The following is a 56,404-nucleotide window of genomic DNA, read 5'->3' on the forward strand; positions in this document are numbered from 1 at the left end:
TGAGCCCTCTGCGAGCGAAGGCCGCGCCGCATCGATGGCGCCGAGTGCCTCGCACCGCGAAGTCCGCGCCCTTGGCACCGGACACCAGGCTCTCGCCCAGGTCTGAACGCGAAACGCAAAAGGCCTTCAACTTTCGCGCGTCCTGCCGATAAACAAGCAACAGGTGCCCGAACCGGCACCTACCGTCCAAACAAAAGAAACGTTTTACAGGTAAGGCCTCATGTCGATGTTCTATACGGGCCTCTCGGGCCTGAGCGTGGCGCGAACCGCGCTCATGACCACGGCCCACAACACGGCCAACGTGTACACCACCGGCTACAACCGCCAGACGGCGCTGGTTTCTTCGCTCGGCGGCACGGTCACCGGCGCGGGCTTCGTGGGCAACGGCGCGCGCGTGACCACGGTGCAGCGCAGCTACGACCGCTACCTGACGTCCCAGCTCAACGGCGCCGAGGCCGCGGGCGCGGCGCTTGCGAGCTACGGTTCGCAGATCAACCGCATCGATTCGCTGCTGGCCGACAAGACGGCGGGCATCACGCCTTTGATGCAGAGCTTCTTCGCCAGCGTGCAGGACGTGGCCAACACGCCGGCCGACCCGGCCGCGCGCCAGCAGCTCATCAGCGCGGCGCAGTCGCTGGCCAACAAGTTCCGCTCCACCGACCAGTACCTCACGGACCTGAACACCTCGGTCAACGAGCAGATCGAAGGCAGCGCCGCCAAGATCAACACTTACGCCACGCAGATCGCAAGCCTGAACCAGCAGATCAGCCAGCTCAGCGCCATGGCCGGCGGCCAGCCGCCCAACGACCTGATGGACCAGCGCGACCAGCTGGTGAGCGATCTTGGCAAGATCGTCGACGTCAAGGTGATGGAGCAGGACAGCGGCCAGTACAACGTCTTCATCGGCAACGGCCAGACGCTGGTGCTGGGCGACCGCGCCGCGAAGATACAGTCCGTGCAGTCCGCCGCCGATCCCACGCGCCAGTCGATGGCACTGGTCGGCCTGACCGGCACGGTCTCCGAACTCAACGACAACGTGCTCACCGGCGGGTCACTGGGCGGGCTGCTGGCCTTCCGTTCCGAAACGCTCACCAGCACGCAGAACGCCGTCGGCCGCCTCGCAATGGCCTTGGCCAGCGAGTTCAACGACCAGCACAAGCTTGGCGTGGACCTGAACGGCGCGCTGGGCGCCAACTTCTTTTCCCAGGCCGTGCCCGGCGTGTTCTCCCATGCAAAGAACGCCGGCAACATGGTGCTCGGCGCCAGCGTGACCGACACCTCGCAGCTCTCGACCAGCGACTACTCGGTGCAGGTGAAAGACGTGGCCGGCACGCTCACCTACACCGTCACGCGCCTGTCCGACAAGCAGGTGATGGGCGACTACACCGCGTTCCCGGCCAGCTTCGACGGCGTGAGCCTCTCGGTGGCCAGCGGCACCGCGCAGGCGGGCGACTCGTTCCTGGTGCAGCCCACGCGCACCGGCGCACGCGACATGGACGTGCTGGTGCGCGAAACGGCCAAGGTGGCCGCCGCGTCGCCGATCGTCACCGGCAAGACCGTCGGCAACAAGGGCACGGGCGCCCTGAGCCCCGCCGTCGTCAACGCAGACTACCTGGCCGCACCGCTCGCCGCAACGGTCACGCTCGCCTACGACGCGGGCGGCAACACGCTGTCGGGCTTTCCGGCGACCTCGCCCGTCACGGTGACGCTGGCCGACGGCACCTCCACCACCTACGCCGCAGGCACGGCCGTGCCTTACACCGCCGGTGCCGCCATCAGCTTCGACGGCATCGAGGTCAAGCTCACGGGCGCACCCGCGCAGGGCGACACCTTCACCATCGGCAAGAACGTGGCCGGCGTGTCGGACGGCAGCAACGCGCTCAAGCTCGGCGCGCTGCAGCGCAAGAACGCCATGGACGGCGGCACCTCCACCTTCAACGGCGCCTTCGCCAAGCTGGTGAGCGAGGTGGGCAACCGCTCCATGGAGATTCGCGTGGCAACGCAAACGCAGGACAGCGTGACGGGCCAGATCCGCGCGAGCCGCGACGCGATCTCGGGCGTGAACCAGGACGAGGAAACCGCCAACCTGCTGATGTACCAGCAGATGTACCAGGCCAATGCCAAGGTGATCCAGACCGCATCGACCATGTTCGACGCCATCCTGGGCATCCGCGGCTGATCCGGCCCTCGCTTTCAAAGAACAGATTTCAGGAGTCGAGATGCGCATCAGCACCCAATCCTTCTACGCCCAGAGCATGAACGCGCTGGGTTCGCAGCAGCAGCAGCTGTTCCGCATTCAGCAGCAGCTTGCCGCGGGCACCAAGTTCCTGACGCCGGCGGACGATCCCGTGGCGGCCGCGCGCGCGCTGGGCGTCAGCCAGTCGATGGCCGAGTCGGCCCAGTACGCCAGCAGCCGCAGCCGGGCGATGCTCTCGCTCTCGCAAGAGGAAACCGCGCTGAAGTCGGCCACCTCGATCATGCAGAACATGAAGACGCTGGCCGTGCAGGCCGGCAACGGCACGCTGTCGGACGCCGACCGCGCCTCGCTGGCCACCACGCTGCAGAGCAACCTGGACCAGCTGGTGAACGTGGCCAACGCCGACGACGGCAACGGCCAGTTCCTGTTCGCCGGCTTCAAGAGCGGCAGCCCGCCCTTCGTGGCCGATGCCAGCGGCGGCATCCAGTACATGGGCGACCAGGGCCAGCGCCTCATGCAGATCGACGTGTCGCGCCAGATGTCGACCACCGACGACGGCCGCAGCGTGTTCCAGTCGGTGCAGGGCGGTGCGGGCTACGTGAGCTCCGCCGGCGCGGCCAACACCGGCTCGGGCGTGTTCGGCCCCGTGGGTCTGACCGATGCGACCGCGGCCAACTACGGCAAGGACTTCACGATCAGCTTCGCGGGCGGCAACTACACCGTCACCACGCAGGACACGCCGCCCGTGGTCGCCGCATCGGGCCCCTACGTGCCCGACACCCCCATCTCTTTCGGCGGCCTGCAGATCAAGATGAGCGGCACCCCGGCCGACGGCGACACCTTCCAGGTGGCCACGGCGCGCAATGCCGGTACCGACGTGTTCGCCGCCATTGGCGACATGATCACCGCGCTGAAGAAGCCGCTCGCCGGCGGTGGCGACGCGGCCCAGGCCGAGTTGCTCAACGCCCTCAGCACCTTCAACGTGAAGATCACCAACGCGCACGACAACGTGCTCACGGTCACTTCGTCGATCGGCTCGCGCATGAACGAGCTCGATGCGCTCAACACAGGAGGCGCCTCGCGTTTCCTGATCGACAAGGGCTACCTGTCGGAACTGGTGGACCTGGACCCGGCCAGCGCCATTTCGGAATACCTGCAGCGCGAAACCTCGCTCAAGGCCACGCAGCAGACCTTTGCGCGGCTGCACAGCATTGCGCTGTTCAACTACCTGTGATGAAGAGCGGGGCGGCCGCGGCCGCCCCTCAGGGCCTGAGGGTTTGCGTGAGCTGGAGCACCGAAGAAAGCCCCGCGGCAAAGCGCGGCTCCAGGAACGCGCCGAACTGCGGAATAAGCAGATGCATCATGCCGATGCCCGCCAGCAGCGTGAGCGGAAAGCCCACCGCAAAGATGCTGAACTGCGGCGAGGCCCGGTTCAGGATGCCCATTGCAAGGTTCAGCGTGAGCAGCGCGGTCACCAGCGGCAGCGCCAGCATGAAGCCGTTGATGAAGATCTGCCCGCCGCCCAGCACCAGGAACATCCAGCCTTGTGCAGCCAGTGGCGCATCGGCAATCGGCAGCGTGCTGAAGCTTTCGGCCAGGCCGGCCACCATCAGCAGATGGCCGTCCACCGCCAGGAAGAGCAGGATGGCCAGCATGTGCATCAGCCGCGCGACCACCATCGTGGCGCCGCCGGCCGTCGGGTCGAAAAATGAAGCGAAGGAAAGGCCCATCTGCAGGCCGATGTATTCGCCCGCGGCCAGCACGGCGGCAAACACCATGCGCATGGTGAAGCCGATGGCGGCGCCGATGAGCACCTGCTGCAGGATGATCCAGATGCCGCCGGCCGAAACCACCGGCACAGCCGGCATGGGCCCGAGCGTCGGTGCGATGGCAATGGTCAGCAAGGCCGCAATGGCCACCTTGAGCTGCCGCGAAACACCGGGCTCGCCGAACACCGGCGCGGTGCTGACCAGCGCCAGCATGCGCACGAACGGCCAAAGAAAGGCCGTCATCCAGGCGGTGAGCTCCGCCGATGTGACGGAGAAGATGGCGGGCATCGCGCGCGTGCCCTCAGGCCACGAGTTGCGGAATGCTCGAGAACAGCGTGCGGATGTAGTCGAGCATCTGCGCCAGCATCCACGGGCCGGCAATCACCAGCACCGCGCACACGGCCAGCAGCTTGGGAATGAACGACAGCGTGGCCTCGTTGATCTGCGTGGCCGCCTGGAAGATGCTGATGACCAGGCCGACGACCAGCGCCACCAGCAGCATCGGCGCGCCGAGCAGCAGCGAGACGTGGATTGCCTGGCTGCCCAGGGACATGACGGATTCGGGTGTCATTCCGGACCTCTAAAGATAAAAGCTTTGGGCCAACGCACCGATCAGCAACTGCCAGCCGTCAGCCATGACGAACAGCATCAGCTTGAACGGCAATGCAATCGAGGCGGGCGGCACCATCATCATGCCCATGGACATCAGCACGCTGGCTACCACCAGGTCGATGATGAGAAACGGTATGAAGATGGTGAAGCCGATCTGGAACGCCGTTTTCAGCTCGCTGATCACAAAAGCGGGAAGCAGGATGCGCAGCGGCACTTCTTCCGGCCCCTGCATGTCCGGAATCTTCGCGAGTCTGGCGAACAGGGCCAGGTCGTTCTCGCGGGTCTGCTTGAGCATGAACGACTTGAAAGGCGCAATGCCTTTCTCCAGCGCCTTCTCCGCCGAAATCTTGTTCTCGGAAAACGGCTTGTAGGCGTCGTTGTAGACCTTGTCGAACACCGGCGACATCACGAAGAACGTCAGGAAGAGCGACAGGCCCACCAGAATCTGGTTGGGCGGCGACGACTGCGTGCCGATGGCGGTGCGCAGCAGGCCCAGCACGATGAGGATGCGGGTGAAGCTCGTCATGCTCAGCAGCAGCGCCGGCAGGAACGTGAGCGAGGTCAGCAGCACCAGCGTCTGCACGCTGAGCGACCAGGTCTGGCTGCCGCCCGGGCCGGGCGAGCTGGTCAGGCCGGGCAGGCCCTGCGTCCATGCCGTCATCGGCAGCGCGAGGGCGAGCAGGGTCAGCACGACGCCGCGAAAGCGCCGTTGGGAAGCAATGCGAATCATGGGTTCGGCCGCTGCCTGAGTCCGAGGGAGTCGCGCAGTTTTTGAGCGAACAGGCCAGCCGCGCCGGCAAGGCGCGGATCCGGCACGGAGGCCGTTGCGCCCGGGGTTGCGGGCACCGCCTGTGCCGGCATCGAATGCAGCGTGTTCACCTGGCTCGATGTAACGCCCAGCACCAGCCAGGTGGCGCCGACCTCGACCACCACCACGCGCTCGCGCTGGCCGACCATGGTGCTGGAAACCACTTTCACGAACTGGCCGCCGCCCAGGCGCTGCAGTCCGAAGCGGCGTGCCGCCCAGGCGCACAGGAAGATGAGGCCCAGCACCGCGAACATGCCGAAGCCGGCCTGCAGCAGGCTGGATGCGCCGACCGCCGGGGCCGCCGGTTCGACGGGCGAAGGCACCGTCGGTAGCGCGGCATGGGCGGCCTGCGCGGCCAGGCCGCATGCCGCGGCCGCAATCGATGCGGCAACGCGCCGAAACTGCTTGCCAGGCCTTGCAAGAAGGTTCATGACCGGCCGAGCTTCTGCATGCGTTCGGAGGGCGTGACGATGTCGGTCAGGCGGATGCCGTACTTCTCGTTCACCACGACCACTTCGCCCTGCGCAATCAGGTAGCCGTTGATCAGCACGTCCAGCGGCTGGCCGGCCAGGCCGTCCAGTTCCACCACCGAGCCCTGCGACAGTTGCAGCAGGCTCTTGATGGTGATGCGGGTGCGGCCGAGTTCGGCCGTCAGCTGCACCGGCACGTCGAGGATGCGTTCCACGTCCACCGGCGAACCCGAGGCGGACGGTGCCGGCTGCAGCGGCTGGAAGACGCGGCTGCCCGCGGGGGCGGCGGCAGGCGCGGGCGCAAAGGCAGGGGCTGGCGCAGGTGCCGGGGCGGGTGCGGGAGCGGAAGCCGCGGTCTGCTCGGCCAGCGCGCTGGCCCAGTCGTCCGCATCGCTGGAGGATGGGGTGTTGTCAGTCATGTTCGTTCTTCAGATCGCTGTCTTGGTGGGAGATCATCTGCAGCACGCGCAGCGCATAGCGTTCGTTCGATACGCCGTAGCCGCACTCCATCACCGGAATGCCGTCCACGCGCGCGGTGATCGACTCGGGAAGTTCAATGGGCAGCACGTCGCCCGCCTGCAGCTTGAGGACCTCGCCGATGGTCGAGGGCAAGGTAATGAATTCGGCGCTGAGCTCCACGTCGGCGCTCTGCATCTGCTGCGACATCTGCCGCACCCAGCGCTTGTCGACCTCGATCTCGTCCTGCACCGGGTTGGAGAGCAGGTCGCGGATCGGCTCGATCATCGAATAGGGAATGCACACATGCAAAAAGCCGCCCACGGGGCCGAACTCGATCTGCAGCGTGGTGTTGATCACCACCTCGTTCGGCGCGACGATGTTGGCCAGCTTGCCGTGCATTTCGGCGCGCACGTAATCGAAGCTCAGCGGGAACACCGGCTGCCAGGCGTCTGCATAGCACTGCAGCGTGAGGTTCAGCAGGCGCTTGATGATGCGCTGCTCGGTACGCGTGAAGTCGCGCCCCTCGACGCGCACGTGATAGCGCCCGTCGCTGCCAAAGAGGTTGTCGACCACCAGGAACACCAGCTTCGGGTCGAACACGAAGAGGGCCGTTCCGCGCAGCGGCTTCATGTGCAGCATGTTGATGTTGGCGGGCACCGGCAGGTGCCGCACGAACTCGCCGTACTGCTGAATGTGTACGGGCCCGACCGAAATGTCGGGGCTGCGGCGCATGAAGTTCAAGAGCGAGCTGCGCAGATGGCGGGCAAAACGCTCGTTGATGACCTCCAGCGTGTGCATGCGGCTGCGCACCACGCGGTCGGGCGCGCCGAGGTCGTACACCGGCAGGCCGTCCGACCTTGGGGCAGCGCCTTCGCTTTGCTCGGGGCTGCCTCCGGTGACGCCCTGCAGCAGCGCGTCGACTTCGTCTTGGGAGAGCACCTGTTCATAGGCCATGAATCGCCGGTCCGGAAAAAGATTTACTGCACCATGAAGGTGTTGAAGGAAACGCTGCCGATCTCCTGCGGGGGAAAGCCTGCAGCCAGCGGGCGGCTCAGCTCGAGGCGGATTTCCTCGGCCAGCCGGGCCCTGTCCTCGGTGGTCACCAGCGACTCGGGCGGGCGGTTCGACAGCAGCAGCAGCAGCCGGCTGCGCACCTCGGGCATGTACTCGACGACGTGCGCCTTGGCCTGCTCGTTGCGCACCTTCAAGGCCATGCCCACATGCAGGAAGCGCGCTCGGCCTTCGGACTGCACGTTCACGGTCAAGGGCTCGATCGTGACGAAGATCGGCTTGTCGGGCACGAGCGCCGGCGCGGCCGATTCGGCGGCCGCGCCGGGAGCGCGCTGGCTCATCAGGTAATAGCCGCCGCCGCCGGCAAGACCGCAGCCCAGCACAGCGGCCGGAATCACGATCTTCAGCTTCGAAGAGCGAGGCGCGGCGGCGGGGGGAGCGATCGCGACAGAAGGACTGGTAGCCATATTTGAAACTGCGAAAACAATGTCTGGTTGGGACTATTCTTTGCCAGGTGCCCGGCAAACGAAGGGCTGATCAAGCGCGGGAAAAGGCCTCAGATCCCGCGTTCGTCTCATGCGAAGGTGTCTACGCCGGCGCTGGACGTGCGCGATGCGGCGGGCGGCAGGCTGCCGTGCAGCGGCTCGGCGAGGGCTGCAGCCTCCGCGCGGCCAGGCGCCGGGTACTGCGGCTGCCGGCCCGAACCCTGCTGCTGCCGGGCTTGCTGGTCGAAGGCGCCGCCCTGGCCGGCGAAGCGATGCGCCTCCGCACCCACCGAGGCCTGGCCCAGGCTGATGCCTTGTTCCGCAAGGCTCGCGCGCAATTGCGGCAGCGCCGCCTCCACGGCCTTGCGCACGCTTTCGTGGGCCGAGACAAACATCGCCTGGGCCTGGTTGTCTCCCATCGAGAGCGTGACCTTCAGCGGGCCGAGGCCGGCCGGGTTCAGGTTCAGCTCGGCAACCTGCGCGCCCGCCGCGTTCATGCGCAGCATCTGGTGGCCGAGGGCCGGGCCCCATTCGTCGGAGCCCACGGGCGGCGCGACGTGCATGACGGGTACCTGGCTGGTGCCGGCCGGCAGGTTCGCGCGGTCGGCCGCGGCCGTGGCGAAAGTCATCGCTTGCGGCGGGGTGAACGGATCGGCTGCGTTGGATGCTGCGGCGCCAAGGTCGGGTTTGTCGGCTGCGAGCATTGCGGCTGTGGGTGCCGAAAGCGCCTCGTCGGCAGCCGGGGAAGCGGCAGCCGCCTTGGCCGCCTCAGAAGCAATTGCGGTTACGGTGGCGGCGATCGCATCGCCGGACGGTGCCGTGGCGGCGACCGGCACGGCGCCTGCCGCTGCAGGGGCATCTGCCGCTGGCAGCGCTGGGCTTGTCGGCAACTGGGCAACAGGCGGAACGGTGACCGCTTCGGGATGGTCCTTGTTCTTCGGCTGTGCAATTTCCGACGCAAGGGCTTGGGCATCGCGCGGCAGTGCGGCCGTTGCCGGGGTTTCGCCCTCGACCCCTTCGGCGTCAGTCGCATCGCCGGGCAGTGCGGCCGCGGGAGCGTCGGCGGGCAGGGCCGCAACGGCTGCTTCGGCAGTCGAGAGGCTTTGCGCGCCTTCAGGCAGGGTGGCCGCCACGGTTGCGCCACCCGGGAGCGCCGAGGCCGCCGCGGGCGATGAAGCCAACGGGGTCATGGTCGGTGCAAAAAATGCCAGCGGCAGCTCGATGGTTAGGTCGTCCTTGCGGTCGCCGGCGCGAGAGGGTTTCTGCCGTGCCTTGCCCTCGAGCGCGGGCGACGCGGAATCTTCCTTGGCCTGCTGCGACTGGCCGGCGCCGCGCGAGCGGGTCAGCACCGCATTGAAGCTGCGGCCGTCGGCCTCCTCGGCGTTGCGACCGCGCGGGCCGGAAGCCGTCGAAGAGGCCGAAGCGCCGGCTGCATTCGGCGCGAAGGAAGGAGCGATGAAGGTGGGCATGGCGGTTCTTCAGGAAAACGTCAGGGTGTCGGTTGGGAGGCGCGGTCGAAGAACTTGCGTGCCGCGCGTTCGTCGCTGTCGCGTTGCTCGCGCCGGGCGCCGACCACGAGCTCTTGCCGACGCATGCGTTCGGCCAGCGCGTCGAAGGAGTTGAGACGGCGCTTGTGGTGCTGCCATTCGTTGCGGCCGATGTCCAGCCGGCTGGCGGCCTGCGCGACGATGGCCTGCTGCTGCTCGATGGCGCCGTCGAGCGTGCCGAGAAAGTTGCGGTAGTTGTGCCACTGCGCCGAGGGCAGGCCGTTCTGCATCAGCACGTGCAGCTGGTCGCTGTAGTCCTGGCGGTATTGCAGCAGCAGCTCCAGCTTCTGCGCGGCGCTGACTTGCGCGTTCTGCAGCAGGCCGAGCTGCCGCGCCGCATCGTCGGTCTTGTTGCGGGCGAGGTCGGTGAGCGTGTCGAGCGGGAGTTTTTGCGGCATGGCGGCTCCGTAATGGTTGTGGCTCAGGCGGGCTCGAACAGGCCGCCCATGCGGGCGATCGAGGTTTGGTAGTCGCAGCGTTCTTCCATCGATTGCTGCAGGAAGGCCTCGATGCGCGGGTACAGCGCAATGGCCTGGTCGAGCTGCGGATCGTGGCCGGCCGCATACGCGCCCACGCTGATCAGGTCGCGGTTGCGCTGGTAGCGTGAGAGCGCCTGCTTGAAGCGGCGCACGGTGTCGAACTGCGAAGGCTCGATCAGCGCGGTCATCGCGCGGCTGATGGAAGCCTCGATGTCGATGGCCGGGTAGTGGCCCGCCTCGGCCAGCGTGCGCGAGAGCACCACGTGTCCGTCCAGGATGGCACGCGCCGAGTCGGCAATCGGGTCTTGCTGGTCGTCGCCTTCAGACAGCACGGTGTAGAACGCGGTGATCGAGCCGCCCCGCCCATCGGCGTCGCGCGATCCGTTGCCGGCCCGCTCGACCAGCGCCGGCAGCTTGGCGAACACCGAGGGCGGATAGCCCTTGGTGGCCGGCGGCTCGCCGACGGCGAGCGCAATCTCGCGCTGCGCCATGGCATAGCGCGTGAGCGAATCCATGATGAGCAGCACGTCGCGGCCCTGGTCGCGAAAGTATTCGGCCAGGCAGGTGGCATAGGCCGCGCCCTGCAGGCGCAGCAGCGGCGAGTTGTCGGCCGGTGCGGCCACCACCACGGCGCGGGCCAGGCCCTCTTCGCCGAGCGTGTTCTCGATGAAGTCCTTCACCTCGCGGCCGCGTTCGCCGATCAGGCCGACCACGATGACCTCGGCGCTGGTGTAGCGCGCCATCATGCCCAGCAACACGCTCTTGCCCACGCCGGATCCGGCGAACAGGCCCATGCGCTGCCCGCGGCCCACCGTGAGCATGGCGTTGATGGCGCGCACGCCGACGTCGAGCACCGAATCGATCGGCGCGCGCGCAAGCGGGTTCATCGGCGGCGAGCTCAGCGGCACGCGGCGGCTCACGTCGAGCGGGCCGAGCCCGTCGAGCGGCCGGCCGGCGGCATCGACCACGCGGCCGAGCATGCCTTCGCCCACCGGCAGCCGCTTGGTATGCGCATCGCCGGAGCTGCCGCCCGCACTGGCTTGCGCCGGGCCGGGCCGCGCGAACACGCGGGCGCCGGGCAGCAGGCCGGCCACTTCGCTTTGCGGCATGAGAAACAGTCGGTCGCCGGCAAAGCCGACCACCTCGGCCTCCGCATGGCGCTGCGGGTAGCCGGGCGGCAATTCGATCAGGCAGTCGCTGCCGACCGGCAGCTGCAGGCCCACGGCCTCCAGCACCAGGCCGACGGCGCGCGTCAGCCGGCCCGAGGTGGCAATGGTCGAGCAAAGACCGACGTCTTGGCGGGCTTGCGCGAGCGTGTCCAGCCAGGACTTGAGGTGCGGGTTGGCGGCAGGCGTGGAAGGTGCTGCGGCTTGTGCTGTTGCGGACATCGTCTTCAGCCTCCCGCCGCGTCACTGCCGCTCGGCGAGAACGCATCGATCACGCGCTTCCAGCGGTTTTCCAGGCTCGCGTCCACTTCGCCGCTTGCGGAGCGCACTCGGCAGCCGCCGCGGGCCAGGGTGTCGTCGGCACGTACCTGCCAGCCGGCGGCCTGCAGTTCATTGCCGAGGCTGTTCTTGACCAGCGCCAGGTCGTCCGGGTGCAGCAGCAGGCGCGGCTCGCCCTGCAGGGCGGGCTCGGCGTGCAGCAGGTCTTGCACCAGCGCAAGCACCCACTCGGGTTCGGTGCGCAGCGTGCGGTGGATCACCTGGCGTGCCACATCGAATGCGAGCGCCATCACGGCATCGGCCAGTTCGCGTTCAGCGCTGCGCAACGCGGCGGGCAGCGCAGCGGCCAGCGCGCGCAGTTGCTCCGCATGCGCGCTCGCGCCAGCCAGGCCCGCGGCCAGACCGGCGGCATGGCCTTCGGCATGGCCCTGCGCCCAGCCTTCGCGGCGGCCTTCGGCCTCGCCGGTGGCGCGCGCCTCCAGCCGCAGGCGTTCGAGCTCGGCCTCGCGGGCCAGCGCCGCGGGGTCCACGCGCGGCGCCACGGCCGCTTCGGCGGGCGCACCCGCTGCGAGCGTGCCTTCGTCGAGCGAGCTCATCTCCCAGCGCTGCCAGGCCGAAAGGCGGGGCCTCGCGGGTGGCGTGCTTTGCCGCGCGCGGGACGCAAAGGATTGGTTGGCCAAGGTCATCTCATCGACTCCCCGCGTTACCGCGCTTGCCGCACTTGCCGCGAAATTGGACTTGCAACATGGTTTCAGATGAAGTCATCGGTGCCAGGCGTGGAGATGACGATTTCGCCGGCGTCGGCCAGGCGGCGCACCACCTGCAAGATGGCCTTCTGTTCGGTCTCGACCTGCGACACCCGCACCGGGCCGCGCAGTTCGATGTCTTCGCGCAGCGTTTCCGCGGCGCGCTGCGACATGTTCTTGAGGAACTTCTCGCGCAGTTCGGGGGCCGAGCCCTTGAGCGCGACGATGAGCGAATCGGACTCGATGTCCTTGAGCAGGCGCTGGATGAAGCGGTCTTCCAGGTCGAGCAGGTTCTCGAACACGAACATCTCTTCGAGAATGCGCTGGGCCAGCGCATCGTCGTGCTCCCGAACGTGGGCGATTGCGCCTTCTTCCTGCGCGCTGTTCATCAGGTTGACGATTTCCGCCGCCGTGCGCACGCCGCCCAGGCGGCTGCGCTTCAGGCCTTCGCCGGAGAGCATTTCGGTCAGCACGTCGGTCAGCTCGGCCAGTGCCGCGGGCTGCACGCCGCCGAAGGTGGCCACCCGCAGGATCACGTCGTGGCGCAGGCGCTCCGGCAGTTTCTCGAGCACTTCTGAGGCCTTCTTGCGGTCCAGGTGGATCAGCAGCGTGGCAAGGATTTGCGGGTGTTCGTCGCGGATGAGCTCCACCACTTCGCCGGCTTCCAGGTCGTTCAGCCGCTCGATGCCGCCGTGCGGCTGCTCGGGCTGGAGGATGTCTTCGAGCAGGTTGCTTGCGCGGTCGTCGCCGAGCGCCTTGCGCAGCACCGCGCGGATGTAGCTGCCCGAACCCAGGTGCAGTGCGGACAGCTGCTCGGTCTCCATGCGGAACTCGGCCAGCACCGCCGCCAGCTCGTCCTTGGAAACCTGGCTCAGCTTGGCCATTGCCGCGCCCAGGGCCTGCACTTCGGTGGCGGGCAGGTGGGCCAGCGTGGCCGCTGCGCGGTCCTCGCCCAGGGACATCAGCAGGATCGCGCTTTTTCGTGTGCCGGCATCGCTCATGTGTTCATCCAATGCTTGATCAACGTGGCCACCAGGCGCGGGTCCTGGTCGGCGGTTTCGTGTGCGTAGGCAAGGTCGGCCTTCTGGCGTTCGATCTCGCGTGCCTTTGCGCCGACACGCGATGCGTTCGCTTCGTCGTCGCCGCCTGCCTCTGTGGTGGCGGCGGAGCCGGTTGGCGCGGCGGCGGCCGGGAGCGCGGGCGGCGCGAGGTGCTTGCGCAGCAGCGGCCGCAGCACCGCGAACCAGGCGAACAGGGCCAGGAAGGCGAGCAGCACGTACTGTCCGATCGTCTTGGCAAGCCCCAGGTTGGCCGGGTCGCGCCAGAAGGGCAGCTCGGGTCCGGCCTGGCCGTCTTCGCCGTCGCGGGTGAAGGCGCTGTTGACCACGTTGAGCGAGTCGCCGCGCTCCTGGCTGAAGCCCATCGCTTCCTTGGCCAGGTTGCGGATCTGCTCGATCTCGGCCGGCGTGAGCGCGCGCTGCACGAGCTTGCCGCTCGCGTCCGGCGCGCTGCGGTGGTTGACCACCACCGCCACCGACAGCCGCTTGACGCCGCCCGCGCCCTGCTGCACGTGGCGGATCGAGCGGTCGAGCTCGTAATTGGTCGTCACATCCTTGCGCGCGCTGCCCGGCGCCGAGGCGGCAGTGGTTGCAGTGCTCGTTGCGGCCGTTGCACCAGGCGCACCCGCTGCACCTGGTGCGGCATTGGGCGCCGGCGGCGCGGTGATGGGCGCGTTCGGCGTTTGCGGCGGCTGGTTCGACAGCGCACCCGGAACGCCGCCCGGCGGCGTGGCGCCTTGCTGCGTCGATTCGCTCGACTGCTGGCTGCGGATTGCCGCGTTGCGGGGGTCCTGGTTCGGCTTGTAGCTTTCTTCGGTGCGCTCGACCACGGAGAAGTCGATGTCTGCGGCGACCTGCGCGCGCACGTTGGTGGCGCCCAGAATCGGCTGCAGGATGGCTTCGATGCGGCGGATGTAGCCCTGCTCGATTTCCTGCGCATACTTGAGTTGGCTCACGTCCAGCCCGCGCGCGCCGGCGTTGGCGGCCGAGAGCAGGTTGCCGTGCTGGTCGACCACGGTCACGCTTTTGGCATTCAGTTCGGGCACGCTGCTCGACACCATGTGCACGATGGCGCTGACCTGGCCTTCGTCGATGCTGCGGCCGCGGTGCAGCGTGAGCACCACCGAGGCCGAAGGCTTCTTCTGGTCGCGCACGAAGAGCGAGGGCTTGGGCAGCGCCAGGTGGATGCGCGCCGATTCGACCGAACCGATCGACTCGATGGAGCGCGCAAGCTCGCCCTCCAGGCCGCGCTGGTAGTTGACCTGCTCGGCGAAGTGGCTGGTGCCGAACTTCTGGTTGTCCAGCAGTTCGAAGCCGACGCCGCCGCCCTTGGGCAGGCCCTGGGAGGCGAGCTTCAGGCGCACTTCGGGCACCTTGTCGCTGGCGATCAGGATTGCGCCGCCGCCTTCGGCGAACTTGTACGGCACGTTCATCTGCTGCAGCGACGCAATGATGGCGCCGCCGTCGCGGTCGGACACATTGGTATAGAGCACGCCGTAGTCCGGACCGCGGCTCCAGAGCAGGAACGCGGCGGCAGCGGCGACGATCGCGGCGGCGCCGACGATCAGGGGCAGTTTCGGTTGTGCGCGCAGGCGGTCCGCAATTGCGGAACCGGGCGACGGCATGGCGCCCGCGGGCGCCGCCGAACTCATTGGAAAACCTCCGCCCTGCGGGCTGCGGTATTCGCCTTGGGAGCGGCCCGGCGGCTCATGCGAGTACCCCGGTCACGGCCAGGAGCGCCGGGCGGCGCGGGGTCATGGTGAGGGGCTGGAGGCTTCGATGTTCTGGAGTCATGCCGGTGGGCTGTGGTGTCGTCAGCGGGCTTGGGGATCGGCGTTGATTCTCAGCAGGCGCGCCATATTCGATTGGTCGAACAACTGGGGGTTTTGCCGTCAGTTGGGGGCATGTCCCAAGGGCTTCCCCTGATACGCTGAAAACACGCGGAGGCGCCCCGGTGCTTCCTTGTCCACCCCCAGATTCACACACATAGAAAGCATTCCATGTCGATTGCCGCCATCGAGTCCGTCTTGCAGCAGATGCGGGTCACCTCGCTCCAGACGGGCATTGCCCAGCCCGCCGCCGAAGGGGCCGAGCCGAGAGGTTTTGCCGCCGAGCTCCGCCGCTCGCTGGACAACATCAGCACCGCGCAGACCAAGGCCTACGGCCAGGCCGAAGACTTTGAAATGGGCAAGCCGGGCGTTGCACTGAACGACGTGATGGTCGACCTGCAGAAGGCCAACGTGGCTTTCCAGACCGGCCTGCAGGTGCGCAACCGCCTGGTGGCTGCTTATCAGGAAGTGATGAACCTTCCCGCCTGATCCGTGTGGGTTGTGGGCAGCGCAACTTTTTTGCGCCGGACTCTAAATGTTTGGAAACCCCTGCCGATAACTAAACCAACGATGGCTTGAGTCTCACAGTGGGAGCGGGTCCAGCGTTGCGGCCGGACGGCCGGAGTCCACAACCTTTGTCTATCAGGAGTCGAAAATGGCGCAAGTCATCAACACCAACAGTCTCTCGCTGCTCACGCAGAACAACCTCAACGCGTCGCAATCGTCGCTGAACACCGCGATCCAGCGCCTGTCTTCGGGCCTGCGCATCAACGGTGCCAAGGACGACGCAGCGGGCCAGGCCATTGCCAACCGCTTCACCGCCAACATCAAGGGCCTGTCGCAAGCCCAGCGCAACGCCAACGACGGCATCTCGCTGGCGCAAACGACCGAAGGCGCACTGAAGGAAGTGAACAACAACCTGCAGCGCGTTCGTGAGCTCGCAGTGCAAGCCGCCAACGGCAGCAACTCGGCCAGCGACCTGAAGTCCATCCAGGACGAAATCACCCAGCGCATGAGCGAAATCGACCGTGTCTCGGCACAGACCGATTTCAACGGCGTGAAGGTCCTGTCGGCCGGCGCCAAGCCGCTGACCGTGCAAGTCGGTGCCAACGACGGCGAAACGATCAAGATCGACCTCAAGCAGATCGACTCGACGACGCTCGGCCTGGCTGGCTTCTCTGTCAGCAGCAACGCCCTGCCGGTCAGCGCTCCGATCACGCAGACCAACCTCGGCGGCACGCCGACGGACGTCGACCTCTCGTCGGCTGCCACCTCGCTGGGCGTGGATGCTTCTTCGCTGAGCCTGCACAACGTGAAGGACGCCACCGGCGCCGCAACCGCCAACTTCGTGGTCAAGTCGGGTGACGACTTCTACGCTGCTTCGGTCGACGACACGACCGGCGACGTGGTCCTGAACGTGGCCGACGTCGAGTTCACCGACACCGACAACGGCGTGACGACCGCTGTTGCACTGGCCGACCAGCTGGTGAAGGTGGGTGTGAGCGCCGCTGGCACCACCACCGCCTACGTTGCCGTGCAAGGCAAGAACTTCGCCGTCGGCGCAGGCGCCCTGGCCAACGGCGGCGCAACGCCCACCGACTTCGACAACACCGCCACGGACATCGTCCTGAGCGGTGCCGGCAAGACGGCCGAGTTCGCCGGTGCGGCTTCGATCGACCCGATGAAGAAGCTGGACGCAGCTCTGAAGATGGTCGACGACCTGCGCAGCTCGCTGGGTGCGGTGCAGAACCGTTTCGACTCCACGATCGCCAACCTCGGAACCACGGTGACCAACCTGTCTTCTTCGCGTTCGCGCATCGAAGACGCCGACTACGCAGTCGAAGTGTCGAACATGACCCGCGCTCAGATCCTGCAGCAAGCTGGTACCTCGGTGCTGGCCCAGGCGAACCAGACCACGCAAGGCGTGCTGTCGCTCCTGCGCTGATCCAGTAAGGCATTGCGCAGGCGCCCGGGTGAAAACCCGGCTCCGCCTGCGCTGTTCCCTGCGGCTTGGCCCCGGCCAGGCTGCAGACGACAGCGAAAGCATCAAGAAGGTGGTAATCATGTCGGTGGTCGACTACACGAGCGGCGAAGTCATCCGCCAGATTCCTTCGGAGGAAGTGGTGCGCATCGCCAAGGTGCTGGGCAAGGCGCCCGGCCTGCTGGTGAGCCAGGAAGCCTGACGGGTTCCCTTCTTTTTTCTTCTTCTCTTATTCGTAGTTTTCAGGACATCTCAACATGGCATCGATCAGCAGCCTTGGCGTCGGCTCCAAGCTCGACCTGAGCACCTTGCTTACGCAGCTCGAGACGGCGGAGAGCCAGCCGCTCGTGCTGTTGCAGCAACGGCAGGTGAGCTACACGAGCAAGCTCTCGGCCTACGGCACGCTGCAGAATTCGCTCAGCACGCTGCAGGCGGCGGCCAAGAAGCTGTCCGACCCCGCGCTGTTCCAGGGCGCGAAGGTCACGTCGAGCGTGCCCGAGGTGCTGACGGCATCGGCCGGCAGCAAGGCCACGGCCGGCACCTACACGGTTGACGTAACCAAGCTTGCGCAGTCGCAATCCCTGGTGGCGGCCGGTCGGGCGGATGCCAAGGCTGCCATCGGCACCGGCACCATCACCATCGACTTCGGCACCGTGGGCGGCGGCACGCTCGATGCGGCAACCGGAACCTACACGGGTGCGAGCTTCACGAAGGACGCGAGCCGCACCGCCGTGCCGATCACCATCAACGGCACCAACAACACGCTCGAAGGTATTCGCGACGCGATCAACGCGGCCAAGGCCGGCGTTTCGGCCAGCATCGTGAACGACGGCAGCGGCACGCCGCACCGGCTGGTGCTGACGTCTTCGCAAACGGGCGAAGCATCGAGCATGCGCATCTCGGTGGCCGGCGATGCGTCGCTGCAGGGCCTGTTGAACAACGATCCCGCGGGTTCGCAGAACCTGCGGCAGACGGTGGCCGCGCAGAACGCGCAGCTCACGGTGAACGGCATTGCCGTGACCAGCGCAAGCAACACGGTGAAGGAAGCCATCCAGGGAACCACGTTGAACCTGCTGAAGACGGGGTCCAGCAACCTTGCGACGCAGCCCGACACGGCCGCGGTGGAGGCGGCGATCAATGATTTCGTCAAGGCCTACAACAGCCTGCAGGCCACGGCCAACACCTTGACCACGTACGACAAGGACTCGAAGACCGGCGCCGCGCTGGTCGGGGACTCGACGCTGCGCAACCTGCAGACCCGCATTCGCCAGGCGCTCACCACGCCGCAGGCCGGCGGGCCGACCGACCTGAAGGTGCTGTCGGAAATCGGCGTCACCTTCCAGAAGGACGGCACCATGGCCGTCGATTCGGCCAAGCTCAAGACGGCGGTCAGCACCAATCTTTCGGGTGTTGCGGGGCTCTTTTCCAGCGCAACCGGCAGCACCGCCGGTTACGGCAAGCAGATCAGCGCGGTGGTGGACAACCTCACCTCCACCGGCGGCGCGCTCAAGGTGGCTTCGGACGGCATGACGGCCTCCCTCAAGCAACTCGACCAGCAGTTCACCGACATGAAGATGCGCGTGGATGCCAAGGTGGAGCGCTACCGCGCGCAGTTCACGCAGCTCGACCTGCTGATGAGCCAGATGAGCAGCACCAGCACTTATCTGACGCAGCAGTTTGCGAGCATGCAAAGCAGCAGCAAGTAATTACAGCGGAGCAACCCGATGCGTACCCCCCACACCTCCAGAGCCGGTGCCAATGCGTATGCACGCGTCGGCGTGGAAACGCAGGCGATGAGCGCCTCGCCGCAACAGCTCATCGCCATGCTGTTCGACGGCGTCGTCACCACCATCGGCATGGCGCGGCACCACATGGCGAGCGGCGACACCGTGGCCAAGGGCAACGCGATTTCCAAGGCCATCAGCATCGTCGACAACGGCCTGAAGGCCAGCCTGGACGCCAAGGCGGCAGGTGCCGCGGGCGCCGAGCTGGTGGCCAACCTGTCGGCGCTGTACGACTTCGTGATTCGCCGGTTGCTGTACGCAAACCTGCACCACGACGTGAAGGCGCTCGACGAGGCCGAAGCGATTCTCGAGAACATTGCGTCCGCATGGCGCGAAGTCGGCGGTGCAAGTGCCGACAACTGAAACACCGGAATCGCAGGCCATGCCGATCCGCAACGAAGTCCTCCATTGCTACAGCGAACTGGCTTCGACCATGTCGCTCATGGCGGGGCTCGCCCGCGCCAGGGAATGGGAACGGCTCGCCGAGCTCGAAGCCCGGTGCGCGGCGCTGGTGGACCGGCTCAAGGCCATCGGCAAGGTGTCGCTCGACGTCGTGCAGCTGGAGCAGGTGCGCAACCTGATCGACTGCATCCATTCCGACCAGGAAGAGGTGTGCGACATGGTCAAGCCGCAGCTCGAGGACCTGGTGTCGAAGATGGCCCAGTTGCAGATGCGCAGCGAACTCGGCAGGGCATACGGCACGCCGTACTGACCTGCAAGAGAGCACGGCAAACGCAATGAACAGATCGATCGGACTCGCCGATGCGCCGCTCGCAACGAAGCTTGCCGCACTGCGGCCGGAGCTCGCTGCGCTGCAGACCGAGGTCGGCACCAGCTTGCCGGCCGGCGCCGTGGCCGAGGTCCAGCAGGTCAAGAACGATGTTCGGCTGCCGTCCCACTCACTGCTCGAGGCCGTGCTGCCGGCCAAGGTGCCGGCCGGCGCGCCGCGCGCGGCCGATGCGCCGCCTTCGGTGGCTACACAGTGGTCGGCGGCGGCCCGTGCCATCAGCGCCGTGCTGGCCGATCTTCATGCCGACGCCGAGCCTGTGCGCGGCGCGGCGCCCCTGTGGCCCTCGGCGCAGGCGCCCGCGGCGCCCGTGCTCGCCGGCGCGCTGGCGCAAACCGTGGCCGGGAGCGGGATGTTCTACGAATCGCATCTGGCCGAATTTGCCAAGGGCCTTCGCACCGTGCGGCAACTGGCCGAGGAGCCGCAAATGCGGTTGACGCAGGCAGCCACCCCCACCAGTGCCGGCACCGCGCAGCCTTCGTTCCAGGTGCCTGCACAGCCCCAGCCCGCCCAGGTAGTTCCGGGCCGGCCGGTTGCCGCGGATCAGCTTTTGGCGGTTCCGTCAGCTGGCCAACCGGTTGCCGCCGCGGGCGCATCCGCTCCCGCGGCGAGCCAGCCTGTGCCGGGCGCGCCCGCCCACGGGCAGCCCGTGGCTGTTGCGCAAGGTGCACCGGCACAAACGCCGCCGGCATCGGTCTACACGAGCCAGGGTGTTCCAGTTGCTTCGGCCGCGGTTCCCGCCTTCCCGGGTGATGCGGGTGTGGTTTCCGACGAGCGCACGGCCAGCCGCGGCCTCGGCGAAAACAGCGCTGCCGCCTCTTCGGCGCGCCCAGCCGCTTCGGTGGCCGCGCCGGCTGAAATGATTCATCCGCAAACCGTGGCGCTGGTGCATCAGCAGCTCGATCTGCTGGCTACTTCTGTTTTCCGCTGGAGCGGGCAAGCATGGCCGAATGTTCCGATGGAGTGGTCCATCCACGAAGAAGCCGACCAGCCCGCCGACGCGCCTGGAGACCGACGCAACGAGGAGCGCAAGGAGCGCCCGCGCAGCTGGTCGACCACCGTTTCGCTCTCGCTGCCCAGGCTGGGTGCCGTCGATCTTCGGCTGAGCCTGACGGGCGAACTCGTTCAGGCCCGCCTTGCCGCCAGCGAAACAGCAACACTCGCGCGCCTGCGCAATGACAGCGGCGGACTGGGGCCGCGCCTCGAAGCCGCCGGATTGCGTTTGCAAGACCTGCAGATCACGGCGATGAGCCCGGTGGAGCATGCCGAATGACTGCTCCGACCGATACGCGCCCGAGCGCGGTGGCTCTCTCCTATGCCGACCAGGCGAAGGCGCCGGTGGTGGTGGCCAAGGGTTACGGGGTGACGGCGGAATCGATCCTGCGGCAGGCGCGGGAGAACGGCGTGTACGTGCACGCCTCGGCGGACCTGATCAAGCTGCTGATGCAGGTGGACCTCGATCGGCAGATTCCGCCGCAGCTCTATCTGGCGGTGGCAGAGGTGATGGCGTGGATCCACGGGATCGAAGCGGACCAAGGCACAGCGGCAGAGGCGAAAAGCTAAATCTTTTCCCTTAAGTTAGCGCAGGAAATGAGAACTAATTTCATCGGCAGAAACCAGTAGTGCGATTGCAACAAAAGCTTACATGTACTTGTAGCTCGCTTTACAGTTTCCCCGTGATCGAAAGTTACAAAGTGTTAAATAGTTGGAATAATTCACTCAGGACATGACTGAACGGAGTGCAATTTTGGAAACGGATATTGTGATGAACGTGGCCAACGGCGAGATCTCCCGCGAGATCGGTGACATCAATCTCGCCTACATGTTGCTGGCGCAGAAGCTGGTCAAGCAGGACCGCGTGGCTGCGATGTTCCGCCTGGGCGTGAGCCGTGAACTGGCCGACATGCTGGCCAACATGTCGCTGGCGCAGATCCTCAAGCTCGCGGCGTCGAACTTCCTGCTGTGCAGTTTCCGGCTTGACGAGCATGCCTCGATGTCGGCGGTAGTTGGCGAAGATAAGGACACGATGCTGCAACAAGCGCACATGTCGATCCTGATGTCTGCCCGAAGCCTGCAGAGTAAAAAAGAAGCCGCCACGGTATGAGCACCAAGAGCGTCCTTGGCGAAGTGCGCGAAGTTCAGCTGGCGATCCAGTTGATCCACCTCGGCGCCCGCCTGCAGTTCCTCGAGGCGGAAGTGGGCCTGAGCCGCGAGCGGCTGATCCGCCTCTACAAGGAAATCAAGGGCGTCTCTCCCCCCAAGGGGTTGCTTCCTTTTTCAACCGATTGGTATATGACCTGGTTGGCGAATATCCATTCGTCAATGTTTTACAACATGTATCAATTCATGAAAACCCACTCCGATGAAGAAAAGGTCTGGGTATTGATTAAAAGCTACAAATTGTATTTGCAGCAAATTGAGGCGCAGGAAAGCGAACCAATTCTGGATTTCACGCGTGCATACACGATGGTTCGCTTCTTCGACAGCGACATGCTGCAACTGAGCACCTGTTGCCGGTGCGCGGGGCAGTTCGTGGCACATGCGCACGACCACAAGAGCGGGTACGTCTGCGTGCTCTGCCGGCCCCCGTCGCGGGCGGGCAAGGCGCGCGGGTCGAAGCGCGCGGCGGCCGGCGAGATCGCTGTGCCGGGCATGGAAAGCATGGGTCTTGCCGTGGAATCGGCGCTCGACGGCGGTGGGCTTCATTGAAAAAAGCGGACCTTGCCCCCGTGGGCAAGGCTTTTGAATCGACGCCTCAAGGGCAGTAGGGGAAGCGCGTGCTCCTTTTGGTTGGTTATCTGGTGGTCATAGGCGCCGTGTTCGGCGGCTATGCGCTCATGGGCGGGCACTTCGGCGTGCTGTTCCAGCCGGTGGAGCTGTTGATGATCGGCGGCTCCGCGCTGGGCGCCTTCATTGCGGGCAACAACGGCAAGACGATCAAGTCGACGCTCAAGGAGCTGCCCCTCCTGCTGCGCTCGTCCAAGCACAACCGGCAGCTCTACCTGGATCTGCTGGCGCTGCTCTATGAGTTGCTGGCCAAGGCGCGCAAGGAAGGAATGATGAAGCTGGAGTCCGACGTGGAGGACCCGGCCAAGAGCGAGATCTTCGCGCGCTATCCCAACATCCTGGCCGACGAGGCTGTGATGGAGTTCCTGTGCGACTACCTGCGGCTGGTCATCAGCGGCAACACGGACGCATTCGAGATCGAAGCGCTGATGGACCATGAGATCGAGACCATCAAGCACGAAGCCGAAGTGCCCATGCACAGCCTTTCGCGCGTGGGCGACGCGCTGCCCGCGCTGGGCATCGTTGCGGCCGTGATGGGCGTGGTGCATGCGTTGGCCTCGGCCGACCTGCCGCCTTCGGAAATGGGTGCGCTGATTGCGCACGCGATGGTCGGCACCTTTCTGGGCGTGCTGATGGCCTACGGCTTCGTCTCGCCGCTGGCTTCGCTCATCGAGCAGAAGGTGGCCGAGGGCATGAAGATGTACCAGTGCACCAAGGTCACGCTGCTCGCAAGCCTGAACGGGTATGCACCGCAGCTGGCGGTGGAATTCGGCCGCAAGGTGCTGTTCTCGACCGAGCGGCCCAGCTTTACCGAGCTGGACAGCCACGTGCGCGAGGTCAAGGCCCGCTGATCCACGGCGTGGAACATTGCCATGAGCACGGAAAAACACAGGGTCGTCGTCAAGCGCGTTCCCGCCCACGCAGGCGGCGGGCACGGCGGCGGCTGGAAGATCGCCTATGCCGACTTCATGACGGCCATGATGGCGTTCTTTCTCGTGATGTGGCTGTTGTCGAACGCCTCGCCCAAGCAGCGTGAAGGCATTGCGGAACACTTTCGCATGCCGCTGAAGGTGGCCATCAACGGCGGCGAGAAAAGCAGCACCAGCGAGAGCGTGATTCCAGGTGGCGGCATGGACCCGAGCACGCGCGCCGACGGCGAGGTCCAGCGGGCCGACGCCGAGGAAGACGCCGATGCCGAGCGCCTGGCCAGCATGAAGGACCGGCTGGACAAGCTCATCGAGAACAGCCCGGTGTTCAAGCAGTTCCGCTCGCAGATCCTGATCGACATCACCACCGAGGGGCTGCGCCTGCAGATCGTCGACAGCGAGAACCGCCCGATGTTCGACCTGGCCAGCGCGCAGCTGGTGCCGCACATGCGCGCCATCCTGCGGGAGATCGGCCCCACGCTCAACGAACTGCCCAACAAGATCACCTTGTCGGGGCATACCGATGCCATCGTCTACACCAACGGAGACCGCTCCTACGGCAACTGGGAGCTGTCGGCCGACCGGGCCAACGCCTCACGGCGCGAACTGGTGGTGGGCGGCATGGCCGAGAACAAGGTGCTGCGCGTGGTCGGGCTGGCCGACAGCATGCACCTGGACAGGAGCAATCCGCGCAACCCGATCAACCGGCGCATCAGCATCATCTTGCTCAACCACCGCACCCAGCACCAGATAGAGCGCGAGAACAGCGGCAGCGGCAACGCCGCGAGCTGGCCCGCCAAGTCACAGCCATCGCCTTCGCCGCTGCTTCCCGCCCAGGGCGTCAAGGTCACGGCCAGGGGGAGCGCCGGCGGCGGCGCTTCCGCAGAGCACCCATAGAAATTGATGCCGGCCCTACAGCAAGCCGGTTCGGAGCAACGATGGATCTCAGTCAGTTCACCCAGGCATTTTTTGTCGAAGCCGTCGAGCTTCTGGCGCAGATGGAGCAATTGCTTCTCGAGCTGGACGCCGATGCGCCCGACAGCGAGCAGCTCAACGCCATCTTCCGTGCCGCGCACTCCATCAAGGGCGGCGCGGCCACGTTCGGTTTTGTTGCGCTGACCGATACGACGCACCTGCTTGAAACCCTGCTCGACCGCGCGCGCCATGGCCAGCTGAGCCTGAGCCGCTCGATGATCGATGCATTTCTGGAAACGAAGGACGCCTTGCAAGAACAACTGATTGCCTATCAGGCCGAGAACGAACCCGATCCTGAGATGGTCGCCCACATCTGCGGTGTGCTCCGGCAACTCGCGCTCGAGACCGAGGGCGGCGCAGCCGCGGCTCCGGCGCCTGCACCCGCACCCGCGCCGGCGGTGGTTGCCGCCCCTGTTGTTGCCGCCGCGGCCGCACCGGGCCACGACGCGCTGCGCATCAAGTTCTCGCGCCTTTCCGACAGCGAATGCGACCTGCTGGCCGACGAGCTCGGAAACCTCGGCAAGCTGCTGTCGCGCACGCGCAGCAACGACCAGCTCACGGTGGTGCTCGAGACCAGCTGCGCGCCGGACGACATCATTGCCGTGTGCTGCTTCGTCATCGACGAATCGCAGATCGAGATCACGCCGGAAGCCGCCCCTGCGACGGGCGCCGAAAGCGCTGCGAGCGCGGCAAACCCGCTGCCCATTGCTGCAGTGGCTGCCGCACCGGCTGCGCTGGCAGCGGCCCGGCCCGCCGCGGCACCCGCAGGCGCGGCCGCCAAGCCTTCCGCCGCGGGCGCGGCAACGGCTGCAAAAGACTCGAGCTCGATTCGCGTGGACGTGGAGAAGGTCGACCAGCTCATCAACCTGGTCGGCGAACTCGTCATCACGCAATCGATGCTGACGCAGGCCGCCACCATGCTCGACCCGGTGGAGTGCGAGCGCTTCCTGAGCGGCCTGGGCCACCTGGAGCGCAACGCCCGCGACCTGCAGGAGTCGGTCATGTCGATCCGCATGATGCCGATGGACTATGTGTTCAGCCGCTTCCCGCGCGTGATTCGCGACGTGAGCGCCAAGCTCGGCAAGGAGGTGCGCCTGGACACCTTCGGCAAGGAAACCGAACTCGACAAGGGCCTGATCGAACGCATCATCGATCCGCTCACGCACCTGGTGCGCAACAGCCTGGACCACGGCATCGAGACGCCGTCGCAGCGCATTGCCAAGGGCAAGGAGGCCGAAGGGCAGCTGCTGCTGTCGGCCCAGCACCACGGCGGCAACATCGTGATCGAGGTGAGCGACGACGGCGCCGGCCTCAACCGCGAAAAGATCCTGGCCAAGGCCATGCAGCAAGGGCTGCCCGTTTCCGAGACGATGCCTGACGACGAGGTGTGGCAGTTGATCTTCGCGCCCGGCTTCTCCACGGCCGAGCAGGTGACCGACATCTCCGGCCGCGGCGTGGGCATGGACGTGGTCAAGCGCAACATCCAGGAGATGGGCGGACACGTCGAGATCAGCTCGCGCGAGGGCTGGGGTACCACCACCCGCATCGTGCTGCCGCTCACGCTGGCCATCCTGAACGGCATGTCCGTCAAGGTCGGCACCGAGGCCTACATCCTGCCGCTGAGCTACGTGATCGAGTCGCTGCAGCCGCGGCCCGAGCACCTGCATTCGATTACCAGCGACGGCCATGTGATCAAGGTGCGGGGCGAATACCTGCCGCTCATCGAACTGCACAGCGTGTTCGACGTGTCGGGCGCGCAGACCGATCCGACGCAGGGCATCCTGGTGATCGTGCAGGCCGGCGAGGCGCGCTTTGCGCTGTTGGTCGACGAACTGCTTGGCCAGCACCAGGTGGTGGTGAAGAACCTGGAGACCAATTACCGCAAGGTTCCGGGCATTTCGGCCGCAACGATCCTGGGCGACGGCAGCGTGGCTTTCATCATCGACGTGGACGCCATGCCGCGCATCCAGCGCGCGCACGCAACGCGCACCACCGCCCTGGCGAATGCGGCGCGGATGGACCCGGTTGCCGCCTGACAAACGATATCCATAGGGAGACGATGCAATGCGTTTTGATTTTTTCCGGCGCTCCGCCGCCGAAGAAACACCGGCACCCGAACAGTCGAAAGACCTGACGGCCTTGCGCAATGCAGACGGCTATGTGGCCTACACCCTGCTGCTGGATGCACAGAAGCGGGTTGCAGGCTACAAGCTCGGCTGGCGCCCGGCCGCAACGCCCGACGAAGCGCCTGACGCGATTACGCAGTTCAAGGCCCTGGTGGCCTGCGTGACCGAGCACCTCAATCCGCCGGACACCCCGTGGCAGCTGGGACGCAGCGAGTTGTTCTTCGATGTGAACGCCGAATCGCTGGCACTGAGTGCGCTGCAATCGCTGCCGCCCGAATACACCGTGTTCTGCGTGGAGCTTGCCGATCTTGCGAACGAGGAGTTGCGGCCCGTGCTGATGTTCCTGCGCGAGCAGGGGTTCAGCTTCATGCTGCGCGGCGCCACGGCGCTGCCCGAGGACCATGAGCTGCTTGGCATGGTGACCCATTTCGACGTGGGCAATGGAGACCCGATGCTCGTTGCGGCCGCCCGCCGCGGCGAGCAGCCCGACCACATGCCCATTCAGCCGATTGCAACGCGCATGGCTTCTTGGAAAGACTTCGAGGCTTGCGCCGCGCGCCGCATCGACGTGTTTGCCGACGCGAGCTGCGGCCTGCCGCCACCTGCGGTGAAAACCGGCAGCCACGCGCTGGAGCCCGAGTCGATCCTGATCATGCGGCTGCTGCAGATGATCCAGCGCAACGAAGACCTGCGCGAGATCGAAGCCGCCCTCAAGCGCGATGCGGCGCTCACCTACAGGCTGCTGCGCCACATGAATTCGCCTGCCGTGGGGGCGGGCGTCGAGATCCATTCGCTGCACCATGCGGTGACCATGCTCGGCTACTCGCCGCTGTTCCGCTGGCTGTCGATGCTGCTGGCAACCAGCAACCCGGCGGGCAGCCCACCCTTCATGATGAAGAAGGCCATCATGCGCGGCCGGTTCGTCGAACTGATGGGCGAGATCATGCTGCCGCGCGGCGAGTCGGACAACCTCTTCGTGGTGGGGATGTTCTCGCTCATCGACCAGCTGCTCGGCATTCCGATGCAAGAGGTGCTCAGCAAGGTGCAACTTTCCGATTCGGTGCAGCAGGCGATCCTGACGCGCGGCGGCGTGTACGGCCCCTTCCTCTCGCTGGCCGAGGCCTGCGAGCTGGACACCGGCGATGCGCCGCGCCTGACGGAGGTGCTGCTGCTGAGCGCCGACCAGGTCAATGCCGCACACCTTTCCGCGCTGGCCTGGTCGCAGGACGCGGTGCCCATTGACGGCCATTAAGACATTGAGCATGACGTCCGAATTTCTTTTTACCGACGGCGACTTCTCGCGGATTCGCACGCTCATTCACCGCCGCGCCGGCATCGCCCTGGGCGAGCACAAGCGGCAGATGGTGTACAGCCGGCTCTCGCGCCGCCTGCGCGACCTGGGGCTCCCCCAGTTCTCCACCTACCTGAGCATGCTGGAAGACAGCCGGGACGGCGAGGAGTGGCAGCTGTTCATCAACTCGCTGACGACCAACCTGACGTCGTTCTTTCGCGAGGCGCACCACTTTCCGGTGCTTGCGGACCTGGCGCGCAAGGCAACCCAGCCCGTCACCGTGTGGTGCGCGGCCGCATCCACCGGCGAAGAACCCTATTCGATCGCCATCACGCTGATGGAGGCGCTCGGCGATCGCGCGAGCACCGCCCGCGTGATTGCCACCGACATCGACACCTCGGTGCTGGCCAAGGCCTCGGCCGCGGTGTTCACCATGGAGCAGGTGAACCGGCTTTCTCCGGAGCGCCTGCGGCGCTTCTTCAACAAGGGCACGGGTGCCAACGCGGGCAAGGTGAGGGTGCGCCCTGAAGTGGCCGCCATGGTCAAGTTTTCGCGGCTCAACCTGCTGGACGCTGGATGGCCGGTGAAGGAGCCCGTGGACGCGATCTTCTGCCGCAACGTGATGATCTATTTCGACAAGCCCACGCAGAAGAAGCTGCTGGACCGCTTCGTGCCTCTGTTGAAGCCGAACGGTCTGCTGTTTGCGGGGCATTCCGAGAATGCGTCGCTGGTGAACCAGACATTCAAGACCGTCGGACAGACGGTGTACACGCTGGGCAAGGCGCGCGCATGAATCCGAGCCTGCTTCAGGAGCGGGGTTCCAGGCCGCCGGCCGTGCCGGGTTCGGTGGCGACGCACCACTACTTCGACCGCGACTTCGACTGCACGGCAGTCAAGCTGCTGCCGGCGGAGTACTACGTGACCGACGCAGGCATCCTGCTGACGACGGTGCTGGGCTCCTGCGTGGCGGCCTGCGTCACCGACGTGGAGGCGGGCGTTGCGGGCATGAACCACTTCATGCTCCCGGACGATGCCGAGGCCGATGCGCGCGATCAGGTCGAGTCGATGCGCTACGGCGCCTATGCCATGGACGTGCTCATTGCCGAGCTGCTGCGCGCCGGCGCCAGGCGCGAACGGCTGCGGGCCAAGGTCTTCGGCGGCGCCGCGGTGCTGGCCAACATGACCATGCTCAACATCGGCGGGCGCAACGCCGACTTCGTGCTTCGCTACCTCGAGAAGCAGCGCATCACCATCGCCGCGCAGGACTTGCGCGGCCTGCACGCGCGCCGCGTGTGCCTGCTGCCGACCGGCAAGGCGGTGGTGCGCAAGCTGCGCGCGCAAGTCGATATTCAGGCGGTCCAGCACGACGAAGGCGAGCTGCTGCGCAAATGGTCTGCCACGTATGGCAAAGGAAGTTGGGTCGCATGAAGAAGATCAAGGTAGTTTGTGTCGACGATTCGGCGCTGATCCGCAGCGTGATGACGGAGATCATCAACAGCCAGGCCGACATGACGGTGGTCGGCACCGCGGCCGATCCGCTGCAGGCGCGCGACCTCATCAAGGTGGCGAACCCGGACGTGCTCACGCTCGACGTCGAGATGCCGCGCATGGACGGTCTGGAATTTCTGGAAAAGCTCATGCGCCTGCGTCCGATGCCGGTGGTGATGGTGTCGTCGCTGACCGAGCGCGGCTCGGAGATTGCGCTGCGCGCATTGGAGCTGGGCGCCATCGACTTCGTGACCAAGCCGCGCCTTGGGGTGCGCGACGGCCTGATGCAGTACACCGAAATCATCGCGGGCAAGATCCGCACGGCCGCCGCGGCGCGGCTGCTGCCGAGCCGTCACGCCGCCTCGGCGAAGGGTGCACCGGAGAGTCCGCAGGAACCCATGCTGCGCAGCCCGCTGCTGAGTACCGAGAAGCTCATCATCATCGGCGCCTCCACGGGCGGAACGGAAGCCATCCGCGAGGTGCTGCTGCCGCTGCCGCCGGATTCGCCGGCCGTGCTCATTGCGCAGCACATGCCAGCCGGCTTCACGCGGTCTTTTGCGCAGCGCCTGAACGGCCTGTGCCGCATTACCGTGAAGGAAGCCGAACATGGCGAGCGCGTGCTGCCGGGCTATGCCTACATTGCGCCGGGCGGCTTTCACCTGTCGCTCAGCCGCAGCGGTGCCAACTACGTGGCCCAGCTGAACGAGGAACCGCCGGTGAACCGCCATCGTCCTTCCATCGACGTGCTCTTCGACTCGGCTGCACGGCATGCCGGCAAGAACGCGATCGGAATGATCCTGACGGGCATGGGCAAGGACGGCGCCGAGGGGCTGCTGCGCATGAAGCAGGCGGGCGCCTACACATTTGCGCAGGACGAAGCGAGCTGCGTGGTCTTCGGCATGCCGCGCGAGGCCATTGCATTGGGTGCCGTTGACGACGTGGCGCCGCTGGGAGAGATGGGGCGCCGCGTGCTGGCCCATCTGCGCACCTTCGGCGAACGTGCGAACCGGGTTTGAAAAACGAACTGTTGGAGTTGGAAAAATCGTGATCGATAAGAGCATCAAAATTTTGGTTGTGGACGACTTCCCGACCATGCGCCGCATCGTGCGCAACCTGTTGAAGGAACTCGAGTTCCTCAACGTCGACGAGGCGGAAGACGGCGCGGCCGGCATCGAGAAGCTGCGCGGCGGGAACTTCGGCTTCGTGGTGTCGGACTGGAACATGCCCAACATGGACGGCCTGACCATGCTGCAGACCATTCGCGCCGACCCCGAGCTCGGCAAGCTGCCGGTGCTCATGGTCACGGCCGAAGCCAAGAAGGAAAACATCATCGCGGCCGCTCAGGCAGGCGCCAACGGCTATGTGGTCAAGCCCTTCACGGCGGCCACGCTCGAAGAGAAGATCAACAAGATCTTCGAGAAGCTCCAGAAAGAGGCGGCCTGAAATGACACACGCTGCGCTCGAACCCGTGGAGCACGGGAACACCGCCGAAGAATTGCTCGGGCGCATCGGGCAGCTGACCCGGCAATTGCGCGAAGGCCTGCGCGAGCTGGGGCTCGACAAGCAGGTGGCCAAGGCCGCGCAAGCCATTCCGGATGCGCGCGACCGGCTGGGCTACATCGCCTCGATGACCGAGCGGGCGGCGCACCGCGCGCTCAACGCCATCGACCTGGCGCAGCCGCTGCAGGAAGACCTTGCAAGCAACGCCAAGGGACTCAGCAAGCGCTGGGACGAATGGTTTGCTAACCCAGTGGAGCTGGACCATGCGCGCCAGCTGGTCATGGACACGCGCGGCTACCTGCAGGAAGTGCCGCAGAAGGCCGGCGCCATCAACACGCAGCTGATCGAGATCCTGATGGCGCAGGACTTCCAGGACCTGACGGGCCAGGTCATCAAGAAGATGATGGAAGTGGTCAACGACGTGGAGACGCAACTGCTCCAGGTGCTGATCGACAACTCGCATGTCGAAAAGCACCTTGAAAAACGCCACGAGGCGGAGGCCAGCAACCTGCAAAACGGCCCGCAGGTGGTGCCCGGCAACCCCGAGGCCGTGACCGGGCAGGCCCAGGTGGACGATCTGCTGGAGAGCCTCGGGTTCTAGGCCGCTCGAGAATCAGCCGCCCGATTGCTAGGCGAGCCGCCAATTCCCGTGAAATCCGAATGGCACGCGGTGCGGCAGGCGGGCGACCGCAACCGGCCCCCCGGGCAGGCGCGTGGCGTCGAATATCAGCAGGTCGCTGCGGTTTTCCTTTTCGCGCCAAGCCACCGTGAGCAGCCAACCGTCGCCCTCGGCCGCATCCGCCGCGCGCGGCACGAACACCGGTTCGGACACCACGTCTCCTTGCGGCAGCGTGTACTGGCTGCGTGTGGAGGTATCGAAGTCGAACCGGGCCAGGCTGTCGTAGAGCACGCTCTCCGAATCGTCCCGCGCGCGCTGTGTCGCATGGCAGGTGTAGAAGCCGTAGCGGTTGCGGCGCCCTGTGTAGCGCTCGTCGATGCGCGGAAACTCCGCCGCCAGGTCGTCCAGGTATTCACGATGGAAGCCGCTGCTCTTGCCGGCCAGGTCGAAGGTCCACCGGCAAAGCCGTGCGGCCATGGCGTGCGGGTCGCCGGCGCGGCCTTCGGCATCGGGCAGGCCGGGGGCGGTGTTCGACTGCATCACATAGGCCACGATGGTGTTGCCGTCGTCCCAGGCATTCATCACGTGGAACACATGGCAGGCGTCAGTGTCGAACCAGCGCAGGGTGCCGGCCGCGCTGCCCCGGCGCATCACGCCGACGTGGGTGCGCTTGGTGGCGTCCCACGCGAGCAGCGGCTTGCCTTGCATCGCGCGCTCGATGCTGAGCGTCAGCGGAGTGACCGGAAAGAGAACGTGCCTGCGCGTGAGCATGAAGTCGTGCGCCATGCTGGCATGCGGCGCGGTGAACGACTGCAGTTGCGTGACTTCGCAGTGCGGGTCCATCACGCGGTAGAGCATGGTCGGCGAGCAAGGGCCGTCGGGCGAGTACGCGAAGAAATGCAGTTCGCCGGTCTCGGGGTCGATCTTCGGGTGCGCGGTGCAGCGCGAGGCCATGCGCCCGCGGAAGTCCTGGTGCCCCTTGGAAGCCAGCGTGAACGCATCGAGCTCGAAAGGCTGGTGCGACTCTTCAAGCGCGAACAGGCGGTTGCCGTGCCACAGCATGCTGGTGTTGGCGGTGCCGCCGTTCTGGCCGTGCGCAACCGGATCGCTGGTGGCAGGGTTGCCGAAGGTGCCGAAGAGCGCGCGCCCGGCTTCGTGTTCGAGCTGCCATTTCGGCGTGCGCGCCCAGCGGTTGCTGTACGACACCTTGCCACCCCCGATATGGAAGGCGTGCACCATGCCGTCGCCCGAGAACCAGTGATAGCTGTCGTCGCGCGGTGCGAACTGTGGGTTCGGGCCGACGCGGTACAGGCTGCCGGAGAGCTCGGTGGGCAGGGTGCCTTCGATCTCGAGCACGGCGATGTCATGTTCTTCGGTCAGCGGCGCGTAGTTGCCGGTAAAGAAGTGAGGGTTCTTCTGCGCTGCTGCGTTCACTGGGTGCCTTCGGGTTTGTTCATGAGGGGCGGTGTGCCGTCGAGCTGCGCAATGGCTTGCCCGACGTAGGCAGCCAGCGCCTCGTCGATGCCCGAGCCGGACCGCAGCGTCGCGTCTTCGCGGAACGCCCGCTGCAGCTTTGCATGCAGTGCCGCGTCGCCGCCGGCCTTGGCGAGCGACAGCGCCTGCCAGCGCAACGCCAGCGCGCGCATGGCCGGCCCGTGGGGCGGGGCGTTGGCCATCATCTGCTGCCGGACTTCCGCGATGAGCGGCGGCCACGCATCGGTCTGCGCAACGTAGTGGCGGCGCAGCGTGGCCATGTCTTCCTTGCTGCAGTAGGGCGCATAGAGTTGCAGGCGCGCGAACGCCATGGCGTGCGAGATGTAGCGGATGCCCGCGCGATCCACGCCGGTGAGCGCATGCAGCGATGGCTCGTTCCAGTGCATGGCGTAGAGCTTCATCAGCAGGCCCTCGTCGCCGCCGGCTTCTTCGAGCAGCAGCGCAATCCAGCGTTGCGCCAGTGCTTGCGCCTGCGGGCTCTCGGGCGGTGTGCCGGCGGCCACCAGGCTGCGCAGCAACTCCGACAACTCCGCGCGCTCGGGCGCCATGGCGTCGGTGGAGCCGCCGCGCTGCGCCTTGAGCGTGCGCTGCTCGTCGTCGCTGAAGTACTTTTCGCCCGCGACCATGCTTTCGAGCGCCAGCAGCCAGTCGTCGATGCCAGGCTCTTCACTGGCCTGCAGCAGGCCCTGCACCGCGAGCAGGTGGGTGCGCAGCGCGGAGGCCCGCCGGATCTCTTCGTCGAGCTGCGCCACCTGCCGTGCGACCATTTCCGACAGCCCTCCGGCGTCGTCGTCGAGAAGTTGCTGTACGTCCGCAAGCGGCAGGTCGAGGCGCCGCAGCGCCTGGATGCGGTAGAGCCGCGCCACGTCCTTGCGGCCGTACAGGCGATAGCCGCCGCTGGATCTTTCGGACGGCACCAGCAGTGCGATGTCGTCGTAGTGGCGCAATGCGCGAACCGTGAGCCCGGTGCGCCGGGCGAGTTCGCCGATCTTCAAGAACATGCCTTCCCTCTCAAGTTGAAGGCATCGTAGACCCTGCCGCTACGTGAGGGTCAAGCGGCGCTAGAGCGAATCTTTCAGGTTTGCGCGCAGGCGGCTGATGGCCTGGGCGTGCAGCTGGCACACGCGCGACTGGGTCACTTCCAGGATGGCGCCGATCTCGCGCAGGTTCAGTTCTTCCTCGTAGTACAGGTTCAGCAGCAGCTGGTCGCGCTCGGGCAGGGCGGCGATGGCGTCGACCAGCTCATGGCGAAAACCGGCTTCGAGCAGTTGCGCCAGCGGGTCGTCGTCGGCGCCGGGGCGGCCGCCGCGCGCCTGGCGGTCGAGCCAGGGGTTGTCGGATTCGCCTTCCTGCGCAAAGTCTTCGACGTACAGCAGCTGGCAGCCCTGGATCTCCTGCAGCAGCGACTGGTAGTCGTCCAGGTCCATCTTCAGTTCCTTGGCGATCTCCCCTTCGGTGGCGGGCCGGCCCAGCCGGTGCTCCAGCGACTGGATCGCCTGCTCGACCTTGCGGGCCTGCTGGCGCAGGTTGCGGGAGCCCCAGTCGTTCGCACGAAGTTCGTCGAGCATGGCGCCGCGGATGCGCTGGCTCGCAAAGGTTTCGAACTGCGCGCCGCGGTTGTCCTGGTAGCGGGTAGAGGCGTCCAGCAGGCCGATCATGCCGGCCTGGATCAGGTCGTCGAGCTCGACGCTGGCGGGCAGCTTGGCCAGCATCTGGAGCGCCATGCGGCGCACCATGGGCTGGTGCTGCTTCAGCAGATGAGACTTTTCAATATTGCCCTGAGCGGTGTACACGGTCTTCCCTTTCCTCATGTGCTTGTTGCGGCGCCAGCGCCTCGGGCTGCCACGGCGCCGGTTCCGCGTCGCGCGCGCGAACCGACGGGCGCCACGGCCATTGCGCAACGTCGGCGCCGATGACGCGGAAGTCCACCGCCGCCGGGCTGGTCGGGAACGCCTCGACGACGGTCCGGCGCAGGCGCCTTGCATCGTTCAGGTGCGGATCGGCGCGCACCCAGCCCGCGGCATGCATCGAAATCGCCAGGTAGCGGCTGCCGGTGTCGATCAGGTTGGCCATGAGCCGGCGGGCCGCGTCGGGTTCGGCAACGCCGTTGACCAGCAACCGGAGTTGGTGCAGCGCGTGCGCGTAGTGCAGCCGCTTGATGCCCGAGTAGGTGGCGGTGATGGACGCGGGGTTGGGCTGGAGCACCACCACCAGGTCGTCCGCCAGCCGCGCCAGCGGCGACAGGTGGCCGGCACTGTCGAGCGCCGCGTCGACCAGCACTACGTCGCCCTCCCAGAAAAGGCGTGGGTCGACGTGATCGGGCTGTGCCCCCGGCACCGCCGGCAGCACATTGACGCCGCACTCGGCGCGCGCGGCCGCGCCTTCGCAGGTGAGCCGCCGGGTGGCGACATCGGCCAGCGTTCCGAGCGGATCGACGGCCCATGCGCCGCGAACTGAATTTGCGCTGGCCTTGTGCTCGTCCAGCAGCAGCACGTCCTTGCCCATGTGGGCCAGGGCCGCGCCCAGGTTCATTGCCGCCGTGGTGGAGCCCTGTCGGCGCTCCATACCCGCGATGGCGATGAGCCGCACGGACGATTGGGCGAGCAGCCGCCGCAGTCCGTCGGCTTGATCCGGCACCAGCTTGCTCACGTGTCCAGCGCCTCCAGCAGGAAGAACAGCTTGCCCATGCCTGCATACAACACGTTGCCCGAGAGGGGGCGTCCGGGCCGCGCCGGGCGGCCGGTCAGCTGGCCCAGCAGTGAGCGCGTGCGGCCGGCCCAGTCGCCATCTGCCTGCAGCAGCCGCCACACCGTGGTGGTGACCTGGCCGGCGATGAGCAGGCGCTTCATCATGTGCGGGTCGCCCGCCTCGCCGAGCCCGCCGATGACCGAGAGGCCCTGGCGCAGCAGGCGGAAGCAGGGCTCCGCTTCGGCGGCCCAGGCCTGCCATTGCGCAAGCTGCTGAACGGAAACTTCCTGGCCGACGTTGGAGAGCGCGTAGGTCTGCGCCAGCACCTTGCGGCTGCGCGGATCGGTGATGCGGGTGACCACGCAGCGCAGGCCGGGCGGGCCGCCGTCGGTGCGCAGCGTGATGTTGGCCTGGGCTTCAGCCTGCAGCGCGGGGCGGCCCTTGAAGGTCACGAGGCGTTCTTCACCGAACGAGAAGTCCAGGCCGGTGAGGGTGGCGTATTCGCCGGTGCGCGGATCGATGACCGCGGTGGAGCCGGGTGCGCGCGCGAGCCATTGCTGGCGCTGCACTTTCCACTGCAGCATGAGCTCGGCCGCGGGCAGCCGCGACAGCACGTGCACCACGGTCTTGCCGAAGTCCTGCTGGCGCAGCCATTGCACTTGCCGCACGCCGGGCCTGCGCGCGGGATCGGCGGGGTTGCGTGCCGTGCCGGTGGAAAGCCACTGGTTGGGCGCGGAGAGGGGCATGCCGGTGCGGTCGGACAGCAGCAGGCTGCCATGGCATTGATAGGCGTCGCCGCCTTCGTCCGACTTGAGGCTCACCTGGCTCGACAGCGCGAGCAAATGGGTGTCGCAGCCGGTGGCGATCTCGTTCGTGGCGTGCGTCATGAGCGCCTCCAGCACCGCCTTGTGGCCGACGTTCTCGTCGGCGGCCTGGCGCCAGAGCGCGCGCGACTGCTCGAAGCCGAGCGGCGCATTTGCGAGCGCGGCCGCGGCGGCGGCCACCTCTTGTGCATCGTGCGCCATGGCGCGAATCAGCTGGCGGTAACGCAGCCGCTGCCGTTCGGCCTCGGCTTGCGCGGCGGACGCATCGGCGTTTGCGGCAGATCCGTCCTGCATGTCGCTTTCTCCGGGAACGAAGAGCGCGCTGCGGCTGTTGGCCTGGAACACGCTGTCCACCAGCTGGGCGCGGTCGGCGCGCATCAGGTTCTCGGGCACCTTCTGTCCGCTGGACACGTAGTGCACCGGCAGGCGGTGGCGAATCACGGTGTCGATCAGCGCGCCGGGGTGGGTGGCTTCATCGACCTTGGTGAAGATGCAGCCCGCCAGTTCGTTGCCGCCGCCATGCCGGTAGGCGTGCACCACTTCGTTGAGCGTGTCGCCATGGCTGGCGGCATTGAGCAGCAGCAGCCGCTTCACGGGCCGCTGGCTGTTGCAGAACATCGCGATCTGGTCGGAGACGGCGCGGTCGCGCTGGCTCATGCCGACCGTGTCGATCAGCACCATGTGCTTGTCGCGCAGGTCTTGCAACACCAGGTGCAGGTCGGCCGCATCCTTCACGGCGTACACCGGCACATTGAGAATCTGGCCGTAGATGCGCAGCTGTTCGTAGGCGCCGATACGGTAGCTGTCGGTGGTGACCAGCGCCAGCTTCTCGGCGCCGAAGCGCATCACGCAGCGCGCGGCGAGCTTGGCCGTGGTCGTGGTCTTGCCCACGCCGGTGGGGCCCATCAGCGCATACACGCCGCCTTGTGCCAGCAGCGCGTCTTCGTCTTCATGCACCGGAAGGGTCCGGATCAGCTCGGAGCGCACGAAGGCCATGCCCTGGGCATAGCTCTGGCCCGTGGGCAGATGCTCCAGCATGGCCTTGGACAGGCGTGCGCTGAAGCCGGCGCCGAGCAGCGTGCGCAGCAGTCGGCCGCGCATCGGGTCGCGCCGCTGCTTGTCGTTCCACACCACGCCGGCAAGCTGTTCTTCGATCATGCAGCGCATCGAGTGCAGCTCTCCGAGCACGCTCTCGACTGCGACGGGGGCAGCCGCGGGTGCGGGGGCGGGCGCCGGAGTGAGCATGAAGGCGGCTGCAGGCGCTGCAACAGGAGCTGCTGCTGGAGCGGGAGCGGGCGCGGGCTGCGCGGCGGCGTGCGCCGCGGGTGCGCTCGCGCGCACTTCTTCCACTTCGTCCGGCGCCATGGCGACGATCTCCACGCCTTCGGCAACCACGCGATTGGTCAGCACCATCGCTTCGGCGCCGAGCGCTTCGCGCGCAAGGCGCAGGGCTTCCCGGCTGGTGGGGGCGACGAACTTGCGTGCGCTGGTCCGCGCGTCTGTCTGGGTGTTCAAACTCTTCCTCCGATGGTGGCGGTGATCTTGATGTTGCGGGTGTCAGGTATCTCGGCGTGCGAGAGGACCTTGAGTTGGCGGAAGCTGCGGCGCAGGAACCGCGAGAGCAGGACCCGCAGCGAATGCTGGACGACCAGCACCGGCGCAAGGCCCATCTGCTCCTGGCGCGCAATCGCGGCGCGGGTCTGCTGCATCAGGCTGTTGGCAAGGCCCGGCTCGATGCCGTTGTTGTTGGCGAGCGCCTGCTGCAGCACGCTGTCGAGCGCGCCGTCCAGGCCGATCACCTGCAGTTCGGAATCGCCCGGGAACAGCTGCTGCGTGATCGCGCGACCAAGCGCCAGGCGCGTGAGCGAGGTGAGCTCGGCCGCGTCCTTCACGGTGGGCGCGTGCTCGGCCATCACATCGAGGATGGTGCGCATGTCGCGGATCGGCACCTCTTCGTCGAGCAGGTTCTGCAGCACCTTGTGCAGCGTGCTCAGCGAAATGACCTTGGGCACCAGGTCTTCGGTGAGCTTGGGCGCGGTCTTGCCGATCTGGTCGAGCAGCTGCTGCACTTCCTGGCGGCCCAGCAGCTCGGCGGCGTGGGTCTGGATCAGGTGGTTCAGGTGCGTCGCCATCACGGTGCAGGCATCGACCACCGTGTAGCCGAGCACCTGCGCCTCCTGGCGAAGGCTGGCGTCGATCCACACTGCGGGCAAATGGAAGGCCGGGTCTTGCGTGGGCGTGCCGGGCAGGGTGCCGGTCACCTGGCCGGGGTTGATGGCCATCCACTGGTTGGGGAAGGCTTCGCCGCGGCCGATCTCGACGCCCTTCAGGCTGATGACATAGGTGTTGGGCGCAATCTCGAGGTTGTCGCGAATGTGCACCACCGGTGCCAGAAAGCCGATCTCTTGCGCGGTCTTCTTGCGGATGCTCTTGATGCGGCCCAGCAGTTCGCCGTTCTGCGTCTGGTCCACCAGCGGGATCAGGCGGTAGCCGACTTCCATGCCGAGCGGATCGACCAGCGCCACGTCGTCCCAGGTTGCCTCGGGCGCTTCCACCGCGGGTGCCGCAGCGGCCTGCGCCGCGGCGGCTTGCTCGGCCGCGGCCTGCGGGGCGCGCTTGAGAAGGCGCCGGCCCAGCCACACCAGGCCGCCCGCGATCAGCAGGAACGCCAGGTTCGGCATGCCCGGGATCATGCCCATCAGGCCGATGATGCCGGCCGTGAGAAAGAGCACCTGCGGGTTGGAGAACAGCTGGCCGGTCAGCTGGCGGCCCACGTCTTCGTCGGTGGTCACGCGCGACACGATGACACCGGCGGCGGTGGAGATCACCAGCGCCGGAATCTGCGCCACCAGGCCGTCGCCGATGGCCAGCAGCGTGTAGGTCTTGCCGGCGGTGCTGAAGTCCAGCCCGTGCTGCACCATGCCGACCACCAGGCCGCCGATGATGTTGATCACCATGATCAGGAGGCCGGCCACCGCGTCGCCGCGCACGAACTTGCTGGCACCGTCCATGGAGCCGTAGAAGTCGGCTTCCTGCGCCACTTCCTGGCGGCGCTTGCGTGCCACGTCTTCGCCGATGAGGCCGGCGTTCAGGTCGGCGTCGATCGCCATCTGCTTGCCGGGCATGGCGTCGAGCATGAAGCGCGCACCCACCTCGGCGATGCGTCCGGCGCCCTTGGTGATCACCATGAAGTTGATCAGCACCAGGATGATGAACACCATCACGCCGACCGCGAAATTGCCGCCCACGAGAAAGTGGCCGAAGGCCTCGATCACCTTGCCCGCTGCATCCGGCCCGGTGTGGCCGTGCATCAGCACCACGCGCGTGGAAGCCACGTTGAGCGACAGGCGCAGCAGCGTGGAGAACAGCAGCACGGCGGGAAAGGCCGCGAAGTCCAGCGCCTTCATGGTGTACATGCTCACCAGCAGCACCATCACCGACATCGCGATGTTGAACGTGAACAGCAGGTCGAGCAGAAAGGCCGGCAGCGGCAGCACCATCATGCTCAGGATGAGCACGATCAGCACCGGGCCGGCAAGGCCCTTCCACTGGGCTCCGGAGAACAGTTGCGCCTGCAGGCGGGTCAGCGTGGCGTTCATGCGGCGTCCAACGAGTATTCGAGCGATTCGGGAATGGGCAGGTCGACGGGCGTGCGCGGCGCTTCGCCGCCCTCGCTCTTCCAGCGCTTGAGCTGGTAGACCCAGGCCAGCACTTCGGCCACCGCGGTGTAGAGGCCGGCCGGGATTTCGTCGCCCAGGCGGGTGTGCTTGAACAGTGCGCGCGTGAGCGGCGGCGCCTCCAGAATGGCAACGTTGTTCTCGCGTGCAAGCTCGCGGATGCGCGCGGCGACGAGGTCGCTTCCCTTGGCCACCACGCGCGGGGCGCGCATGTCATGGTCCACATACTTGAGCGCCACGGCAAAGTGCGTGGGGTTGGTCACCACGATGTCGGCCTTGGGCACCTCGGCCATCATCCGGCGGCGCGCCATCTGCTGTTGCTGGCGGCGGATCTGCGCCTTGATGTGCGGGTCGCCTTCGCTTTCCTTGTGCTCCTGGCGCAAGTCTTCGCGCGACATGCGCAGCTTGCGGTGGTAGCTCCACAGCTGATAGGGCACGTCGATGAGGGCCACCAGCAGCAGGGCGGAGGCAATCAGGGCACAGTTGTGCGCCACCAGGGCGATCATCTGCGGCAGCGCGGAGCGCTCCGACTGCGCCATGAGCGCATTGACCTCGTCGATGTTGCCCATGATCACCAGCCAGGCCATCCAGCCGATCAGCAGCGACTTGGCCAGCGCCTTGATCAGCTCCGACAGCGCCTGCGTCGAAAACATGCGGCCGATGCCGGCAATCGGGTCGAGCTTGTTGAACTTGGGGCCGATCGCCTTGGCCGAGAACAGCCAGCCGCCGAGCATCATGGGGGCGACCACGGCGGCCACCACCATCATGCCGAACAGCGGCGCCAGCGCGATCAGCGCCTCGTACGCCATGAGCCCGGCGCGCGCCATCATGTAGGAGGGGTCGAACGCCGAAGCCCGGTCGAAGTGCATGCCCTGGGCCAGCGCGCCGCGCAAGGTGCCGCCGAGCGAGCCGGCAGTGAGCCACAGGCCGGCGACGGCCGTGCCCAGCATTACGAAGGTGACCAGCTCCCGCGACCGGGCAACGTCCCCTTCCTCGCGCGCCTTTTCAAGGCGCTGCGGTGAGGCGGGTTCGGTTTTTTCGAGGTCGCTTTCTTCAGCCATTCATGCTCCGGGCGAGCGTTGGCGAGAGATCGCCTGCTCATGGCTGTAGATTGTTCGTTTTCAGGGCTCCGGACAATTGATCGATCAAGGCGGGCATTTGCCCCCTGCTTGGGTGATCGGGATGTAACAGGCGCTAGGCCGCGGCCGTCGCGGCGCCGTCCGCAGGGGCAACCGGCGGCGGCACGGCCGCATAGGGCACCAGCTCGATCCGTTCCGCGCGCAGGCGCTCCAGAATGGTGAACAGCAGGTCGCTGCGCACGCTGCCCGCCAAGCGCGGGCTGGGCACATAGGCAATGGCCTGGAAGATGAGCAGGCCGCCCTCGATGCCTTCGAGCGTGAGCGAAGGCGCGGGGGTTTCGAGCACGCCTTCGTGCGCGCGGCAGGCCTCCAGGATGAGGTCGCGCACGCGCTGGGCGTCGGTGGTCGGCGGCATTGGCAGGCGAATGAGCACCCGGCCTTCCGCATTGGCCAGCGTCATGTTGCGGACGGTCTTGGTGATGAACTCGGAGTTGGGCACGATGACCGTCGAGCGGTCTCCGAGCTGAATTTCCGTGGCGCGCACGTTGATGCGCCGCACATCGCCCTCGGTGGTGCCCAGCACCACCCAGTCGCCCACCTTCACCGGCTGCTCGGCCAAAAGAATGAGGCCCGAGATGAAGTTCTGCACGATGGCCTGCAAGCCGAAGCCGATGCCCACCGACAGCGCGCTGGCCACCCAAGCGATGCGCTCGATGCCGATGCCCAGCGCCGAGAGCGAGAACGCGACCACCAGGATGCCGCCGACGTAGCCCAGCAGCGTGGTGATCGAACTCTGCATGCCCGGCTCGAACTGGGTGCTGGGCAGGTAGCTGCGCGCCAGCCAGCGCTTGAACACCCGCAGCATGATGAAGCCCACCAGCGCCACGGCAATGGCGCTGAAGATGGCGCCGGGCACCAGCTGGAACTCGCCCACTTTCACGCCGGTGCCGAACTTGCCGCTGCGCTGGAACACTTCGCCCGGCCCGGTGCCCAGGGGCGCCGCCAGCGCGATCAGCATGTAGAAGAACAGCGCCACCCGGCTCAGGCCGGAGAGCACCGTGGCGGCCTGGTCGAGCGTTTGCGGCGCAAGGCCAAAGCTCTTTTGCAGGCGCTGGCCGAAGGTGCTGCGCGACGACACGCCGGCCATGAAAACGTCGTCGGCAAACTTGAACAGCACATAGAACGCCGCCGCGACGATGCCGCTCCAGGTGAGCTGCGAGGCCAGGAAGCTCGCAAGCGCCACATAGCCCACGGCCACCAGCACCCAGATGGCGACGATCAGCACGCCGATGCATGCCACCAGCAGGCCCACCCACATCGGGCGCTCGGGCAGGCCGGCCTCGGGGGCGTCGGCGCGCAGCGGCTTCAGGCGGTAGAGCACCGCGCCGACCAGGGCCGTGAGTACGAGCGCCGTGAGCACATGCGTGGCCACCACGGCTGCAAAGCTGGCGTTCACCAGCTGGTTGATTTCTGCGGGTGTCCAGGCCAGCGCGGCCACCAGCGCGACCAGCCACGGCAACGCGGCAAGACGCGTTGCCATTGCGTCGGGAATGGGCGGCAGGCGCCAGCTTGGCCGCGCGGTGGCCAACAGCGCACGGCCCAGCCCGATGACGAAAGCCATGAACACCAGCGCCTGCGCCATCGAACGCATGGCCTTGCGTGCCTGCGGCTGCCAGGTGGCGTATTCCTCCAGCACCCACACGAAGCCGTGCGCCGCAATCGCAACCAGCAGCACATGGCTCGCCACGATGGCAATGACCAGCAGCGAACGACGGAGCCGGCCTGCCGGCAGCAGCCGCGCGGCAAGGCGTGTCAGCAGGTGCTCGGCCACCCAGTTGCCGAGTATCGCGAGCAGCACCGCCAGCACCAGCGCGCCGAGCACCGCCGTTCTGGGCCCATCCTGCTGCATGGCCAGCGCGAGTCCGTCTTGCAGGCCGGACGCCAGCGTGCTCAGGCGTTCGAGATCGCTGGGCCATGCCTCCCGCAGGTCGCGCCAGAACTCGCCGCCGAGCGGCGAGGGCGCGCGCTCGGTGATCTGCGCCTCGAAAAGCGCCCGGCGCTGGGTGAGCAGCTCGGCGCTGCGCTGCCGCACGTCGATGGCCAGGAGGCGCGCGAGCCTGATGTCCGCATCCAGCGCATTGCGCTCCTTGGTGAGGCGGGCGCGCTGGCGCGTGATGTCGGGGTCTTCCGTCGTGCCCGCGGCCGGCGGATTGCCGAGTTCGCCGAGCCGGGCGTTCAGGTCGGCCAGTTCGCCGGTGCGTGCGGCAACGAACTTGTCGGCCTGGGTGCCGATCTCGTTGATCTGCGCGACGAACTTGCGCACGTCGGCGTCGGGTTCGGAATTGGCCGAAGCGGTGATCTTGGAGAGCTGCTCGCGCAGTTCGGCCACGGTGGGTTCGGGCGCGAGCGCCGCGGCTGCGGCGGCGCTGCTGTTGGCGCCGGTGCCGGCGTCCGGCTGCGCCACCGCGGCGCCGCAAGACAGCAGGGCCGCCAGCCAAAAGGCCATCAGGCGTGGGATGAAACTCATGGCTGCCATCATAGAAGGCGTCATTTGCGGCCCGTGGCGCGGCTCGTGACAGCGTGTGTCGAGCCGCCGCGGCCGGTAGGAGGAGCGGTCAGGCGGCGGGGCTGAACAGGTCGACCCGGTCGGTGATGATGCCGTCGGTGCCCAGGGCGATCAGCCGCTGCGCGGCCTGTTCGTCATTCACGGTGTAGCTCAGCGCGCGCATGCCGGCGCCGTGCACCTGGGCCACCGTGTCGGCATCCCAGAGCTTGTGGTTGCAGACGATGGCGGCGCACTCCAGGCCGGTTGCGGCTTCCAACCAGCCGTTCCAGAGCTTGTCGAGCAGCAGCCCGCGCGGCAAGCCGGGCTCGACCGCCTGGGCGCCCTTGAGCGATTCGACCTGGAAGGACGTGAGCAGCGGCGGAATGGCCGCACCCTGCCAAAGGCTGGCCGCTTGCCGCGCCACCGCCTCGCCGGTCTTGCGCTCGCTACCGGGCGTGGGCTTGATCTCGATGTTGAGCAGATGGTTGCTGGCCAGGCAGAACCGGGCCAGGTTCTCGAGCGTGGCAAGCGGCTCGCCCGCAAAGGCGCGCGAGTGCCAGCCGCCCGCGTCGAGCTGGGAGAGCGCGCTCCACGACTGCTCTCCGCCAATGCCGTGGCCCGTGGTGGTCCGGTCGAGCTCGGCGTCGTGCATCAGAAAGGCCACGCCGTCGGCGCTGAGCTTGGCATCGCACTCGAACATGCGGTAGCCATGCGAGGCGCCGAGCCTGAACGCGGCCAGCGTGTTCTCGGGCGCCAGCTTGCCGGCACCGCGGTGCGCTACCCAGCGCGGGTAGGGCCAGGGTTTCAGTTCCGGCATAGTGCGTCAGTCCACGCGCTTGCCGGAGCCGGCGTCGAACCAGTGCAGCTTGTCTTCGCGCGCCGCAATCTTCACCGTGTCGCCCGCGACCGGCGGATGATCGCCTTCGTCGGTGCGCATGATGATCTGCTCGTCGCCGATGCGGCCGTACACCAGGCGCTCGGCGCCCAGCAGCTCGACCGACTCGACCTGCACGGACCAGCCGCTTTCGTCGAGCTTCATGTGCTCGGGGCGAATGCCGAGAATCTGGCCCGGCCGCACGCCGGGGGCATGCTGCAGCAGGTTCATCGGCGGCGAGCCGATGAAGCTGGCCACGAAGGTGGTGGCCGGCCGGTTGTAGACCTCTTCGGGCGTCGCGAACTGGTCCATCACGCCGCCGTTCATCACGATGATGCGCTGCGCGAGCGTCATGGCCTCGACCTGGTCGTGCGTGACGAAGAGCGAGGTGATGCCGAGTTCGCGGTGCAGCTTCTGGATCTCGATGCGGGTTTGTGCGCGCAGCTTGGCGTCCAGGTTGGACAGCGGCTCGTCGAACAGAAACACCTGGGGCTGGCGCACGATGGCGCGGCCCATGGCAACGCGCTGGCGCTGGCCGCCCGAAAGCTCGCGCGGCTTGCGCTCGAGCAGGTGGCCCAGTTCGAGGATCTTGGCGGCTTTGTCGACACGGGTCTTGATCTCGGGCTCGGGCACCTTGGCGATCTTCAGGCCGTACGCCATGTTCTTGAACACGCTCATGTGCGGATAGAGCGCGTAGTTCTGGAACACCATGGCGATGTCGCGCTCGGAAGGCTCGAGCTGGTTCACCACGCGCCCGCCAATGGCGATTTCGCCGGCCGAGATTTCTTCCAGGCCGGCCACCATGCGCAGCAAGGTGGACTTGCCGCAGCCCGAAGGCCCGACGATGACGATGAATTCATGGTCGGCAATCTCGGCGCTCACGCCGTGGATGACCTGGTTGGCTTTCGGCCCGTGGCCGTAGCGCTTGATGACGTTGCGTAAAGAGAGAGCTGCCATTTGTTTATTTTTCAGTGTCCACGAGGCCCTTGACGAACCACTTCTGCATCAGCACCACCACCAGCGCGGGCGGCAGCATGGCGAGGATGGCTGTTGCCATCACCACATTCCATTCGTTCTGGCTGTCGCCGCCGGCAATCATCCTTTTGATACCGACCACCACGGGGTACATGTCTTCGCCAGTGGTCGCGAGCAGCGGCCAGAGGTACTGGTTCCAGCCGTAGATGAACTGAATGACGAACAGCGCCGCAATCGAGGTCTTCGACAACGGCAGCAGCACGTCGAAGAAGAAGCGCATGGGGCTGGCGCCGTCCATGCGCGAGGCCTCGGTGAGCTCGTCGGGCACCGTGAGGAAGAACTGGCGGAACAGGAACGTGGCCGTGGCCGACGCGATCAGCGGTACCGTGAGGCCCGCGTAGGTGTTCAGCATGTTCAGGTCCGACAACACCTTGTAGGTAGGCAGGATGCGCACCTCCACCGGCAGCATCAGCGTTACAAAGATGGCCCAGAAGCAGATCTTCTTGAACGGGAACCGGAAGTAGACGATGGCGAAGGCGGACAGCAGCGAGATGGTGATCTTGCCGATGGAAATCACCAAGGCCGACACCAGGCTGACCCACATCATGTGGGCCACGGGGGCGTTGGAGCCGGTGCTGGTTTCGCGCCCGAAGAGCGCGCCCTTGTAGCTGTCCAGCATGTTGGTGCCGGGCAAGAGCGGCATGGGGGCCTGCACGATTTCCTGTGCCGTGTGCGTGGATGCGACGAACGCCAGGTAGAGCGGAAAGGCGACCACGAACACGCCGAGGATCATCACCACATGGGCCAGGATGCCGTGGGTGCCACGTTTCTCAACCATGGAGGGCCTCCGCGAAATTCTTGTTTTGTTTCATCAGTATTGAACCTTCTTTTCCACGTAGCGGAACTGGATGACGGTCAGCGCCACCACGATCACCATCAGCACGACGGACTGCGCCGCCGAACCGCCGAGGTCCATGGCCTTGAAGCCGTCGTAATACACCTTGTAGACCAGGATCGCCGTGTCCTTGCCCGGGCCACCCTGGGTGGCCGCATCGACGATCGCGAAGGTGTCGAAGAAGGCGTAGACCACGTTGATCACCAGCAGGAAGAAGGTGGTGGGCGACAGGAGCGGAAACTGCACCGTCCAGAAGCGGCGCCACGGGCGCGCCCCGTCGATGGCCGCGGCCTCGATGAGCGACTTGGGGATCGACTGCAGCCCGGCCAGGAAGAACAGGAAGTTGTAGGAAATCTGCTTCCACACCGAGGCCATCACGATCAGCGTCATGGCGTGGCCCGAATCGAGCAGGTGGTTCCAATCGATGCCGATCTTGCCGAGCGCATAGGACACCACGCCCAGCGAAGGCGAGAACATGAAGACCCAGAGCACGGCCGCCACGGCGGGCGCCACCGCATAGGGCAGGATCAGCATGGTCTTGTAGAAGGTGCCGCCGCGCGTGATGCGATCGGCAAACACCGCCAGTGCCAGCGACAGCGTGATGCCGATGCCCGCCACCAGCACCGAGAACAGGGCGGTGGTCTTGAACGACTCCACATAGCTCGGGTCACTGAATATCTGGCGGAAGTTGTCGAGCCCGACGAACTCCACCGATGTGCCGAAGGCGTCTTGCTGCTGCAATGACTGCAACAGCGCCTGCGCCGCCGGCCAGAAGAAAAACACGAGGATCACCGCCATTTGCGGCAGCAGCAGCAGCCAGGGCAACCAGTCCGAGCGAAAGAAAACGCGTTTTTCCATGAACCCTCTGCATAAAAAATCCCGCCCAGTCCGCTCTTGCACAAGAGCGAACGGGGGCGGGCGATATTAGCCGGACACCAGGGCCCGGGCCTCAATCGTTAGCTTTTGTTTGCTTTCTGAAAGCGTTCCAGTTGCTCGTTGCCGCGCGTCACGATGGAGTCGAGCGCTTCCTTGGCGGTTTTCTTGCCGCTCCAGACCTGTTCGAGCTCTTCGTCCTCGATGGCGCGGATCTGCACGTAGTTGCCCAGGCGGATGCCGCGGCTCTTGTCGGTGACCTTGCGCACCATCTGCGTCACGGCCACGTCGGTGCCGGGGTTCTGCTTGTAGAAGCCGGATTCTTCGGTGAGCTTGTAGGAGGCCGTGGTCACGGGCAGGTAGCCCGTGCGCTTGTGGCTGGCGGACTGCACTTCAGGCGTGGAGATGAAGCTGAAGAACTTGGCCACGCCCTTGTACTCGGCCGGCTTCTTGCCCGACATCACCCAGAGGCTTGCGCCGCCGATCACGGTGTTCTGCGGTGCGCCCGGCACGTCCGGGTAGTAGGGCAGCGGAGCCACGGCGTAGGCGAACTTGGCGTTCTTGGCGACGTTGCCGTAGAAGCCCGAGGACGTGTTGATCATTGCGCACTCGCCCGACACGAACGAGGCTTCAGGCACGTTGCCGCGGCCCTTGTAGATGAACAAGCCCTGCTTGGCCATGTTGGCCAGGTTCTCGATGTGGCGCACATGCAGCGGCGAATTGATCTTCATGCGCGCGTCGAGGCCGGCGAGGCCGTTGCTCTTGGTCGCGAACTCGACGTTGTGCCAGGCCGAGAAGCTCTCCAGCTGGGTCCAACCCTGCCATGCGGTGGTGAACGGGCACTTGTGGCCGCTCGCCTTCAGCTTGGCGGCGGCGGCGGTCACTTCAGGCCAGGTCGAGGGCAGCTTGGCGGTGTCGATGCCGGCGGCCTTGAAGGCGTCCTTGTTGATATAGAACACCGTCGTCGAGCTGTTCAGGGGAAAGCTCAGCATCTGGCCGTTGGGCGCGGTGTAGTAGCCGGCCACGGCCGGAATGTAGGCGGCCGGGTCGAATTTTTCGCCTGCGTCCTTCATGACCTGGCCGACCGGCACGATGGCGCCCTTGCTGGCCATCATGGTCGCGGTGCCCACTTCGAACACCTGCAGGATGTGCGGTGCGTTGCCCGCGCGAAAGGCTGCGATGGAAGCCGTCATCGATTCGTCGTACGTGCCCTTGTAGGTCGGCACGATCTTGTATTCCTTCTGGCTCTCGTTGAACTGCTTGGCCAGGTCGTTGACCCACTCGTTGTTGACGGCGGTCATGGAATGCCACCACTGGATCTCGGTCTGGGCGTGGGCCAGGTTGAACAGCGTGGTGGCGGCCAGCGCCGATGCCAGCGCGAGCGTCTTGAATCGCATGAAGACTCCTGATGGGAAATGAAAGCGCGGATGCTAGGCCATGTGGATGACACGGCCGCGTCACATTGGCGCACGGACTGTTGTCATTTTCCAATCGGGAAAACCCCTTTGGCACCAGGCTTCCAGCAGGGCGTGGTCCCTTATGCTGCGGCGCAGCATGCTAGCATCGCCTACCCCTTTTTTCGGCCTAGCCTGTTGCCGTGGCCGGGGCTTCCGCGAGTACGTCATGAGCAGCAAAACCTCCCTCGACAAAAGCAGGATCAAGTTCCTTTTGCTCGAAGGCATCCACCCTTCCGCCGTGGAGGTCCTGCATGCCGCGGGCTACACCAACGTGGAATCGCTGCCAGGCGCGCTCCCCGACGCGGAGCTCAAGGCCAAGATCGCCGACGTTCACTTTCTGGGCATCCGTTCGCGCACGCAGCTGACGGCCGAGGTCTTCGCAGCCGCCCAGAAGCTGGTGGCGGCGGGGTGCTTCTGCATCGGCACCAACCAGGTCGACCTGGAAGCCGCGCGCGAGCATGGCGTGGCGGTGTTCAACGCTCCTTATTCCAACACCCGCTCGGTGGCCGAGCTGGTGCTGGCCGAAGCCATCCTGCTCTTGCGCGGCGTGCCTGAAAAGAGCGCGGTGGCGCACCGCGGCGGCTGGCTCAAGTCGGCCGAGAACGCCTTCGAAATTCGCGGCAAGACGCTGGGCATCGTGGGCTACGGCTCCATTGGAGCCCAGCTGTCGGTGCTGGCCGAGGCGCTGGGCATGCAGGTGGCCTTCTTCGACGTGGTCACGAAGCTGCCATTGGGCAACGCGCGCCAGGTGCGCGAGCTGCACCAGCTGCTGGCGCAGAGCGACATCGTGACCTTGCATGTGCCCGAGACGCAGGCTACCCAGTGGATGATTGGCGCGGCCGAAATCGCCGCCATGAAGCCGGGCGCCATCCTGATCAACGCTTCGCGCGGAACGGTGGTGGAGATCGAGCCCTTGGCCGAGGCGCTGAAGCAAAAAAAGCTGCTGGGCGCCGCCATCGACGTCTTTCCGGTCGAGCCGCGCACCAACAAGGACGAGTTCCAGTCGCCCTTGCGGGGGCTCGACAACGTGATTCTGACCCCCCACATCGGCGGTTCGACCATGGAGGCGCAGGCCAACATCGGCCTCGAGGTGGCGGAAAAGCTGGTCAAGTACAGCGACAACGGCACCTCGACTTCGTCGGTCAACTTTCCGGAAGTGGCGCTGCCGGCCCACCCCGGCAAGCACCGGCTGCTGCACGTGCACCGCAACGTGCCCGGCGTGCTGTCGGAAATCAACAAGATCTTCTCCGACAACAACATCAACATCTCCTCGCAGTTCCTGCAGACCAACGAGAAGATCGGCTACGTGGTGATGGACATCGACGCGGCGTACTCGGACCTGGCGCTGGAAAAGCTGGCCAAGGTGAACGGGACGATCCGCAGCCGCGTGCTGTTCTGAGGCCCCTCCGGGCAAACCCGCGGGCGGTGGCCTAAAATCCCCACCCCCGGCTATGGGCGCGCAGCGCCCGGCCGAGGTGCCACCCCCGATGAATGCTCCCACCGCGTTGACCACGCTGTTGTCGCAGGCCGCAGAGCCTGTACGACTGCGCGAGATCCCCTATAACTACACCAGCTTTTCCGATCGAGAGATCGTGATCCGCCTGTTGGGCGAGCGCGGCTGGGAACTGCTCCAGACCCTGCGCGCCGAGCGCCGCACCGGCCGGTCGGCCCGCATGCTGTACGAAGTGCTCGGCGATATCTGGGTGGTGCAGCGCAACCCCTACCTCGTCGACGACCTGCTCGACAACCCGCGCCGCCGCGGCCAGCTGGTCGATGCGCTCAAGCACCGCCTGGCCGAAGTCCAGAAGCGCCGCACCCCCGACAGCGACCTGCCGCGCGACCGGCTCGTGGGCGAACTCACTGGCCTGGTCGGCGAGGCTGTTGCCTCGTTCGACACCGCCTTCCGCGATGTGGCAGCCCTGCGCCGCAAGGCCACGCGCGTGCTGGGCCGCCTCACGGCCAAGGACAACATCAAGTTCGACGGCCTCTCGCGCGTGTCGCACGTCACCGATGCCACCGACTGGCGCGTCGAATATCCGTTCGTGGTGCTGTGCCCCGACACCGAGGCCGAGATGGCGCTGCTGGTCAAGGGCTGCATCGAGCTGGGCCTGACCATCATTCCGCGCGGCGGCGGCACGGGCTACACCGGCGGCGCCATTCCGCTCACGTGGAAGAGCGTGGTCATCAACACCGAAAAGCTCGAGGCCATGACCGAGGTCGAGATGGTCTCGCTTCCGGGCCTCGAAGCGCCCGTGGCCACGGTCTGGACCGAAGCGGGCGTCGTCACCCAGCGCGTGGCCGATGCAGCCGAGCGCGCGGGCTATGTGTTCGCGGTCGATCCCACCTCCGCCGAAGCCTCGTGCGTCGGCGGCAACGTGGCCATGAACGCCGGCGGCAAGAAGGCCGTCCTCTGGGGCACGGCGCTCGACAACCTGGCGTCGTGGCGCATGGTCACGCCGCAGGCCGAATGGCTCGAAGTCACGCGCATCGGCCACAACCTCGGCAAGATCCACGACGCCGAGAGCGCCGTCTTCGAGCTGCAGTACTACGCCGCCGACGGCAAGACCAGGCTGCGCACCGAGCGGCTGGACATTCCGGGCCGCACCTTCCGCAAGGAAGGCCTCGGCAAGGACGTGACCGACAAGTTTCTTTCGGGCCTGCCGGGCATCCAGAAAGAGGGCTGCGACGGCCTCATTACCAGCTGCCGCTGGGTGGTGCACCGCATGCCTGCGCACACGCGCACCGTGTGCCTTGAATTCTTCGGCAACGCGAAGGACGCGGTGCCCAGCATCGTCGAGATCAAGGACTTCATGTTCGCCGAGCAGAAGCGCTCGGGCGTGCTGCTGGCGGGCCTCGAACACCTGGACGACCGCTACCTGAAGGCCGTGGGCTACGCCACCAAGTCGAAAAAGCACGGCGGCCTGCCGAAGATGGTGCTGTTCGGCGACATCGCGGGCGACGACGCCGATGCGGTGGCGCGCGTCACCTCGGAAGTGGTGCGCATCGCCAACTCGCGCAGCGGCGAAGGCTTCATTGCCATCAGCCCCGAGGCGCGCAAGAAATTCTGGCTCGACCGCAAGCGCACGGCGGCCATCAGCAAGCACACCAACGCCTTCAAGATCAACGAAGACGTGGTCATTCCGCTGCCGCGCATGGCCGAGTACAGCGACGGCATCGAGCGCATCAACATCGAGCTTTCGCTGCAGAACAAGCTTGCGCTCACCGATGCGCTCGAAGCCTTTTTGCTGCGCGGCAACCTGCCGCTCGGCAAGACCGACGATGCGCATGAAATTCCGGCCGCCGAGCTGCTGGAAGACCGCGTGGCGCAGGCCGTGGCACTGGTGCAGGGCGTTCGTGCGCTCTGGGCCGAATGGCTGCGCGACGTGGACACGCTGTTTCCCCAACTGCAGGACCACACCCTGCGCGCCAGCTGGAAGACCCAGCTGCGCCAGCCGCTGCAGGAGATTTTCAGCGGCGCCGAATTCGCGCCGATCCTGGCCGAGTGCACCGCCATCCACAAGCAGGTGCTCAAGGGCCGCGTGTGGGTGGCGCTGCACATGCACGCGGGCGACGGCAACGTGCACACCAACATTCCCGTCAACAGCGACAACTACGACATGCTGCAGACCGCGCATGCCGCGGTGGTCCGCATCATGGCGCTCGCGCGCAGCCTCGACGGGGTGATTTCGGGCGAGCACGGCATCGGCATCACCAAGCTCGAATTCCTGAGCGACGAAGAGTTGAAGCCGTTCATGGACTACAAGCAGCGCGTCGACCCCGAAGGCCGCTTCAACAAGGGCAAGCTGCTGCGCCCGCCCGCGGGCGAAAACGTCGAGCTGCATGCCGACCTGACCAACGCCTACACGCCGAGCTTCGGCCTCATGGGGCACGAGTCGCTGATCATGCAGCAGAGCGACATCGGCGCCATTGCCGACAGCGTGAAGGACTGCCTGCGCTGCGGCAAGTGCAAGCCGGTGTGCGCCACGCACGTGCCGCGCGCCAACCTGCTGTACAGCCCGCGCAACAAGATCCTGGCGACCTCGCTGCTGGTGGAGGCTTTTCTTTATGAAGAGCAGACCCGGCGCGGCATCAGCATCAAGCACTGGGAAGAGTTCGAGGACGTGGCCGACCACTGCACCGTGTGCCACAAGTGCCTCACGCCGTGCCCGGTGAAGATCGACTTCGGCGACGTGTCGATGAACATGCGCAACCTGCTGCGCAAGATGGGTCAGAAGAGCTTCCGTCCCGGCAATGCGGCCGCGATGTTCTTCCTTAACGCAACCAACCCGCAGACCATCAAGGCGGTGCGTGCGGGCATGGTGGGCATCGGCTTCAAGGCTCAGCGCCTGGCCAACGACCTGCTGCGCGGGCTTGCCCGCAAGCAGACGGCCGCGCCACCGGCCACGCTGGGCCCGGCGCCGGTGAAGGAGCAGGTGATCCACTTCATCAACAAGAAGATGCCGGGCAACCTGCCGAAGAAGACGGCGCGCGCGCTGCTCGACATCGAGGACGCCGACTACGTGCCGATCATCCGCAACCCGAAGGCGACCACCTCGGAGACCGAGGCGGTCTTCTACTTTCCGGGCTGCGGTTCGGAGCGCCTGTTCTCGCAGGTGGGCCTGGCCACGCAGGCCATGCTCTGGCATGCGGGCGTGCAGACCGTGCTGCCGCCCGGCTACTTGTGCTGCGGCTATCCGCAGCGCGGCAGCGGCCAGTTCGACAAGGCCGAGAAGATGATCACGGACAACCGCGTGCTCTTCCACCGCGTGGCCAACACGCTCAACTACCTGGACATCAAGACGGTGGTGGTGAGCTGCGGCACCTGCTACGACCAGCTGCAGGGCTACCAGTTCGACAAGATCTTCCCGGGCTGCCGGATCATCGACATCCACGAATACCTGCTCGAGAAGGGCATCACGCTGGCCGATGCAGGCGGTGGCGGCTATCTCTACCACGACCCCTGCCACAGCCCGATGAAGCTGCAGGACCCGATGAAGACCGTGAAGGCGCTGGTCGGCGACAACGTGCTCAAGAACGACCGCTGCTGCGGCGAGTCGGGCACGCTGGGCGTGTCGCGGCCCGACATCTCCACGCAGATCCGCTTCCGCAAGGAGGAAGAGCTGAAGAAGGGCGAAGCTGCCCTGCGCGCGAACGGGCAGGTCGGCGAAAAAGACAACGTCAAGATCCTGACCAGCTGCCCGAGCTGCCTGCAAGGCCTCTCGCGCTACGGCAACGACCTGAACAACGGGCTGCTCGAGGCCGACTACATCGTGGTCGAGATGGCCAACAAGATTCTCGGCAAGGACTGGATGCCGGAGTACGTGGCCGCCGCCAACCACGGCGGCATCGAGCGGGTGCTGGTATGACCATGGCCACCACCGGCCCGGTTCCGGGCTGCCCGTTCTGCGAAGGCCCCGGCGGCCGCGTCGTGTTCGAAGGTGCGAAGCTGCGCGTCATTCATGCCGAAGAGGCCGGCTTTCCGGCCTTCTACCGCGTGATCTGGCGCGAGCACGCGGCGGAATTTTCGGACCTCAGCGCCGCCGATCGCGTGCTGTGCATGGAGGCCGTCGCGGTCGTCGAGCAGTGCCTGCGCGAGCATCTGTCGCCGGCCAAGATCAACCTTGCGGCGCTCGGCAACATGGTGCCGCACCTGCATTGGCATGTGATTGCGCGCTTCGCCGACGACACCCATTTTCCGGGCTCCGTCTGGGCGCCGGTGCAGCGCGAGGCCAATGCAACCCAGGGAGCCGCCGTGGCCGCGCGCCTGCCCGCGCTCGAGAGTGCGATGATGGCCCAATTGGGCACAAGGAGCTTCTGATGGCAGGTTTGCAAGCCGGCGCACCGACGCCGCAATCGATCACCGTGCACGGCCAGTCGCGCATGCTCGAGGTCGGGTTTTCCGACGGCGCCACGTTCCGCATTCCGTTCGAGCTGATGCGCATCTATTCGCCGTCGGCCGAAGTGCAGGGCCACGGCCCAGGCCAGGAAGTGCTGCAGACCGGCAAGCGCGAGGTCGAACTTGTCGACCTGAAGCCGGTGGGCAACTACGCCGTGCAGCCGGTCTTCAGCGACGGGCACGACACGGGCATCTTCTCGTGGAACCTGCTGTACGAACTCGGCGCCAAGCAGGCGGAGCTCTGGGCCGAGTACGAACGCCGGCTTGCCGCCGCGGGCGTCGACCGTGACGCGCCGATGATCGACAAGGGCGGCTCCGCCTGCAGCAGCCACTGAGCCCTAGACGGCCTCCGCTACCGAAAAGATAGCCGCGCAGGCAAGCGCGGCGCGCTCTGCAGCGCCCCGCTATTTGAAGAAAAAGCAACAAATGCCCGGCGTCTTCGCAGGGTCGCCATCTTGAGGTGTGTGCTTCCGGCCTAATATCAGGCCAATGAGCACCACCCACTTCGGCTTCGAAAAAGTCGACGAAAGCGAGAAAGCGCAACGTGTTCGCGGCGTCTTCGACTCCGTCGCCACGCGTTACGATCTCATGAACGACCTGATGTCGATGGGGCTGCACCGCGCCTGGAAGGCCTACACCGTGATGGTGGCCAATGTGGGCGAAGGCTCGCGCGTGCTCGACATCGCGGGCGGCACCGGCGACCTCGCACTGGCTTTCTCCAAGAAGGTCGGCGCCAGCGGCCAGGTGGTGCACACCGACATCAACGAAGCCATGCTGCGCACCGGCCGCGACCGGTTGCTCGATGCCGGCGTGGCACTGCCCACGCTGGTGTGCGACGCCGAGAAGCTGCCCTTCCCGAGCGACCACTTCGACGTGGTGACCGTCGCCTTCGGCCTGCGCAACATGACGCACAAGGACATTGCCCTGAAGGAAATGAACCGCGTGCTCAAGCCGCGCGGCAAGCTCCTGGTGCTCGAGTTCTCGAAGGTGGCCAAGCCGCTCGCAAAGGCCTACGACTGGTATTCGTTCAATGTGCTGCCGCGCCTGGGCAAGCTGGTGGCGGGCGACGACGCGAGCTACCGCTACCTGGCCGAATCGATCCGGATGCATCCCGCGCAGGACGAACTCAAGACCCTCATGAAAGAGGGCGGTTTCGGGCATGTGGACTATCACAACATGACGGGTGGCGTGGTCGCCCTTCATGTTGGAATCAAGTGTTGATGACGCGAATTCTTCGCTCTAAAGAGGAGACGACATGAAAAGTTTGAGTTCTTTGTTCCTGGCTTGCGTGCTGGCCCTGGTCAGCGTGCAGGCTGACGCTGCCCGTATGGGCGGCGGCAAGTCGGTCGGCCGCCAATCGTCCAATGTGACGCAGCGCGAATCCGCATCGCCCACCGCGCCCGCGCAGCAAAACGCAACCAATGCAGCGCCGCGGCCCGCAACGCCGGCGCCCGCTGCCGCGGCGCCCAAGCGCCCGTGGGGTGCGATGCTCGGCGGCCTCGCCGCCGGCCTGGGCCTGGCCTGGCTCGCAAATTCGCTCGGCCTTGGCGCCGGCTTTGCCAACATCCTGCTGATCGGCCTGCTGGTCATGGCCGGCCTGTTTGTCTGGCGCATGTTCAAGGCGCGCTCGGCCGCCTCGTCGGGCGCCAACCGCCAGGGCGGCTTCGCCTTCCAGGGCGCGGGCAACCCGGCCAACGCCAGCGCGCCTGCGCAGTACAGCCCCGCCAACGTCGGCAACGACGCCTCGGCGCGGCCTTGGGAGCGCAACACAGCCGCCTTTGACGCCTCGCCCGCACACACCGACGAGCGGCATGGCAGCAGCCTTTCCGCGGCGGGTGCCGCGGCCGGCGGCAGCATGATCGGCTCGGCGCTCTCGGGCTCGCAGTCTTGGGGTATTCCGGTCGGCTTCGACGTGGACGGCTTCCTTGGCGCCGCCAAGCGCAACTTC

53 protein-coding genes (1 of these 53 cut by a window edge) are annotated in these 56,404 nt (G+C 66.4%); 27 read left to right on the forward strand and 26 right to left on the reverse strand.

Annotation, left to right across the window (positions count from 1 at the left end; translation table 11 throughout):
• Positions 1-220 precede the first annotated feature (220 nt).
• Positions 221-2,179 (forward strand): flagellar hook-associated protein FlgK, encoded by a 1,959-nt coding sequence (flgK, locus tag EJI00_RS15125; RefSeq protein ID WP_126748328.1) that lies wholly within the window; start codon positions 221-223, stop codon positions 2,177-2,179.
• A 40-nt stretch (positions 2,180-2,219) separates the two neighbouring features.
• A complete protein-coding gene (flgL, locus tag EJI00_RS15130) occupies positions 2,220-3,431 on the forward strand; it encodes a flagellar hook-associated protein FlgL (protein WP_126748329.1) in 1,212 nt (403 codons plus the stop codon).
• Between the two features lie 28 nt (positions 3,432-3,459).
• Here the strand turns inward: flgL and fliR are convergent, their stop codons facing one another.
• The 13 genes from fliR to fliF all read right to left on the reverse strand — a co-directional run bounded on the left by fliR (position 3,460) and on the right by fliF (position 14,738).
• A complete protein-coding gene (gene fliR / locus EJI00_RS15135; RefSeq protein ID WP_126748330.1) occupies positions 3,460-4,254 on the reverse strand; it encodes a flagellar biosynthetic protein FliR in 795 nt (264 codons plus the stop codon).
• A gap of 13 nt (positions 4,255-4,267) precedes the next feature.
• On the reverse strand, positions 4,268-4,537 hold the full coding sequence (fliQ, locus tag EJI00_RS15140) for a flagellar biosynthesis protein FliQ (RefSeq protein ID WP_126748331.1): 270 nt from the start codon (positions 4,535-4,537) through the stop codon (positions 4,268-4,270).
• 9 nt (positions 4,538-4,546) lie between these two features.
• Positions 4,547-5,239 (reverse strand): flagellar type III secretion system pore protein FliP, encoded by a 693-nt coding sequence (gene fliP / locus EJI00_RS15145; RefSeq protein ID WP_242631146.1) that lies wholly within the window; start codon positions 5,237-5,239, stop codon positions 4,547-4,549.
• Between the two features lie 65 nt (positions 5,240-5,304).
• Positions 5,305-5,817 (reverse strand): flagellar biosynthetic protein FliO, encoded by a 513-nt coding sequence (fliO, locus tag EJI00_RS15150; protein WP_126748333.1) that lies wholly within the window; start codon positions 5,815-5,817, stop codon positions 5,305-5,307.
• Positions 5,814-6,275 carry a flagellar motor switch protein FliN gene (gene fliN / locus EJI00_RS15155; protein WP_126748334.1) on the reverse strand — a complete coding sequence of 154 codons (462 nt, stop codon included), beginning with the start codon at positions 6,273-6,275 and terminating at the stop codon, positions 5,814-5,816. The genes fliO and fliN overlap by 4 nt, the downstream gene beginning before the upstream one ends.
• Positions 6,268-7,269: a flagellar motor switch protein FliM gene (gene fliM / locus EJI00_RS15160; protein WP_126748335.1), complete on the reverse strand. Its 1,002-nt coding sequence runs from the start codon at positions 7,267-7,269 to the stop codon at positions 6,268-6,270. The genes fliN and fliM overlap by 8 nt, the downstream gene beginning before the upstream one ends.
• 23 nt (positions 7,270-7,292) lie before the next feature.
• Positions 7,293-7,724 (reverse strand): flagellar basal body-associated FliL family protein, encoded by a 432-nt coding sequence (locus tag EJI00_RS15165; protein WP_260590734.1) that lies wholly within the window; start codon positions 7,722-7,724, stop codon positions 7,293-7,295.
• Positions 7,725-7,900: 176 nt separating this feature from the next.
• On the reverse strand, positions 7,901-9,280 hold the full coding sequence (locus EJI00_RS15170; RefSeq protein WP_126748337.1) for a flagellar hook-length control protein FliK: 1,380 nt from the start codon (positions 9,278-9,280) through the stop codon (positions 7,901-7,903).
• A gap of 20 nt (positions 9,281-9,300) precedes the next feature.
• A complete protein-coding gene (fliJ, locus tag EJI00_RS15175) occupies positions 9,301-9,756 on the reverse strand; it encodes a flagellar export protein FliJ (protein ID WP_126748338.1) in 456 nt (151 codons plus the stop codon).
• Between the two features lie 23 nt (positions 9,757-9,779).
• Positions 9,780-11,225 carry a flagellar protein export ATPase FliI gene (fliI, locus tag EJI00_RS15180; protein WP_126748339.1) on the reverse strand — a complete coding sequence of 482 codons (1,446 nt, stop codon included), beginning with the start codon at positions 11,223-11,225 and terminating at the stop codon, positions 9,780-9,782.
• A gap of 5 nt (positions 11,226-11,230) precedes the next feature.
• Positions 11,231-11,968 carry a flagellar assembly protein FliH gene (gene fliH, locus EJI00_RS15185; protein ID WP_260590735.1) on the reverse strand — a complete coding sequence of 246 codons (738 nt, stop codon included), beginning with the start codon at positions 11,966-11,968 and terminating at the stop codon, positions 11,231-11,233.
• A gap of 65 nt (positions 11,969-12,033) precedes the next feature.
• Positions 12,034-13,029 carry a flagellar motor switch protein FliG gene (gene fliG / locus EJI00_RS15190; RefSeq protein ID WP_126748340.1) on the reverse strand — a complete coding sequence of 332 codons (996 nt, stop codon included), beginning with the start codon at positions 13,027-13,029 and terminating at the stop codon, positions 12,034-12,036.
• A complete protein-coding gene (gene fliF, locus EJI00_RS15195; protein ID WP_126748341.1) occupies positions 13,026-14,738 on the reverse strand; it encodes a flagellar basal-body MS-ring/collar protein FliF in 1,713 nt (570 codons plus the stop codon). The genes fliG and fliF overlap by 4 nt, the downstream gene beginning before the upstream one ends.
• A gap of 348 nt (positions 14,739-15,086) precedes the next feature.
• Between fliF and fliE the strand changes: the two genes are divergently transcribed.
• From fliE to cheZ, 19 genes are all read left to right on the forward strand, one after another.
• A complete protein-coding gene (fliE, locus tag EJI00_RS15200; protein ID WP_126748342.1) occupies positions 15,087-15,404 on the forward strand; it encodes a flagellar hook-basal body complex protein FliE in 318 nt (105 codons plus the stop codon).
• Positions 15,405-15,570: 166 nt separating this feature from the next.
• Entirely contained in the window at positions 15,571-16,860 is a 1,290-nt protein-coding gene (locus EJI00_RS15205) for a FliC/FljB family flagellin (protein ID WP_126748343.1), read from the forward strand.
• Between the two features lie 28 nt (positions 16,861-16,888).
• A complete protein-coding gene (locus tag EJI00_RS25260) occupies positions 16,889-17,098 on the forward strand; it encodes a flagellar protein FlaG (RefSeq protein WP_221885043.1) in 210 nt (69 codons plus the stop codon).
• A 55-nt stretch (positions 17,099-17,153) separates the two neighbouring features.
• Complete coding sequence (fliD, locus tag EJI00_RS15215; RefSeq protein ID WP_126748344.1) at positions 17,154-18,602, forward strand: flagellar filament capping protein FliD; 1,449 nt, start codon at positions 17,154-17,156, stop codon at positions 18,600-18,602.
• Between the two features lie 18 nt (positions 18,603-18,620).
• Complete coding sequence (gene fliS / locus EJI00_RS15220; protein ID WP_126748345.1) at positions 18,621-19,043, forward strand: flagellar export chaperone FliS; 423 nt, start codon at positions 18,621-18,623, stop codon at positions 19,041-19,043.
• A 19-nt stretch (positions 19,044-19,062) separates the two neighbouring features.
• Positions 19,063-19,392: a flagellar protein FliT gene (locus tag EJI00_RS15225; RefSeq protein ID WP_260590736.1), complete on the forward strand. Its 330-nt coding sequence runs from the start codon at positions 19,063-19,065 to the stop codon at positions 19,390-19,392.
• A 25-nt stretch (positions 19,393-19,417) separates the two neighbouring features.
• Positions 19,418-20,740, forward strand: a complete 1,323-nt coding sequence (locus EJI00_RS15230; RefSeq protein WP_126748346.1) for a flagellar hook-length control protein FliK — start codon at positions 19,418-19,420, stop codon at positions 20,738-20,740.
• Positions 20,737-21,030: an EscU/YscU/HrcU family type III secretion system export apparatus switch protein gene (locus EJI00_RS15235; protein WP_126748347.1), complete on the forward strand. Its 294-nt coding sequence runs from the start codon at positions 20,737-20,739 to the stop codon at positions 21,028-21,030. The genes EJI00_RS15230 and EJI00_RS15235 overlap by 4 nt, the downstream gene beginning before the upstream one ends.
• 202 nt (positions 21,031-21,232) lie before the next feature.
• Complete coding sequence (gene flhD, locus EJI00_RS15240) at positions 21,233-21,571, forward strand: flagellar transcriptional regulator FlhD (protein ID WP_260590737.1); 339 nt, start codon at positions 21,233-21,235, stop codon at positions 21,569-21,571.
• Entirely contained in the window at positions 21,568-22,176 is a 609-nt protein-coding gene (gene flhC / locus EJI00_RS15245) for a flagellar transcriptional regulator FlhC (RefSeq protein WP_126748348.1), read from the forward strand. Before flhD ends, flhC begins: the two co-directional genes overlap by 4 nt.
• Positions 22,177-22,244: 68 nt before the next feature.
• Complete coding sequence (motA, locus tag EJI00_RS15250; RefSeq protein ID WP_126748349.1) at positions 22,245-23,105, forward strand: flagellar motor stator protein MotA; 861 nt, start codon at positions 22,245-22,247, stop codon at positions 23,103-23,105.
• Between the two features lie 21 nt (positions 23,106-23,126).
• On the forward strand, positions 23,127-24,077 hold the full coding sequence (motB, locus tag EJI00_RS15255) for a flagellar motor protein MotB (RefSeq protein WP_126748350.1): 951 nt from the start codon (positions 23,127-23,129) through the stop codon (positions 24,075-24,077).
• A gap of 41 nt (positions 24,078-24,118) precedes the next feature.
• A complete protein-coding gene (cheA, locus tag EJI00_RS15260) occupies positions 24,119-26,191 on the forward strand; it encodes a chemotaxis protein CheA (protein WP_126748351.1) in 2,073 nt (690 codons plus the stop codon).
• 28 nt (positions 26,192-26,219) lie between these two features.
• Positions 26,220-27,533, forward strand: coding sequence for an EAL and HDOD domain-containing protein (locus tag EJI00_RS15265; protein ID WP_126748352.1), 1,314 nt, complete (start codon positions 26,220-26,222; stop codon positions 27,531-27,533).
• Between the two features lie 10 nt (positions 27,534-27,543).
• Complete coding sequence (locus EJI00_RS15270; RefSeq protein ID WP_126748353.1) at positions 27,544-28,365, forward strand: CheR family methyltransferase; 822 nt, start codon at positions 27,544-27,546, stop codon at positions 28,363-28,365.
• Entirely contained in the window at positions 28,362-29,000 is a 639-nt protein-coding gene (gene cheD, locus EJI00_RS15275) for a chemoreceptor glutamine deamidase CheD (protein WP_126748354.1), read from the forward strand. The genes EJI00_RS15270 and cheD overlap by 4 nt, the downstream gene beginning before the upstream one ends.
• Entirely contained in the window at positions 28,997-30,076 is a 1,080-nt protein-coding gene (locus EJI00_RS15280) for a chemotaxis response regulator protein-glutamate methylesterase (protein WP_126748355.1), read from the forward strand. Before cheD ends, EJI00_RS15280 begins: the two co-directional genes overlap by 4 nt.
• Before the next feature lie 31 nt (positions 30,077-30,107).
• Positions 30,108-30,503, forward strand: coding sequence for a chemotaxis response regulator CheY (gene cheY / locus EJI00_RS15285; RefSeq protein WP_185868148.1), 396 nt, complete (start codon positions 30,108-30,110; stop codon positions 30,501-30,503).
• Between the two features lies 1 nt (position 30,504).
• A complete protein-coding gene (cheZ, locus tag EJI00_RS15290) occupies positions 30,505-31,161 on the forward strand; it encodes a protein phosphatase CheZ (protein WP_126748357.1) in 657 nt (218 codons plus the stop codon).
• 27 nt (positions 31,162-31,188) lie between these two features.
• On the opposite strand, the gene EJI00_RS15295 is transcribed toward cheZ, so the two are convergent.
• The 13 genes from EJI00_RS15295 to ugpB all read right to left on the reverse strand — a co-directional run bounded on the left by EJI00_RS15295 (position 31,189) and on the right by ugpB (position 48,500).
• Positions 31,189-32,613: a carotenoid oxygenase family protein gene (locus EJI00_RS15295; protein ID WP_126748358.1), complete on the reverse strand. Its 1,425-nt coding sequence runs from the start codon at positions 32,611-32,613 to the stop codon at positions 31,189-31,191.
• Entirely contained in the window at positions 32,610-33,674 is a 1,065-nt protein-coding gene (locus tag EJI00_RS15300) for a MerR family transcriptional regulator (protein WP_126748359.1), read from the reverse strand. Before EJI00_RS15300 ends, EJI00_RS15295 begins: the two co-directional genes overlap by 4 nt.
• 60 nt (positions 33,675-33,734) lie before the next feature.
• On the reverse strand, positions 33,735-34,484 hold the full coding sequence (locus tag EJI00_RS15305) for an RNA polymerase sigma factor FliA (protein ID WP_185868145.1): 750 nt from the start codon (positions 34,482-34,484) through the stop codon (positions 33,735-33,737).
• A complete protein-coding gene (locus EJI00_RS15310; protein WP_126748361.1) occupies positions 34,441-35,322 on the reverse strand; it encodes a MinD/ParA family protein in 882 nt (293 codons plus the stop codon). Before EJI00_RS15310 ends, EJI00_RS15305 begins: the two co-directional genes overlap by 44 nt.
• Positions 35,319-37,700, reverse strand: coding sequence for a flagellar biosynthesis protein FlhF (flhF, locus tag EJI00_RS15315; RefSeq protein WP_126748362.1), 2,382 nt, complete (start codon positions 37,698-37,700; stop codon positions 35,319-35,321). Before flhF ends, EJI00_RS15310 begins: the two co-directional genes overlap by 4 nt.
• Positions 37,697-39,784 carry a flagellar biosynthesis protein FlhA gene (gene flhA, locus EJI00_RS15320; RefSeq protein ID WP_126748363.1) on the reverse strand — a complete coding sequence of 696 codons (2,088 nt, stop codon included), beginning with the start codon at positions 39,782-39,784 and terminating at the stop codon, positions 37,697-37,699. Before flhA ends, flhF begins: the two co-directional genes overlap by 4 nt.
• Positions 39,781-40,923, reverse strand: a complete 1,143-nt coding sequence (flhB, locus tag EJI00_RS15325; RefSeq protein ID WP_126748364.1) for a flagellar biosynthesis protein FlhB — start codon at positions 40,921-40,923, stop codon at positions 39,781-39,783. The genes flhA and flhB overlap by 4 nt, the downstream gene beginning before the upstream one ends.
• A gap of 133 nt (positions 40,924-41,056) precedes the next feature.
• Positions 41,057-43,480, reverse strand: a complete 2,424-nt coding sequence (locus tag EJI00_RS15330) for a DUF3772 domain-containing protein (RefSeq protein WP_126748365.1) — start codon at positions 43,478-43,480, stop codon at positions 41,057-41,059.
• Between the two features lie 76 nt (positions 43,481-43,556).
• Positions 43,557-44,303: a glycerophosphodiester phosphodiesterase gene (gene ugpQ, locus EJI00_RS15335; protein ID WP_126748366.1), complete on the reverse strand. Its 747-nt coding sequence runs from the start codon at positions 44,301-44,303 to the stop codon at positions 43,557-43,559.
• A gap of 6 nt (positions 44,304-44,309) precedes the next feature.
• Positions 44,310-45,317: a sn-glycerol-3-phosphate import ATP-binding protein UgpC gene (locus EJI00_RS15340; protein WP_126748367.1), complete on the reverse strand. Its 1,008-nt coding sequence runs from the start codon at positions 45,315-45,317 to the stop codon at positions 44,310-44,312.
• Between the two features lie 4 nt (positions 45,318-45,321).
• Complete coding sequence (gene ugpE / locus EJI00_RS15345) at positions 45,322-46,173, reverse strand: sn-glycerol-3-phosphate ABC transporter permease UgpE (RefSeq protein WP_126748368.1); 852 nt, start codon at positions 46,171-46,173, stop codon at positions 45,322-45,324.
• 33 nt (positions 46,174-46,206) lie between these two features.
• Complete coding sequence (gene ugpA / locus EJI00_RS15350) at positions 46,207-47,088, reverse strand: sn-glycerol-3-phosphate ABC transporter permease UgpA (RefSeq protein WP_126748369.1); 882 nt, start codon at positions 47,086-47,088, stop codon at positions 46,207-46,209.
• Positions 47,089-47,186: 98 nt separating this feature from the next.
• Positions 47,187-48,500, reverse strand: a complete 1,314-nt coding sequence (ugpB, locus tag EJI00_RS15355) for a sn-glycerol-3-phosphate ABC transporter substrate-binding protein UgpB (RefSeq protein WP_126748370.1) — start codon at positions 48,498-48,500, stop codon at positions 47,187-47,189.
• A 226-nt stretch (positions 48,501-48,726) separates the two neighbouring features.
• Between ugpB and serA the strand changes: the two genes are divergently transcribed.
• The 6 genes from serA to EJI00_RS15385 form a co-directional block, all read left to right on the forward strand.
• Complete coding sequence (gene serA, locus EJI00_RS15360) at positions 48,727-49,959, forward strand: phosphoglycerate dehydrogenase (RefSeq protein ID WP_126748371.1); 1,233 nt, start codon at positions 48,727-48,729, stop codon at positions 49,957-49,959.
• 88 nt (positions 49,960-50,047) lie between these two features.
• Positions 50,048-53,926 (forward strand): DUF3683 domain-containing protein, encoded by a 3,879-nt coding sequence (locus EJI00_RS15365; RefSeq protein ID WP_126748372.1) that lies wholly within the window; start codon positions 50,048-50,050, stop codon positions 53,924-53,926.
• Positions 53,923-54,378 (forward strand): HIT family protein, encoded by a 456-nt coding sequence (locus tag EJI00_RS15370; protein WP_260590739.1) that lies wholly within the window; start codon positions 53,923-53,925, stop codon positions 54,376-54,378. Before EJI00_RS15365 ends, EJI00_RS15370 begins: the two co-directional genes overlap by 4 nt.
• Complete coding sequence (locus EJI00_RS15375) at positions 54,378-54,791, forward strand: gamma-butyrobetaine hydroxylase-like domain-containing protein (RefSeq protein ID WP_126748373.1); 414 nt, start codon at positions 54,378-54,380, stop codon at positions 54,789-54,791. The genes EJI00_RS15370 and EJI00_RS15375 overlap by 1 nt, the downstream gene beginning before the upstream one ends.
• 154 nt (positions 54,792-54,945) lie before the next feature.
• On the forward strand, positions 54,946-55,677 hold the full coding sequence (gene ubiE, locus EJI00_RS15380) for a bifunctional demethylmenaquinone methyltransferase/2-methoxy-6-polyprenyl-1,4-benzoquinol methylase UbiE (protein WP_126748374.1): 732 nt from the start codon (positions 54,946-54,948) through the stop codon (positions 55,675-55,677).
• 34 nt (positions 55,678-55,711) lie between these two features.
• Positions 55,712-56,404, forward strand: the 5' portion of a protein-coding gene (locus EJI00_RS15385) for a Tim44 domain-containing protein (protein WP_126748375.1). 333 nt of this gene lie beyond the right edge of the window; only the first 693 of its 1,026 coding nucleotides appear in the window; its start codon is at positions 55,712-55,714; the stop codon falls past the right edge of the window.

This window comes from Variovorax sp. DXTD-1, assembly GCF_003984625.1.
Lineage (GTDB): Bacteria > Pseudomonadota > Gammaproteobacteria > Burkholderiales > Burkholderiaceae_C > Variovorax.

Bases quoted from the DNA above. Each gene is read 5' to 3' on its own strand.
- flgK (WP_126748328.1), top strand. From the start codon at position 221: ATGTCGATGTTCTATACGGGCCTCTCGGGCCTGAGCGTGGCGCGAACC.
- flgL (WP_126748329.1), top strand. From the start codon at position 2,220: ATGCGCATCAGCACCCAATCCTTCTACGCCCAGAGCATGAACGCGCTG.
- fliR (WP_126748330.1), bottom strand. From the start codon at position 4,254: ATGCCCGCCATCTTCTCCGTCACATCGGCGGAGCTCACCGCCTGGATG.
- fliQ (WP_126748331.1), bottom strand. From the start codon at position 4,537: ATGACACCCGAATCCGTCATGTCCCTGGGCAGCCAGGCAATCCACGTC.
- fliP (WP_242631146.1), bottom strand. From the start codon at position 5,239: ATGACGGCATGGACGCAGGGCCTGCCCGGCCTGACCAGCTCGCCCGGC.
- fliO (WP_126748333.1), bottom strand. From the start codon at position 5,817: ATGAACCTTCTTGCAAGGCCTGGCAAGCAGTTTCGGCGCGTTGCCGCA.
- fliN (WP_126748334.1), bottom strand. From the start codon at position 6,275: ATGACTGACAACACCCCATCCTCCAGCGATGCGGACGACTGGGCCAGC.
- fliM (WP_126748335.1), bottom strand. From the start codon at position 7,269: ATGGCCTATGAACAGGTGCTCTCCCAAGACGAAGTCGACGCGCTGCTG.
- EJI00_RS15170 (WP_126748337.1), bottom strand. From the start codon at position 9,280: ATGCCCACCTTCATCGCTCCTTCCTTCGCGCCGAATGCAGCCGGCGCT.
- fliJ (WP_126748338.1), bottom strand. From the start codon at position 9,756: ATGCCGCAAAAACTCCCGCTCGACACGCTCACCGACCTCGCCCGCAAC.
- fliI (WP_126748339.1), bottom strand. From the start codon at position 11,225: ATGTCCGCAACAGCACAAGCCGCAGCACCTTCCACGCCTGCCGCCAAC.
- fliH (WP_260590735.1), bottom strand. From the start codon at position 11,968: ATGACCTTGGCCAACCAATCCTTTGCGTCCCGCGCGCGGCAAAGCACG.
- fliG (WP_126748340.1), bottom strand. From the start codon at position 13,029: ATGAGCGATGCCGGCACACGAAAAAGCGCGATCCTGCTGATGTCCCTG.
- fliF (WP_126748341.1), bottom strand. From the start codon at position 14,738: ATGAGTTCGGCGGCGCCCGCGGGCGCCATGCCGTCGCCCGGTTCCGCA.
- fliE (WP_126748342.1), top strand. From the start codon at position 15,087: ATGTCGATTGCCGCCATCGAGTCCGTCTTGCAGCAGATGCGGGTCACC.
- EJI00_RS15205 (WP_126748343.1), top strand. From the start codon at position 15,571: ATGGCGCAAGTCATCAACACCAACAGTCTCTCGCTGCTCACGCAGAAC.
- fliD (WP_126748344.1), top strand. From the start codon at position 17,154: ATGGCATCGATCAGCAGCCTTGGCGTCGGCTCCAAGCTCGACCTGAGC.
- fliS (WP_126748345.1), top strand. From the start codon at position 18,621: ATGCGTACCCCCCACACCTCCAGAGCCGGTGCCAATGCGTATGCACGC.
- EJI00_RS15225 (WP_260590736.1), top strand. From the start codon at position 19,063: ATGCCGATCCGCAACGAAGTCCTCCATTGCTACAGCGAACTGGCTTCG.
- EJI00_RS15230 (WP_126748346.1), top strand. From the start codon at position 19,418: ATGAACAGATCGATCGGACTCGCCGATGCGCCGCTCGCAACGAAGCTT.
- EJI00_RS15235 (WP_126748347.1), top strand. From the start codon at position 20,737: ATGACTGCTCCGACCGATACGCGCCCGAGCGCGGTGGCTCTCTCCTAT.
- flhD (WP_260590737.1), top strand. From the start codon at position 21,233: ATGAACGTGGCCAACGGCGAGATCTCCCGCGAGATCGGTGACATCAAT.
- flhC (WP_126748348.1), top strand. From the start codon at position 21,568: ATGAGCACCAAGAGCGTCCTTGGCGAAGTGCGCGAAGTTCAGCTGGCG.
- motB (WP_126748350.1), top strand. From the start codon at position 23,127: ATGAGCACGGAAAAACACAGGGTCGTCGTCAAGCGCGTTCCCGCCCAC.
- cheA (WP_126748351.1), top strand. From the start codon at position 24,119: ATGGATCTCAGTCAGTTCACCCAGGCATTTTTTGTCGAAGCCGTCGAG.
- EJI00_RS15265 (WP_126748352.1), top strand. From the start codon at position 26,220: ATGCGTTTTGATTTTTTCCGGCGCTCCGCCGCCGAAGAAACACCGGCA.
- EJI00_RS15270 (WP_126748353.1), top strand. From the start codon at position 27,544: ATGACGTCCGAATTTCTTTTTACCGACGGCGACTTCTCGCGGATTCGC.
- cheD (WP_126748354.1), top strand. From the start codon at position 28,362: ATGAATCCGAGCCTGCTTCAGGAGCGGGGTTCCAGGCCGCCGGCCGTG.
- EJI00_RS15280 (WP_126748355.1), top strand. From the start codon at position 28,997: ATGAAGAAGATCAAGGTAGTTTGTGTCGACGATTCGGCGCTGATCCGC.
- cheZ (WP_126748357.1), top strand. From the start codon at position 30,505: ATGACACACGCTGCGCTCGAACCCGTGGAGCACGGGAACACCGCCGAA.
- EJI00_RS15300 (WP_126748359.1), bottom strand. From the start codon at position 33,674: ATGTTCTTGAAGATCGGCGAACTCGCCCGGCGCACCGGGCTCACGGTT.
- EJI00_RS15305 (WP_185868145.1), bottom strand. From the start codon at position 34,484: ATGAGGAAAGGGAAGACCGTGTACACCGCTCAGGGCAATATTGAAAAG.
- flhA (WP_126748363.1), bottom strand. From the start codon at position 39,784: ATGAACGCCACGCTGACCCGCCTGCAGGCGCAACTGTTCTCCGGAGCC.
- flhB (WP_126748364.1), bottom strand. From the start codon at position 40,923: ATGGCTGAAGAAAGCGACCTCGAAAAAACCGAACCCGCCTCACCGCAG.
- EJI00_RS15330 (WP_126748365.1), bottom strand. From the start codon at position 43,480: ATGATGGCAGCCATGAGTTTCATCCCACGCCTGATGGCCTTTTGGCTG.
- ugpQ (WP_126748366.1), bottom strand. From the start codon at position 44,303: ATGCCGGAACTGAAACCCTGGCCCTACCCGCGCTGGGTAGCGCACCGC.
- EJI00_RS15340 (WP_126748367.1), bottom strand. From the start codon at position 45,317: ATGGCAGCTCTCTCTTTACGCAACGTCATCAAGCGCTACGGCCACGGG.
- ugpE (WP_126748368.1), bottom strand. From the start codon at position 46,173: ATGGTTGAGAAACGTGGCACCCACGGCATCCTGGCCCATGTGGTGATG.
- ugpA (WP_126748369.1), bottom strand. From the start codon at position 47,088: ATGGAAAAACGCGTTTTCTTTCGCTCGGACTGGTTGCCCTGGCTGCTG.
- ugpB (WP_126748370.1), bottom strand. From the start codon at position 48,500: ATGCGATTCAAGACGCTCGCGCTGGCATCGGCGCTGGCCGCCACCACG.
- serA (WP_126748371.1), top strand. From the start codon at position 48,727: ATGAGCAGCAAAACCTCCCTCGACAAAAGCAGGATCAAGTTCCTTTTG.
- EJI00_RS15365 (WP_126748372.1), top strand. From the start codon at position 50,048: ATGAATGCTCCCACCGCGTTGACCACGCTGTTGTCGCAGGCCGCAGAG.
- EJI00_RS15370 (WP_260590739.1), top strand. From the start codon at position 53,923: ATGACCATGGCCACCACCGGCCCGGTTCCGGGCTGCCCGTTCTGCGAA.
- EJI00_RS15375 (WP_126748373.1), top strand. From the start codon at position 54,378: ATGGCAGGTTTGCAAGCCGGCGCACCGACGCCGCAATCGATCACCGTG.
- ubiE (WP_126748374.1), top strand. From the start codon at position 54,946: ATGAGCACCACCCACTTCGGCTTCGAAAAAGTCGACGAAAGCGAGAAA.